The organism is Campylobacter concisus, assembly GCF_001891085.1.
Taxonomy (GTDB): Bacteria; Campylobacterota; Campylobacteria; order Campylobacterales; family Campylobacteraceae; genus Campylobacter_A; species Campylobacter_A concisus_O.
On the sequence record NZ_JXUP01000001.1, the window covers coordinates 57,672 to 115,342 of the forward strand.

The 57,671-nt window shown below is 38.2% G+C and carries 51 protein-coding genes, 1 tRNA gene and 3 pseudogenes (1 of these 55 only partly in view); 12 read left to right on the top strand and 43 right to left on the bottom strand.

Annotated elements, in window-relative coordinates:
• From TH67_RS00310 to TH67_RS00410, 20 genes are all read right to left on the bottom strand, one after another.
• Positions 1-164 carry the beginning of a beta-ketoacyl synthase chain length factor gene (locus tag TH67_RS00310; RefSeq protein ID WP_072593859.1) on the bottom strand. It extends 505 nt beyond the left edge of the window, so only the first 164 of its 669 coding nucleotides appear in the window; its start codon is at positions 162-164; its stop codon lies off the left edge, out of view.
• Positions 164-580: an excinuclease ABC subunit A gene (locus TH67_RS00315; protein WP_072593860.1), complete on the bottom strand. Its 417-nt coding sequence runs from the start codon at positions 578-580 to the stop codon at positions 164-166. The genes TH67_RS00310 and TH67_RS00315 overlap by 1 nt, the downstream gene beginning before the upstream one ends.
• Positions 581-591: 11 nt before the next feature.
• Entirely contained in the window at positions 592-1,845 is a 1,254-nt protein-coding gene (locus TH67_RS00320) for a beta-ketoacyl-ACP synthase (RefSeq protein WP_072594088.1), read from the bottom strand.
• Positions 1,845-2,564 carry a 3-oxoacyl-ACP reductase FabG gene (fabG, locus tag TH67_RS00325; RefSeq protein WP_072593861.1) on the bottom strand — a complete coding sequence of 240 codons (720 nt, stop codon included), beginning with the start codon at positions 2,562-2,564 and terminating at the stop codon, positions 1,845-1,847. Before fabG ends, TH67_RS00320 begins: the two co-directional genes overlap by 1 nt.
• Positions 2,557-2,997, bottom strand: coding sequence for an ApeP family dehydratase (locus TH67_RS00330; protein ID WP_257637996.1), 441 nt, complete (start codon positions 2,995-2,997; stop codon positions 2,557-2,559). Before TH67_RS00330 ends, fabG begins: the two co-directional genes overlap by 8 nt.
• Positions 2,997-4,166 carry a beta-ketoacyl synthase N-terminal-like domain-containing protein gene (locus TH67_RS00335; protein ID WP_257637997.1) on the bottom strand — a complete coding sequence of 390 codons (1,170 nt, stop codon included), beginning with the start codon at positions 4,164-4,166 and terminating at the stop codon, positions 2,997-2,999. The genes TH67_RS00330 and TH67_RS00335 overlap by 1 nt, the downstream gene beginning before the upstream one ends.
• A complete protein-coding gene (locus tag TH67_RS00340; RefSeq protein WP_072593863.1) occupies positions 4,150-4,527 on the bottom strand; it encodes a hypothetical protein in 378 nt (125 codons plus the stop codon). Before TH67_RS00340 ends, TH67_RS00335 begins: the two co-directional genes overlap by 17 nt.
• 23 nt (positions 4,528-4,550) lie before the next feature.
• A complete protein-coding gene (locus TH67_RS00345; RefSeq protein WP_072593864.1) occupies positions 4,551-5,072 on the bottom strand; it encodes a 4'-phosphopantetheinyl transferase family protein in 522 nt (173 codons plus the stop codon).
• Complete coding sequence (locus tag TH67_RS00350) at positions 5,053-5,736, bottom strand: ABC transporter substrate-binding protein (RefSeq protein ID WP_072593865.1); 684 nt, start codon at positions 5,734-5,736, stop codon at positions 5,053-5,055. Before TH67_RS00350 ends, TH67_RS00345 begins: the two co-directional genes overlap by 20 nt.
• A gap of 66 nt (positions 5,737-5,802) precedes the next feature.
• Positions 5,803-6,657 (bottom strand): TPM domain-containing protein, encoded by an 855-nt coding sequence (locus TH67_RS00355; protein ID WP_072593866.1) that lies wholly within the window; start codon positions 6,655-6,657, stop codon positions 5,803-5,805.
• Positions 6,657-7,250, bottom strand: coding sequence for a LemA family protein (locus TH67_RS00360; protein ID WP_072593867.1), 594 nt, complete (start codon positions 7,248-7,250; stop codon positions 6,657-6,659). The genes TH67_RS00355 and TH67_RS00360 overlap by 1 nt, the downstream gene beginning before the upstream one ends.
• Positions 7,251-7,350: 100 nt before the next feature.
• Positions 7,351-12,399, bottom strand: coding sequence for a retention module-containing protein (locus tag TH67_RS00365; protein WP_072593868.1), 5,049 nt, complete (start codon positions 12,397-12,399; stop codon positions 7,351-7,353).
• Between the two features lie 499 nt (positions 12,400-12,898).
• Positions 12,899-12,989 (bottom strand) — tRNA-Ser (locus TH67_RS00370).
• 432 nt (positions 12,990-13,421) lie between these two features.
• A complete protein-coding gene (gene pyrF / locus TH67_RS00380) occupies positions 13,422-14,102 on the bottom strand; it encodes an orotidine-5'-phosphate decarboxylase (protein ID WP_072593869.1) in 681 nt (226 codons plus the stop codon).
• The gene (nusB, locus tag TH67_RS00385; RefSeq protein ID WP_072593870.1) at positions 14,099-14,494 is read right to left on the bottom strand and encodes a transcription antitermination factor NusB; all 396 of its coding nucleotides are present in this window, start codon (positions 14,492-14,494) and stop codon (positions 14,099-14,101) included. The genes pyrF and nusB overlap by 4 nt, the downstream gene beginning before the upstream one ends.
• 1 nt (position 14,495) lies before the next feature.
• Positions 14,496-14,966, bottom strand: a complete 471-nt coding sequence (gene ribH / locus TH67_RS00390) for a 6,7-dimethyl-8-ribityllumazine synthase (RefSeq protein WP_021090940.1) — start codon at positions 14,964-14,966, stop codon at positions 14,496-14,498.
• An 11-nt stretch (positions 14,967-14,977) separates the two neighbouring features.
• Complete coding sequence (locus TH67_RS00395) at positions 14,978-15,295, bottom strand: DMT family transporter (RefSeq protein WP_081370889.1); 318 nt, start codon at positions 15,293-15,295, stop codon at positions 14,978-14,980.
• The gene (locus TH67_RS00400; RefSeq protein WP_072593872.1) at positions 15,292-15,621 is read right to left on the bottom strand and encodes a DMT family transporter; all 330 of its coding nucleotides are present in this window, start codon (positions 15,619-15,621) and stop codon (positions 15,292-15,294) included. Before TH67_RS00400 ends, TH67_RS00395 begins: the two co-directional genes overlap by 4 nt.
• On the bottom strand, positions 15,611-16,417 hold the full coding sequence (gene kdsA, locus TH67_RS00405) for a 3-deoxy-8-phosphooctulonate synthase (RefSeq protein WP_072593873.1): 807 nt from the start codon (positions 16,415-16,417) through the stop codon (positions 15,611-15,613). The genes TH67_RS00400 and kdsA overlap by 11 nt, the downstream gene beginning before the upstream one ends.
• A gap of 10 nt (positions 16,418-16,427) precedes the next feature.
• The gene (locus tag TH67_RS00410) at positions 16,428-17,318 is read right to left on the bottom strand and encodes a DMT family transporter (protein ID WP_072593874.1); all 891 of its coding nucleotides are present in this window, start codon (positions 17,316-17,318) and stop codon (positions 16,428-16,430) included.
• A gap of 152 nt (positions 17,319-17,470) precedes the next feature.
• On the opposite strand from TH67_RS00410, the gene der reads away from it, so the two are divergent.
• The 6 genes from der (at position 17,471) to TH67_RS00440 (ending at position 24,935) form a co-directional block, all read left to right on the top strand.
• Complete coding sequence (gene der, locus TH67_RS00415) at positions 17,471-18,859, top strand: ribosome biogenesis GTPase Der (protein ID WP_072593875.1); 1,389 nt, start codon at positions 17,471-17,473, stop codon at positions 18,857-18,859.
• On the top strand, positions 18,840-19,361 hold the full coding sequence (locus TH67_RS00420) for a shikimate kinase (RefSeq protein WP_072593876.1): 522 nt from the start codon (positions 18,840-18,842) through the stop codon (positions 19,359-19,361). Before der ends, TH67_RS00420 begins: the two co-directional genes overlap by 20 nt.
• A 532-nt stretch (positions 19,362-19,893) precedes the next feature.
• A complete protein-coding gene (trpS, locus tag TH67_RS00425; protein WP_072593877.1) occupies positions 19,894-20,856 on the top strand; it encodes a tryptophan--tRNA ligase in 963 nt (320 codons plus the stop codon).
• Positions 20,857-20,868: 12 nt separating this feature from the next.
• Positions 20,869-21,309 carry a copper resistance protein CopD gene (locus TH67_RS00430; RefSeq protein WP_072593878.1) on the top strand — a complete coding sequence of 147 codons (441 nt, stop codon included), beginning with the start codon at positions 20,869-20,871 and terminating at the stop codon, positions 21,307-21,309.
• Between the two features lie 9 nt (positions 21,310-21,318).
• Positions 21,319-22,563 (top strand): serine--tRNA ligase, encoded by a 1,245-nt coding sequence (serS, locus tag TH67_RS00435; RefSeq protein ID WP_072593879.1) that lies wholly within the window; start codon positions 21,319-21,321, stop codon positions 22,561-22,563.
• Positions 22,563-24,935 (top strand): tetratricopeptide repeat protein, encoded by a 2,373-nt coding sequence (locus TH67_RS00440; RefSeq protein WP_072593880.1) that lies wholly within the window; start codon positions 22,563-22,565, stop codon positions 24,933-24,935. Before serS ends, TH67_RS00440 begins: the two co-directional genes overlap by 1 nt.
• Positions 24,936-24,979: 44 nt before the next feature.
• On the opposite strand, the pseudogene TH67_RS00445 reads toward TH67_RS00440, so the two are convergent.
• The 15 genes and pseudogenes from TH67_RS00445 to selA all read right to left on the bottom strand — a co-directional run bounded on the left by TH67_RS00445 (position 24,980) and on the right by selA (position 42,674).
• Positions 24,980-26,229 (bottom strand): annotated as a pseudogene (locus TH67_RS00445) (DUF2920 family protein).
• A gap of 29 nt (positions 26,230-26,258) precedes the next feature.
• A complete protein-coding gene (locus TH67_RS00450) occupies positions 26,259-26,837 on the bottom strand; it encodes a hypothetical protein (protein WP_072593881.1) in 579 nt (192 codons plus the stop codon).
• 8 nt (positions 26,838-26,845) lie between these two features.
• Positions 26,846-27,340, bottom strand: coding sequence for a TlpA family protein disulfide reductase (locus tag TH67_RS00455; protein ID WP_072593882.1), 495 nt, complete (start codon positions 27,338-27,340; stop codon positions 26,846-26,848).
• The gene (locus TH67_RS00460) at positions 27,330-28,019 is read right to left on the bottom strand and encodes an ABC transporter ATP-binding protein (protein WP_072593883.1); all 690 of its coding nucleotides are present in this window, start codon (positions 28,017-28,019) and stop codon (positions 27,330-27,332) included. Before TH67_RS00460 ends, TH67_RS00455 begins: the two co-directional genes overlap by 11 nt.
• Before the next feature lies 1 nt (position 28,020).
• Entirely contained in the window at positions 28,021-29,163 is a 1,143-nt protein-coding gene (locus TH67_RS00465; protein WP_072593884.1) for an ABC transporter permease, read from the bottom strand.
• A complete protein-coding gene (locus TH67_RS00470; RefSeq protein ID WP_072593885.1) occupies positions 29,150-30,442 on the bottom strand; it encodes an ABC transporter permease in 1,293 nt (430 codons plus the stop codon). The genes TH67_RS00465 and TH67_RS00470 overlap by 14 nt, the downstream gene beginning before the upstream one ends.
• Complete coding sequence (locus tag TH67_RS00475) at positions 30,439-31,818, bottom strand: Fe-S-containing protein (protein ID WP_072593886.1); 1,380 nt, start codon at positions 31,816-31,818, stop codon at positions 30,439-30,441. The genes TH67_RS00470 and TH67_RS00475 overlap by 4 nt, the downstream gene beginning before the upstream one ends.
• A 51-nt stretch (positions 31,819-31,869) precedes the next feature.
• Positions 31,870-32,391 (bottom strand): iron transporter, encoded by a 522-nt coding sequence (locus TH67_RS00480; protein ID WP_009294901.1) that lies wholly within the window; start codon positions 32,389-32,391, stop codon positions 31,870-31,872.
• A 20-nt stretch (positions 32,392-32,411) separates the two neighbouring features.
• Positions 32,412-34,355, bottom strand: a complete 1,944-nt coding sequence (locus tag TH67_RS00485) for an FTR1 family iron permease (RefSeq protein WP_072593887.1) — start codon at positions 34,353-34,355, stop codon at positions 32,412-32,414.
• A gap of 314 nt (positions 34,356-34,669) precedes the next feature.
• Complete coding sequence (gene fdh3B / locus TH67_RS00490) at positions 34,670-35,230, bottom strand: formate dehydrogenase FDH3 subunit beta (RefSeq protein WP_072593888.1); 561 nt, start codon at positions 35,228-35,230, stop codon at positions 34,670-34,672.
• An 80-nt stretch (positions 35,231-35,310) separates the two neighbouring features.
• Positions 35,311-38,217 (bottom strand): annotated as a pseudogene (locus tag TH67_RS00495) (formate dehydrogenase subunit alpha); the annotation flags it as partial.
• 11 nt (positions 38,218-38,228) lie between these two features.
• Entirely contained in the window at positions 38,229-38,435 is a 207-nt protein-coding gene (locus TH67_RS00505; RefSeq protein ID WP_009294906.1) for a twin-arginine translocation signal domain-containing protein, read from the bottom strand.
• A gap of 302 nt (positions 38,436-38,737) precedes the next feature.
• Entirely contained in the window at positions 38,738-39,478 is a 741-nt protein-coding gene (locus TH67_RS00510) for a thioredoxin domain-containing protein (protein ID WP_072593891.1), read from the bottom strand.
• A gap of 53 nt (positions 39,479-39,531) precedes the next feature.
• A complete protein-coding gene (gene selB, locus TH67_RS00515) occupies positions 39,532-41,352 on the bottom strand; it encodes a selenocysteine-specific translation elongation factor (protein WP_072593892.1) in 1,821 nt (606 codons plus the stop codon).
• The gene (selA, locus tag TH67_RS00520; protein WP_072593893.1) at positions 41,349-42,674 is read right to left on the bottom strand and encodes an L-seryl-tRNA(Sec) selenium transferase; all 1,326 of its coding nucleotides are present in this window, start codon (positions 42,672-42,674) and stop codon (positions 41,349-41,351) included. Before selA ends, selB begins: the two co-directional genes overlap by 4 nt.
• Before the next feature lie 153 nt (positions 42,675-42,827).
• On the opposite strand from selA, the gene TH67_RS00525 reads away from it, so the two are divergent.
• From TH67_RS00525 to TH67_RS00535, 3 genes are all read left to right on the top strand, one after another.
• Complete coding sequence (locus tag TH67_RS00525) at positions 42,828-44,501, top strand: 4Fe-4S dicluster domain-containing protein (RefSeq protein ID WP_072593894.1); 1,674 nt, start codon at positions 42,828-42,830, stop codon at positions 44,499-44,501.
• Positions 44,494-45,207 carry a TorD/DmsD family molecular chaperone gene (locus tag TH67_RS00530; protein WP_072593895.1) on the top strand — a complete coding sequence of 238 codons (714 nt, stop codon included), beginning with the start codon at positions 44,494-44,496 and terminating at the stop codon, positions 45,205-45,207. The genes TH67_RS00525 and TH67_RS00530 overlap by 8 nt, the downstream gene beginning before the upstream one ends.
• Before the next feature lie 125 nt (positions 45,208-45,332).
• A complete protein-coding gene (locus tag TH67_RS00535; protein WP_072593896.1) occupies positions 45,333-45,965 on the top strand; it encodes a DUF6803 family protein in 633 nt (210 codons plus the stop codon).
• 31 nt (positions 45,966-45,996) lie between these two features.
• Here the strand turns inward: TH67_RS00535 and TH67_RS00540 are convergent, their stop codons facing one another.
• From TH67_RS00540 to gltX, 6 genes are all read right to left on the bottom strand, one after another.
• Entirely contained in the window at positions 45,997-46,686 is a 690-nt protein-coding gene (locus TH67_RS00540; protein ID WP_072593897.1) for an MqnA/MqnD/SBP family protein, read from the bottom strand.
• Positions 46,683-46,955 carry a barstar family protein gene (locus TH67_RS00545; protein ID WP_072593898.1) on the bottom strand — a complete coding sequence of 91 codons (273 nt, stop codon included), beginning with the start codon at positions 46,953-46,955 and terminating at the stop codon, positions 46,683-46,685. Before TH67_RS00545 ends, TH67_RS00540 begins: the two co-directional genes overlap by 4 nt.
• On the bottom strand, positions 46,952-47,458 hold the full coding sequence (locus TH67_RS00550) for a ribonuclease domain-containing protein (RefSeq protein WP_072593899.1): 507 nt from the start codon (positions 47,456-47,458) through the stop codon (positions 46,952-46,954). Before TH67_RS00550 ends, TH67_RS00545 begins: the two co-directional genes overlap by 4 nt.
• Positions 47,459-47,467: 9 nt before the next feature.
• Positions 47,468-48,094 (bottom strand): uracil phosphoribosyltransferase, encoded by a 627-nt coding sequence (gene upp, locus TH67_RS00555; protein WP_004317747.1) that lies wholly within the window; start codon positions 48,092-48,094, stop codon positions 47,468-47,470.
• Between the two features lie 84 nt (positions 48,095-48,178).
• Positions 48,179-49,432, bottom strand: a complete 1,254-nt coding sequence (locus TH67_RS00560; protein WP_072593900.1) for a malic enzyme-like NAD(P)-binding protein — start codon at positions 49,430-49,432, stop codon at positions 48,179-48,181.
• Positions 49,429-50,808, bottom strand: a complete 1,380-nt coding sequence (gltX, locus tag TH67_RS00565) for a glutamate--tRNA ligase (RefSeq protein ID WP_072594090.1) — start codon at positions 50,806-50,808, stop codon at positions 49,429-49,431. The genes TH67_RS00560 and gltX overlap by 4 nt, the downstream gene beginning before the upstream one ends.
• A 70-nt stretch (positions 50,809-50,878) precedes the next feature.
• Between gltX and TH67_RS00570 the strand changes: the two genes are divergently transcribed.
• Positions 50,879-51,709 carry a peptidylprolyl isomerase gene (locus TH67_RS00570; protein ID WP_072593901.1) on the top strand — a complete coding sequence of 277 codons (831 nt, stop codon included), beginning with the start codon at positions 50,879-50,881 and terminating at the stop codon, positions 51,707-51,709.
• Positions 51,710-51,801: 92 nt separating this feature from the next.
• Here the strand turns inward: TH67_RS00570 and TH67_RS00575 are convergent.
• Together TH67_RS00575 and yedE are read right to left on the bottom strand one after the other, a co-directional pair.
• Positions 51,802-53,897: pseudogene (locus TH67_RS00575) on the bottom strand (TonB-dependent receptor).
• Positions 53,898-54,186: 289 nt separating this feature from the next.
• Complete coding sequence (gene yedE, locus TH67_RS00580; protein ID WP_072593902.1) at positions 54,187-55,245, bottom strand: YedE family putative selenium transporter; 1,059 nt, start codon at positions 55,243-55,245, stop codon at positions 54,187-54,189.
• 134 nt (positions 55,246-55,379) lie between these two features.
• Here yedE and TH67_RS00585 point away from each other — a divergent pair, with 134 nt between their 5' ends.
• Positions 55,380-56,579, top strand: a complete 1,200-nt coding sequence (locus tag TH67_RS00585; protein ID WP_072593903.1) for a molybdopterin molybdotransferase MoeA — start codon at positions 55,380-55,382, stop codon at positions 56,577-56,579.
• A gap of 90 nt (positions 56,580-56,669) precedes the next feature.
• Positions 56,670-57,599 (top strand): TerC/Alx family metal homeostasis membrane protein, encoded by a 930-nt coding sequence (locus TH67_RS00590; RefSeq protein WP_307781425.1) that lies wholly within the window; start codon positions 56,670-56,672, stop codon positions 57,597-57,599.
• The last annotated feature ends 72 nt before the right edge of the window (positions 57,600-57,671 follow it).

Sequence of the window (57,671 nt, forward strand, 5' to 3'; positions counted from 1 at the left end):
TCAAAACCACTAAGCAAGCTAAAAGCGCACTTTGCAGCACTACTTAGCCTTCTTCTTTGAATTGGTGGTATTTTTGCTAGATCAAATTCTTTTTTGTATCTAGCCAGATCCTCGTCGACATCGCCATAAGCTATCGCATCAAAAAAATCAATTTGAAATTTCATTATTTCGCGATATCGCCTTTTAGAGTAACGCCAGACATCAAAGCGCCGCTTCCGCACTGAAACTGAGTTTTTGAGTTAAATGGCTGTTTTTTGTAATAACCAGTTAGATTTACAACCTTTGTGCCACCTTCTTTTAATGCTCTTTCTTGGAAAGTCTTTAAAGCTGAAAGAAGTGCGATTTGGCATGCCTCTTCATCACTTTTATTAAAACCATTTGTCTTTTTATTTGATGTTAGATCTTTTACAATTACCTGACCGCTATAGCCTGTGCCAAAACTGATACTTACATTTTGAAGTAAAAAATTTTTAGCTTTTGGGCCATTTAGGAAGTCAAGTGAGTGATATTTCACATCATCTCTTGCATTAAGACTTGAGGCAAATGCCAAAATGGCAACTAATGAAACTAATTTTTTCATGTTTATCCTTTTTAAAAAATGTTTTTAACTCTTTTAAATATCAAAGATGTATTTACGCCACCAAATGCAAAGTTATTGCTCATAACAAAGTCCGTTTTTATCGGAGTTGGCTCTTTTAAATAGTTTAGCTTTGCACACTCGGGATCGATCACGTTTAAATTTATAGTTGGGAAAAACAGCTCTTCTCTCATCATCATGATAGAGGCGATCGCTTCTAGCCCTCCACAAGCGCCAAGCGTATGGCCAAGATAGCTTTTAAGCGAGCTAATGGCGATATCCTCTCCAAAAAGCTCGTTTGTAGCGATACTCTCAGCTATGTCGCCATGCTTTGTCGCAGTCGCATGAGCATTTACGTAACCTATGCTTTTTGGCTCTAGTTTTGCATCACGAAGCGCTAGGCTCATCGCCGCTTTCATCGTAGCGCTTTGTGGTCTTGTGATGTGCGTACCATCACATGTTGAGCCAAAACCAACGACCTCAGCATAAATTTTAGCTCCTCTTTTTAAGGCACTCTCTTCACTTTCAAGCACTAAAAATCCAGCTCCCTCGCCAAGCACCAAGCCATCTCTATCTTTTTCAAACGGCGTTGGGGTCAAATTTGGCGTGCTGTTTTTTACGCTAGTCGCGTAAAGCTTATCAAAGACGTATGCCTCGCTCACGCAAAGCTCTTCAGCCCCGCCAGCTAGCATCATATCTATGCTACCATTTTTTATGCTCTCGTATGCGTAGCCAATGGCGTGCGAGCCGCTCGTGCATGCCGAAGATGTAGGGATAATGCGCCCTTTTAGCGAGTAAAATAGCGCGATATTTGCCGCTGTGGTGTGAGGCATCATTTTTATGTAGGTATTTGCGTTAAAGCCACTATCCATGTCCAAAACTAGCTTTGCCATATCAAGGATAGAGTCTGTGCTACCAGTGCTAGAGCCACTTGCCACGCCCATCCTGCCATCTTGTACACTTGGATCTAAATTTGACTCACTTAGCTCATTACCTTTTAATAACCCAGCATCTTTTAAAGCAAGCCCAGCTGCGTGCACGCTATAACACGAGACCTTACCAAGGCTTCTTAACTGTTTTCTGTCCCATTCTTGTGGATATTTGTAGTCTATGATAGGTGCAGCTAGGCGAGTGTTTAGATCTTTGCAGCTCTCCCACTCGCTCATGTATCTCACGGCGTTTTTGTTTTCAAGAAATTTAGCTCTCATCTCCTCCCAACTGTTGCCAAAAGCACTGACTGCGCCGATACCTGTGACAAATACACGCATTAGCAAAGTCCTCCATTTACGCCGATAACCTGCCTTGTGATGTAGCTAGCCTCGTCGCTTAGTAAAAATTTAACCAGCCCTGCCACCTCATCTGCTTCTCCGGCTCTTTTTGCAGGTATGGCCTTTAACACTTCGCCCAAGAAGTCGCTATTTAAAATTTCTTCGCTCATATCTGTTTTTATAAGACCTGGAGCTACGCAGTTTACTGTTATGCCTCTACTTGCAAGCTCTACTGCAAGGGCTTTGCTGGCTCCTATGATGCCAGCTTTACTAGCTGAGTAGTTTACCTGACCTCTGTTGCCAATAACCCCTGAAACAGAGCTTAGTGTCACTATCCTAGCTGGCTTTTTAGCCCTTATCATGGGCATTAGCGCTGGTCTTAGAACATTGTAAAAGCCATTTAAATTTACATCTATCACATCAAACCACTCTTCGTCACTTAGCCCCACAAAGGTATTATCCCTTGTTATGCCAGCGTTTAAAATAACGCCATAGTAGACGCCATTTACCTCCATGTCAGCCTCTATGGCCTCTTTAGCTGCAGCGGTGTCAGCCACGTCAAATGTCAAGAATTTAGCCCCAAGCTCACTAGCTATCTTTAAAAGTTTATCGCTCTTACTTCTTGCATGAAGCACCACTTCGTACTCGTTAGCTAAGCGTTTAGCGATACTAGCTCCTATACCTCTGCTTGATCCAGTTATCAATACTCTCTTACTCACTAAGTGCCTTTTTTACAAATTCTTCATCAGGGCTCATCACGTTTAAAACCGCCCTTGCGCCAGGCTCGCCATTTACAAAAAGCTCGCTGTCATAAACGCCAAATCCACTCTCATCTTGGATCGAGCACTTTGAGACGATCACTATCTCATCACCTATTTTAAAATGCGGCCTAAAAATTTCAAATTTTCTACTACCAAGTAAAAAGCCAAATATCGCCTTTTCGCCCCTTAACTCACGCATCTTTGAGTCATAAATTCCAAGGCTTTGAGCCATCATTTCAATAGCCTTTTGCATGTAAAATTTCCCATCTTCCAAAAATGGAGTTTGCTCATTTATCATGCTTCTTACTTTGATACTCTCACAAGGCGTAAATTCTAAAATTTCATCGATCAGGGTTATGGCGCTGCTGTGCGGTAAATAATCACTTATCATTATCTCACTCTTTTAAATATTATCGCGGCGTTATCTCCGCCAAAGGCAAAAGATAGCGACATCGCTATTTTTACGTCAAATTTCGTGCCGCTTTTTACTAAATTTATAGCTTCCAAACTCTCATCATACTCGCCGTCATAAATGTGTGGCGGCAAGAGGCTATTTTCCTCCATGCAAAGCATGGCGCAAATGGCGCTCTCGATAGCTCCAGCAGCCCCAAGCGTATGACCGATCTGTGGCTTTAACGAGCTAGCGTATGCAAAGCCAAGCGTTAAATTTACAGCTTTTGCCTCCATTTTGTCATTTGCCTGCGTGCCGGTACCATGTAAATTTACATAGTCTACGCCTCTCATGCCAGCTTTTTTTAAAGCTTCTTCTATACAACAAATTGCCATTTTGGCATTAAAATCAGGCTGAGTCATATGAAAAGCGTCGCAGTTTGAGGCCGAGCCAGCGACAACGACATTTGAAATTTCATCACGACTTAACAAAAATAACCCAGCTCCCTCGCCGATATTTATACCCTCTCTATTTTTAGAAAAGGGTTGGCTTGGTTTTTGACTTAAAATGCTAAGTGAGTTAAAGCCATTTATGGTTAAGGTGTTTAAACTATCGACACCGCCGCATATAACCGCATCGCAAATATCGCTTTTTATTAGTCTTTGTGCCTCAATAATTGCCTTAACACCAGAAGTACAGGCAGTTGAAACGCAAAAACTTGGACCTTCTAATCCATAAAATTCGCTCACAAACTCAGTCACATTTGCAAGACAGTTTCTATCTATACCAAACTTGCTTTTATCAAAAATTTCAGTTCTTATATACTCTTTAAAAGTCCAAAAATTTTCTTCAATTCCACTCGTTGTAGTGCCTAAAATAACACCTACACGGCTCTTACCAAATTTTTTGATAGCTCTCTTGATCTCATCATCAAGCTCAAGAAGCGTGTTTAGAAGCAAAGCATTGGTTCTTGTTTTGAAGTATTCTTTTGTGTTCTTGGCAAACTCTGGCAGTGCCTTATCAAATTTCGCTACTAAAAATTTATTCTCAAGATGAAACTCACTGCTAAGGCCTAGAAATCTCTTTCCACTTAAAAGCGATCTTAAATTCTCATCACTGCTGCTCCCAGCGGCACTGATAATGGCTGGTTTGCTAACGTAGATCAACACTTTCTACCTCATAATATTGATCATCTATCATAAATTTTTGCTCGCTTTTTTCATCTTTTATCATCTCTAGCACTTTTATAAAAAGTTCATTGTAGGCACTATTTGGTGGCAAAAAACCTAAATTTTTAAAGCTACCTTCTTTTAAAATTCGCCTAGCTTCTGGCGCGCCAAGTGCATTTACAAGGCTAAATTTATACTCGTTCTCGCTATTTTGCACATAAAGCAAAAGTAGACCTTTTGATGAGCTTACCTTAAATGTTTTCAAGTCAAAATCTGCCATCTGCGGTGTATCAAATTTCTTTGCACATCCAAGAGCAAAAAGCGAAATAGCAAGGATTATGACTATTTTTTTTATAAGCAATCTTTACCTTTTAATGTTAAAAATTACAAAAGTTTAATAATTATATCTTTGCATTGCTTAAATGCAAGGCAAATAATAAATGAATTATTAATAATTAAGTATTTTTTTGCCATTTTATCGTAGCTGGTAGTACCAAGATCGCTAAACGATAAATTTTTAAGCTTTAAAATTGCCTCTTTTGCAGTATAAATTTCATAAAATTTTTGAGTTTTATCTTTTGCATTTGCCAAAATTTTGCTCTCATCTTTTGTAAAGCAAAAGCTAGCTACTGCGTCAAAATTTCTCTGCTTTAGCTCTTCTACATCGACTCCGATCTTTTCTTTTGAAATGGCTAAAACAGCAATATTTTCCTTATGCGAAAGACAGATTTTACCTCGCATCTTTGCTTTAAATTTTAAGTAGCGAGATATTTTAAATGAGTTTTGTTTTATTAAATTTGGGTATTTTTTTACTCTTCTGCGATCTTTTTTATCTAGCATTTTTGAGCTAAATTTCTCACGGCAAAAGCTGATAAAAAGATAAATTTCACCCCTTTTTATAGGCATTTTCTATTCTTTTTTTATACTCTTTTTCACTATCTAAGGCTATTTTAAACTCACTACTAACGGCTCTTAAATGATCATTTTCTTGCTGATTTTTATCACTAAATGACCTAATACGTGACGTAAAAGTAATCTTATCTTTTCTAAGATCAGCCTCTTTTAGATCAAAACTTAAATTGCTCATTTTGCTATTTAAGATATGCAAGGCACATTTTCTTGGTCCAAAGATAAAATTTTGCCCGTTTAAGGGCTTTAGGCTTCTTACTAAAACGCCACCATAAAGCGATAGATCACTTTTAAAAGATATGTCAAAGCCAAAATTATGAAAGTAAATTTCTCCTGCCTCACACTGCCTTTTGTAGGTATTTGCATCAAAACAAGTATAAATTTCAAGCTCGCTAAATTTATACTCTTTGCCAGAAACAATTAAAACTTTACTTTGCATAAGCTCGCATAAAAAACTCTGAAATTTCTTATCAAAAAACTCTTTAAAACCAGCAGTCCCAACTATCTCTTGCTTTATATTTTTATCTAGAATTTTAAAGTTATTTTGTTTAAGCAGATCAAATTTTTCTTTATCAAAATGACTTTGCTCTAAAAATTTACTAAGTACCGCCACCAGATCAAATTTAGCAAAATGGCTTTTAAGTAGCTCGCCAGCTAGCATCTTTGCTCCTAAGTTTTTATATATTTTAAAGGATTTAAGCTTTACAAGCCAATCTTTGATGAAATTTTACCAGCTGCCACTTGCTCCGCCCCCGCCAAAACCGCCCCCGCCGCCACTAAAGCCACCACCTCTTGAACTGCTTGAATGGCCGCTGCCACTGCTATTTGAGTCTGATCTATCGCGCCTAAAGTCACTGTGTGTATTTTTGCTTTGAGTATTTTTTTTAAAGGCATTTTTTAAAATAATAAAAAATATTACAAACACAATGGCAAAGACAATGAAGTAATTTTTCACGCCAAAAAATTGCTCAAATACCGTAGATATCAGCCCTGCAAAACACGCACTAAAGCCAATTCTCATAAAAAATTTACCTAAAAAGCCAGAGATAAAACACGAGATCATGCCAACAAAAAAGGCAACTATTCCAAACGGTATCTCTTCATCATTACTCACACTTTCAAATTCTTCGCCACTAGCTACCTTTATGATGGCTCTTATGGCATCTATCACACCACCGCCCATATCGCCTTGCTTAAATTTAGGCACTATCACATCATTTATGATCTGGCTTGATATAGCGTCGGTTAGTACGCCTTCAAGCCCATAACCAACTTCTATACGTATTTTTCTCTCGTTTGGAGCGATTATCAAAAGTACTCCATTGCTGCTTTGTTTTTGTCCCAGCTTGTAGCCTCTAGCTATCTCAAGAGAGATCTCTTCTATGCTTTTATTTTCTAGTGATTTAAGCGTCACGATAGCAATTTGCGTCGTACTATTTTGCTCGTAATTTTGCACCAAGCTTAAAAGCTCAGCTTTCTCATTTTTAGAAAAAATTTGAGCCTCGTCATTTATCTGCTCGTTAAAATTTATGGCAAAACAAAAGCAAAATGTAAAAAATAAAAGAGCAAAAATTTTCTTCATCATTTCTCAAATGAAACTTTTGGATTTATCTTCTCTTCATTGCTTATTTCAAGATTTTGTTTTGTCTTTAGCTCAGGATAAAAAGTACTTGCTATAAATTTATTTGGAAAGCTTCTAAGGGCTACGTTATACTCTTTTACAGCTTCGATATAATCATGCATTGCTACGCTTATGCGGTTTTGCGTACCTTCAAGCTGACTCTGAAGAGATAAGAAATTTTGATTTGCTTTTAGCTCTGGATAGTTCTCGCTAACTGCCATAAGCCTACCAAGAGCCAAGCCAAATGAGCTTTGTGCTGTTATAAATTCTTTCATCTTAGCTTCATCGCTAAGACCACTTGCATCAACGCTTACTTGCATGCTCTTGCTTCTAGCATTTGCCACATCTTCAAAAATTTTTTGCTCATGAGCTGCGTAGCCTTTTACAGTTTCAACCAAATTTGGCACAAGCTCGGCTCTTCTTTTATATTGATTTAACACCTGTGACCACTTTGCATTTACATTTTCATCAAGTGCAACAAATGAATTTATATACTTAAAAGCACCAAAAGCAAGTGCAGCAATAACTATAATAACGGCTATTAAATTTTTCATATTTTCTCCTTTAAGGAGCAAATATTAGTAAAACAAGACTTAAAAAATAATGTGAGTTTTAGTTTGAAATGAGTGCGAATTTACGCACTCATTTTGGGGATTAAAGATCGGTATGGATTTTATCGTCTATTTGGATATGGATAGTTTTTCCATTTATTTGATCTATGCTTGAGTAGCCTTTAAAGCCACTAGCGTCGTAGTTAGAGTCACGATCCCATTTGTGATCTAGATCAACTTTTGTGATTTTATTGCCATTAGCATCAACATCACCACCTTTTATCTTAAGCACCGTATCATGGTTATCAGTGATATCAAGGATATTTTGTACATTAAATTTGATCTCTGTCTTTCCTTTAAGCTCAAGATTTTCAAAGCTTTCCACTTTTGAATCAAGATTAGCAATGCCTCTAAGATCAACTATTTGCTTATCAAACACCAAAGTATCATTACCTTCACCACCTTTCATATCTTTTGTTGCATCATATTTAACCGTATAGTTTTCAACGCCTATATGAAGTGGTTTATAAGGCTCATAAGATTTAGACTCTAAGCCATCTGAAGTTTTAAGTGAGGCTTTAACATTTAGATCATAGGCTGATCTTGCATTGATATCAAGCTCTTGGTCAAATGTGCCTTTTGCTATATCTGTAGCCGATAGAGTATATGTTGCGGTCTTGGTTAGTGCATGGTGGTTGTCTGGATCAGTGTATTTAAACTCTACCGTATCTCCATCTCTAGCATCTTCATTAAGATAAACTTTGACCGTAGTAGATCTTTCACCACTTTCTGAGGTTTTTATATCTTTATTAAACATGATACCTCTTATAGCATCGATTTCAGCATGTGCCGTATCGCTTACTGTTTTGCTTTCACCAAATGTGTCAGTTAGAGTAACTTCAGCTTTTGTTTCTTTACCAACTGCGATACCTACATCAAACTCAAGAGGATGATTTGCATTTACTTGTTTAGGATAAGTAAATGTATGAGCAGGATCTGTCACGTCCTTTAATGTTATATTGCCATTGACATCTTTGCTATCAACTTCATAATGTTTAATTACTTTAGAGTTGTCAGGATTTGTTATCTCAACATCTATTTTATCGCCTTTTATCACACTTCCTGGGATAGAAACTTTTACTTTTGGAGTATTGTTGTTTGGATTATCTTTTTTGTATTCGTCTAACTCATCTCTTGAGATAATGCCATTGTCATTTTTGTCAGCAACTATGCTTACACTTAATCCCGCTTCACTTAAAGGTGCAAGTTTAGCTTTTGCTTCGCTACTAGTTGTAGTCTCAGCACCATTTGTTATAGTAGCTACTGCACTAGTTTCGCGACCTGGAAGCATAGCAACGCCAGGAATTTTTATAGTGTTATTTTCTAGTTCATGTGGAGTATGAGTAGTATCACTATCATCTGTTAATGAAATTTTACCATTAGCAGTTTTTGAAACAGTATAAGTTATGGTTCTAGACCCTGTTGTACCATTAGCTTGAGGTTCTTTTATTGTTACTGCTACCTTATCACCATTTGTGACATTATGCGGCACCTGAACGCTTATAATTGTCTTTTTTATATCATTGTCCAAAATAGCTTCATCTCTATCTATTACATTGTCTCTACTTGCATTATCTTCAACAAATTCAATCTTTAAATTTTTAGTATCTACTGATTCTAATGTAGCTTTAGCTGTCTTTGTTACTCCATTTATAGTAGCTTCAACCACTGCTGGATGATCTTTATCGATATGAACATTAGAAATTTTTAGCTTATTATCTGTTGGAAGTAATTCAGTGTGATTATCTGGAAATTTTAGAGTAATACGATTGCTGACATTTGAAACAACAGTATATTCTTGTTCTGCCCCACCATTTACCTTAACTTTTATAGTATCACCGCTATTTACAGTGGTTGGTATTTGAAGTGTTGCCGAAGTGGTATTTAAATTTCCATCCTTCATAGCCTCATCTCTACTTAGAACACCATTTCTATCTTTATCCTCATCAATAAATAGCCTAAAGCCTGTTCCAGAACCGCTACCTTGAGCATCAAGCGTAATATCGCTATTTGTCTCAACCTTATCAGCACCAGTATTATCAGTAACCTTGGCATTAATGATAGTCTTATGATCTTCTGTTAAGCCAAGTGTATATTTGACCACCTTATTGCCATCAGTATCATCGGTAATATCAAGCTCTTCACTACCATTTTTGGCTATTAATTTGCCGTTATTGTCTTTTACTATCTCATATGTCTTGGTCGTTTTATTATTTGGTGTGTCTTCGTTGTGTGACTCTACTATTAATTTATCACCTAAAACAAAATTTGAAGGAAGCTTGATAGTTGCTATAGTAGTCGCTCCAGTTGCCTCTGTGCTGCCCAAAATACCATCATTATTGGTATCTTTTTTAAAAGTTATCTCCATATCTTCATGAAGCTTTTCAAGAGTATTATGATTTTGAGCTTCGGCTTTCTTGCCGCCACTTGCATCGGTGGTCTCAGTAGTTACATTGATGGTCTTGCCAGCAATGATCTCTACGCCAGGAATTTCTATCTCGTTTTTATCACTTGCAGTTATAGAAGTATGAGTAGAAGTATCTTCTAGTATGATTTTACCGCTTGGGTCTCTACCTGTAACCTTATAAGTTTTAGGTGAAGTGCCATTATCTATTTTTACAGTTACCACATCGCCAGCTATAACGTTATTTGGCACTTTTACTACTACTGTCGTTTTATGTAGGTCGCCATCCGCGTCTTTACTCTCTGCTCTCGTTAAGGATACGTTACGGTCAGCATCCTCTTTGAAATATACTGCCATATCGTTTATATTTGAGATAGTAACCGTGCTTGTATCTTCTGCATGCTGAATACCATCTTTATCTTTTATCTCAGCTGTTACTTTAGTTTCTAGACCAGTTGCTGTTTTAATGCCAGAAATTTTAAAGCTTCTACCATCTGTATCTGTATCTATTTTATTGCCATCGCTATCTTTTACAAAGAACTTACCATTATTATCTTTTCCAATAGTATATTTTATTTCTCTAGCAGTAGCTTCATTTGGCTCTTTTATAGTTACAGTTAGTTTATCTCCACTTACTGCATTTTTAGGAAGCTTTATAGTGACTGTTGTGCTATTAAGATCATGATCACTCATAGCTTGTTCTCTGCTCATACTCTTAGCACCTTTAGCTTCTTCAAATTTAACTTCAGGTTTTTTTACATATTCTAAACTAGCCGATACTTCTGACTCATTTATAGATGTATGTCTGCCTGGTGTCATGTTTGTGATGCTAGCTCTGATAGTCGTATCTTGTCCATTTCTTAGATCAAAACCTGGTACTTTAAATGAGTATTGATTATAACTCTCTTTTGTCAATGGGAAATTTTGTCCGCCATTGCCGATCTCTGTTATACTTGTTACCTCACCTTTATCATTCATATTTATAGTGAAATTTCTTGTATAAACGCCATTTGTAGGCTCGTTTATAGTAAGTGTAACTATGTCACCATTATCTATTTTATTCGGAAGTCTTATAAGAGCTGTTGTCTCATTTACTTCATGCTCATCCATACTTTCTTGTCTTGAAATTTCATGAAGAGTCTTTTCTTCTGGTAATGTCATTTCTAAATTTCTACCAATAGGCATTACACTATCTTGATCTGACTCTTCACTTTTTCGAACATTGTTTTTATCTACCACATGAACACTAGCTGATGTTCTTACATCTGGAAATATTGGAAGAGATGTATTTACTTTTTGATTATCAATCATCTCTTGTGTAAGAGTGATAGATTTTTCTAAATTTTGAGATGGATGTAATGGATCAGTATAAGTTATGACAATCTTATCACCAACAACCACATCTTTTGGTAAAGTTATCTCTACTGTCGTGCTTCTAAAGTTATTGTCTTGACTATTTTCTGGATCATATAAGTAGCCATTGTTGTCTTGATCTTCTGTAAATGTCAAAGTCGGTTTTACATCAAGAGTAGTAGAGTCGCTTGCAGTTGCACTTCTCATCGTATTTGTGCTATCTGCTACGTAAGCTTCTACTTTTGAAGGCTTGCCATGTTCAACTGGCATATTGTCTATCTTATATCCATTGTCTATTATGTTTTGATTGATAGTTACATTTTTAGACTCGGTTGTTCCATCAGGTTTTGTCAAAGTCACATGAAGCACATCTCCTACAATCACATCTTTTACAGTTATAAGTACTGGAGTTTCATTTAATTTGCCATCTTTAGCATTTTCAGTATATGTTAATAGATTATTATCAGGGCTGTTATCTTCTGTAAATTTAACCTCTGGAGTACTAAAGCCACTTGAAGTTACGCTATCTTCACTTCTACCACTAACATTTCCTTGAAAATTTGTAATAGTTGCATCAACTTTTGAAATTTTGCCAGTCTGTATTGGTGCATCAAACTGATAACCATTGCTTATGATAGTTGGAGTGATAGGAATTGTTTTATTTTCAGTATTACCATCTGGCTTAGTTATAGTGATATTTAGTATATCTCCAGCCCTTACTGTGCCATCGTTTGGAATTGTAATAAGAACTTTTGAAGTATTTAAATTTGTATCACGTGCATGCTCAACCCTGCTTAAAGTACCATCGTTATTAAGATCGCTTATAAAAGTTACAAGAGGATTGCTTGGGATTATAGTATCATCTCCGCCATTGTATCCGCTTATTGGGCTATCGTATGATGCAAAAGCTCTGTTTGTATCACTTAAATTTCTATATGTTGCATTAATGTTTGAGTAGTGACCACCCTCAGCAAATTTAGCGTCACTTAGGCTAACGCCATCTCCACCACCAGCAGCAGTATTTCCACCAGCTGCGGTCTCTTCAAGTTTTGTTAAATCTCCACCATTTAAAATAGCATTTTGCAAATCACTAACATCTGCCAAGCCTTCCGTGCCTATAGTACTTTGATTTAAAGCAAGTGTATCATTGCCTACAATCGTAATCTCTTTTCCATTATTTGAAACGATTGTTATTTTATCAGCGGTATCACTTGTCTTGATACTCTCCCCCATATAAAGGATGTCACCTACTTTTAGCTCTCTCTCATTTCCGTTTTGATCGATAGCGACCGCCTTGCCACTAATAAATTTTACTACTCCAGCTTCTTTAGCCAAGATTACTCCTTATTATTATTTTTTGTATTATTTAAATTTTTATGTGATTATATACTATCTTTATAAGATATAACTTTATATGAGAAATTTTATCTTTTAAGAAAAAAATATATTAATTAAATATATAAATTCCAAATGTCAATAGTTTGTAAAAAGCGAATTATAAGCTTTTATCAAAAAATAGCTTTTTGATTATCAATATAATTAATTAAGCAAAATATAATATTTTTTATAATAAAAACTTAATTTAAGATATTTTTAATTAGTATGAAACAACAATATAACCAAAAAAATCATAATTTTTCAAAAAATGTGTGATCACTATAAAATTTTTACTTATAAATTTCACAAAAAATCATCAGTCTAAAATCTACAAACTTATAGTTAAGTTTTTACTAGGTAAGCAATTTTCTAACGCAGAAATAATTTAATTTTATATTAAAGATATTCAAAAAATAATGTGAAATGATAATAAAAATTTATGATTATTTATAAGCAGTGGCGGACAGAGAGGGATTTGAACCCTCGAGCCCCGATTAAGAGCTGCACCCTTAGCAGGGGTGTGGTTTCAGCCACTCACCCATCTGTCCATAAAAAGAAATCGCATTATAATTGAACGCCGCTGATATCTTGCTTAAATTTACATTTTCGCGCCTGCCACTCTCCCATAGAAAAATAGCCGCGCAAAACTACTCAAATTTAAACGACTCTCCGCAAGTCAAATTTGCAAATTTAATCCTTCCAAAGCTACCATTTTAGCTTGGTTTTTGTCTAAGCGTGGCATATTTGCATAGTAGCAAATCATATGATAAACATTTAGAAGGTACCCATTGCTACCGCGACCAAACGCCTTTGTGCACTCGAACATCTTGCTATGATCCGCGCCACTTAGTAAAGCGATATCCTTAACCAAGTGCTAGTAGATACGCTTTAGCCGCTCAGCCAACAAGGGGATTTTCTTAAAATCACTCAAATTTAACTCCTCACTTCGCTTTGATGTCATCTTCACACAAGTTCAAATTTTAAATTTGCTCCAAAATTCTTTCACAAATTTCTCTTGGATTTACATTCTCATAAATCGGCCTACCAACAACGATAAAATCACTACCCTCTTGCTTTGCGCTCACTAAGTTTGCTACTCTTTTTTGATCTCCAGCGCTCTCGCCAAAAGGCCTAACACCAGGGCAAAGAGTGATAAATTTCTCATTTGTTACATCTTTGATGAGCTTGCTTTCAAAAACAGAACAGACCATTCCATCAAGCCCTGCTTCAAAACTCATCTGGCTAAATTTTCTAACAGCTCTTGCGATCGTATCGTTATAAATAGCGTCAAATTCGCTCTCACTAAAGCTAGTAAGTGCCGATACTGCGAGCACCAAAGGACGGCTTCCAAGACCAGCTAGCCTATCCATAACTGTCTTCATCGCACGTTCACCAGCGCTAGCATGCACATTTATCATATCTACGCCGATTTTTGAGACGACTTCGGCCGCATCAGCCATCGTGTTTGGGATATCATAGAGCTTTAGATCGAGGAAAATTTTAAAATTTCCAAGCTCTTTTAGCTCTTCTATAAATTTTGCCCCATCCCTAAGATAGCTTCTAAGCCCTACTTTTAGCCAAAGATCAAGCCCTTTTAGCTCGCTAGCAAGGGCTAAATTCTCTTCACGACTAGCCATATCAAGTGCGACGCAGAGCCTCACAGATCGTCCTTTAGCTTATCAAGTACACCGTTTATAAATTTTGGCGCCTGATCACTTCCAAGCTCTTTCGCAAGCTCGATCGCTTCGTTTATGATGACAGCCTTATCCGTTTGGCTAAATTTCATCTCATAAAGTCCGAGTCTAAGGATTGCTAGTTCGGTTGCACCAACTTTGCTAAAATCGCCGTCTTTTAGATATGGCTTTAAAATTTCATCTAGTTTTTCTTTATTTGTGAGCACCTCTTTAAAAGTCTGCTGCGCCTCACTTTTTCGCTCGTTTCTTATCTTTTTCTCTTCTAAAAATTCCTCTTCAAATGCAGCAGTTACCGGATTTATCTCGTTTGAGTATAGTAGCGAAACGACGGCCTGCCTAACCTGATGACGAGTCGCCATTTTACGCCTCCAAATTTTTATATAAGCTTAGCATCTCGATCACGCCCGTCATCGCTTCAAAGCCCTTATTTCCGGCCTTTGAGCCAGCTCGCTCGATGGCTTGTTCGATGCTATCTACCGTTAAAACGCCAAATGTCACCGGTTTGCCGTACTTTAGCGTGACGTTTGCTATACCCTTGGTGGTCTCGGCGCTAACGTAGTCAAAGTGAGGCGTAGAGCCGCGGATAACCGCTCCCACGCAGCAAACTGCGTCAAATTTACCGCTAGCTAGCGCCTTTTCAAGCGCCATCGGTATCTCAAACGCGCCCGGCACCAAAATGAGGCTCAAATTCGCCTCATCCCCGCCGTGACGCAAAAACGCGTCCCTCGCGCCCTCGACCAGCCTATCGGTGATGATGTGGTTAAACCTCGCGCCCACTATGGCGACCTTCTCACCGCCTTTTAGAGCCAAATTTCCTTCGATTATTTTCATTGATTTCTCCTTTAAATTATCTTTAACATTACCGCGCTTAGCGTTATTAGCGATAGATAAAACGCCTTTTGCGCGCTCATTTTTTCGCCGTTAAAAACCACTCCGACGCCCACAGCTCCGATCGCTCCGATACTCGTCCAAATCGCGTACGCCACCGCCATCGCCTGCATCGCGTAGCTCAAAAGCCAGAGCGAAAGGGCGAAATTTGCGACCAAAATCAAAAAATTCGCCGCTTTTTTCACGCCGACGCTTTTTTGAAATTTGGTTAGAAAAAACACGCCCAAAACCTCGCAGCACCCGGCCGCCAAAAGAGCTAAAACGTGCATCAAGATTTTAGCCTCTTTAGCCCCAGTACGCCCGCGATCAGCGTCGCTATGAAAAATAGCCGCAAAGCATCCGGCATCTGACCGCTCGCGCGAAATTCGCTCACGATCTCGGCGATCACCACAAAAAACGCTCCAAGCCCCACGAATACGGTATACGCGACGCTAACGGGCAAGTATTTCATAGCCTTCATAAACGATACGAAGCTAACGCAGACTAACGCGGCAGTAAGCGCGAATCCTACGGCGCTTTGGGCGTGTTTTAGCCCGTACGCCCAGCCGCATTCGGCGACCGCGCCGCCTAGCACCCACAAAAAGCCCTTAGTTTGCATCGCCTAAGGCGTCTTTTATCTTAAAAATTTGAGCGATATTTGCGTCTAGCTCGTCCAAATTTAGCATATTCGGCCCGTCACAAAGCGCCTCGCAAGGATTTACGTGCGTCTCGTAAAAAAATCCGTCCACACCAGCAGCCGCCGCAGCTCGCGCTAGATACGGCACGAATCTCGCGTCACCGCCGCTTTTCTCACCCAAAGCCGACGGCATCTGCACGCTATGCGTCGCGTCGAAAATCACGGGTGCAAACTCCCTCATCAGCACCAAATTTCTCATATCTACGACTAAATTTCCGTAGCCAAAGGTGCTGCCTCGCTCCGTTAGCCACACTCCGTTTTGTTTAGCAACCTCGTAACCATCGCCCTTTATGCCGCGCGTTTCTAGCACTTTTTTTACCGAATGCTTCATCGCAGACGCCGCTAAAAACTGCCCTTTTTTAATATTTACCACCGCTTTTGTTTTGGCAGCAGCTACGAGCAGATCGGTCTGACGGCACAAAAACGCCGGGATTTGCAACACGTCGGCCACTTCGCCTACGGGCGCGGCCTGGTAGCTCTCGTGGATATCGGTTAAAATTTTAAAGCCGAATTCCTTTTTTACTTTGGCTAAAATTTCGCACCCTTTTTCAAGTCCGGGTCCGCGAAACGAGCTTATACTCGTGCGATTTGCCTTGTCAAAGCTTGATTTGAAATAAAAATCTATCCGCTTATCTTCGTTAAATTTAACCAGCCTTTTTGCCACGTCAAAAACGAGCTGTTCGCTTTCGATGACGCAAGGACCTGCTATTAGTATCATTTTTTCTCCTTTATTTTTCTTTCACAACTAAAATTCCGCTCACTATTACTAGCAAGATACCTAAAAGTGCTGTTTGATTTGGTAATACATCACCCATAAAATAGCCAATTATAAGCGTAAAAATGACGTCTGCGTAGCTAACTGCAGCGATCACTCCGGCCTTTTTACCAACCGCAAACGCCTTTGTCATGTACGACTGAAAAAAATATCCGCTAAGCCCCATTAGCAAGATAAAAACAACGTTATACCAGCTTGGCATGCTAAATTTTGAAAACAAAAAATCAAGTGGCTCGTAGGTGAAAAATTCTGCCAAACCCATGCAAATAAGTGGCAAAAACGAGCCCCAAAGCATAAAACTTAACACTATAACATTTGTACCGTAGCTCTTGTTTAGCTCCTTTACACTTGTGTATGCGATCGCCGCTCCAAGGCCGCTCCAAACACCGATAATATCAGTCTTGCTTATGCCTAAATTTGGCTGGATAACAAGCAAAATTCCACCAAATCCCAAAAATACAGCAAACCAGCCAAGTGAGCTTAGACGCTCTTTGAAAATAAAGGCTGCGAGGATAGCTGTAAAGATTGGATTTGTCTTTTGAAATGTAAAAGCTGTGGCCAAATTTACATGAGCGACATTGTAAAAAAAAGCAAAAAGTGCGACAGTGCCCACAAAACCACGAAACATCAGCAAGAAAAAGTGTCCACCAGCTTGCTTAAATGGAAATCTATAAATGGCATAAATAACGATAAAAAGGCCTATTAAATTTCTAAAAAATACAACTTCGATAGATGGCATATCTTTGCTAAGATACTTTGCAAATGCGCCAGTAACGGCAAACATAAAGCAAGCAAAGAGCATATAAAAAATGCCAAGATGCGAAATATAAAACCTTTTTAACATCACAAGACCTTTAAATTTAAAGTAGCCATTTTAATGAAAAGTGGCTTAAATTTTGGTTGATTTTTTCTTTTATTTTGGCGCTTTTAAGCAAATTTTTATACTTTATATAAGTCAAAAATTTGTATAATCAGCCATCACGAAAAGGACAAAATTTGCAAAAAGTAATATTAGTAGGCAAGCCAAATGTCGGCAAAAGCTCACTTTTTAACCGCTTAGCTGGTCGTCGTATCGCTATAACAAGCGATGTTAGCGGCACCACAAGAGATACGAACAAAGCTAAGATCGAGGTTGAGGGCAAAGAGTGCATTTTAATTGATAGCGGCGGCCTTGATGATAGTAGCGAGCTTTTTAAAAATGTAAAAGCAAAGACCTTGGCAGAGGCTAGAAATTCAGACGTCATCTTATACATGGTCGATGGCAAAATGATGCCAGATGACGAGGATAGAGCTATTTTTTACGAGCTTAGCAAGCTAAATTTACCAATCGCTCTAGTCATCAACAAAATAGACAGCAAAAAAGACGAACAAAGAGAGTGGGAATTTATAAGCTTTGGCGCTAAAAATTCCTTTGGAATTTCCGTAAGTCACAACACAGGCATAGATGAGCTTAGCATGTGGCTAGCAAAGCATATAGAAGACAAAGTACAGATAAAGGCCGATACGAGCGAAGATTTTGATGATTTTTTAGAAAACTATAACGACGAGGGCGAGCTAAGCGACGAGATAGACTATGAGAGCAAAAACATTAGAGTTGGCATCATAGGCCGCGTAAATGTCGGCAAAAGCTCACTCCTAAATGCTCTTGTAAAAGAGAGTCGCGCCGTCGTTAGCGACGTGGCAGGCACTACGATTGATCCAGTTAATGAAATTTACGAGCATGATGGCAGAGTTTTTGAGTTTGTCGATACTGCTGGTATCAGAAAGCGTGGCAAGATCGAGGGTATCGAGAGATACGCACTAAATAGAACTGAGAAAATTTTAGAAGAGACAGACGTTGCGCTACTTGTACTTGATAGCTCTGAGCCACTAACCGAGCTTGATGAGCGTATCGCTGGTATCGCCTCTAAATTTGAGCTCGGCGTCATCATCGTGCTAAACAAATGGGATAAAAGCAGCGAAGAATTTGACGAGCTTTGTAAAGAGATAAAGGATAGGTTTAAATTCTTAGCATATGCACCGATAATTAGCGTCTCGGCACTTGGTGGCAAAAGAGTGCATAAAATTTACCCACTCATAGTTGAAATTTATAAAAACTACACCCAAAAAATCCAAACTTCAAAGCTAAATGAAGTGATCGGCGAAGCGACCAAAGCACACCCACTGCCACGAGATAAAGGCAGAGTTGTGAAAATCTACTACGCAGTGCAGTTTAAGACAGCGCCGATCATGATAGCGCTCATAATGAACCGCCCAAAATGCCTGCACTTTAGCTACAAACGCTATTTAACAAATAAGCTTAGAGAGAGCTTTAATCTAACTGGCGTGCCTATCGTGCTAATCCCTAAAAAACGTGGAGAGAGCGATGAAAACAAAGAACAATAATATCGTTTTGATAGGATTTATGGGCGTTGGCAAGGGTACGACCGCAAGGGCGCTAAGCAAGGCACTAAAGACGATGAACCTTGACTGCGACGACCTGCTAGAGAGCTCACAAAATATGAAGATAAAAGCTATCTTTGAAGAGTACGGAGAGGAGCATTTTAGGCAGCTTGAAAAAGATCTGGCTAAATTTCTAGCAACAAATGTCAAAAATGCAATCATCTCAACTGGCGGAGGCTTTGCAAAGGTTAAAAATTTAAATAAGATCGGCACCGTGATCTATCTAAAAGCTAGTTTTGACGCGATCATGCAAAGGCTAAAAAATAGCAAAAATAGCGAGAAAAAGCTTGCCAAACGTCCACTTTTAAGTGATCTAAAAAGAGCTGAGGCATTGCATCTGGAGCGAGAGGAGCTTTATGAGAAAAAGGCTGATTACATCGTCGAAGTCGAGGGTAAAACTCCAAAGCAAATCGTAAAAGAGATAAGGATGCTTTTAAAAATTTAGTTGTAAAGTGGTGCGAAATACTGCTTGCAACGATAAATTTTAAGATCAGGCTAGATGGCTATTTGGCGTGGTGTTAAAATTTGAAATGTTTGAAATAAATTTAACATTTTGTAGTTAGAAATTTTATCGAAGTATCGTAAGATGATTTTTTTGCTTTACTTTGTTCGCAACGCTAAAGCGATGAGAGTTGTGTGATAAAAATTTTAAGATTAAGTTGGACTAAAAAGTCTAACGTGATGTTAAAATTTAAGAGCTTTTAGCAAAGAATTTTGTTTAGGCAAGGCGAAATTTTGTTTTTAAGCAAAGGCTAGACGCATGGTCTACCAGTTAAATTTTAAGATTAGATTAGATACAAAAACTCTAATGTAACGTTAAAATTTAAAAAGTATTTTTGGCGAAGTATCGTGAGATGATTTTGATAGTTGTGTAGAAATTTTAAGCCGAGGCTAGACACATAGTCTGCCGAAAGCTTAAAATTTCAAATCTCTATCAAAAGCGCTCGCGAGAAAAAGCCAAAATTTGAAAGGATAAGATGAGAGTATTAACCGGCCTTCAACCCTCCGGCAAACTACACCTTGGCAACTATTTTGCCTCGATAAAGCAGATGGTTGATATGCAAGAGCAAAATGAGATGTTTATGTTTATAGCAAACTACCACGCGATGACGAGCCTTAGCGAGGCCAAAGCCCTAAAGCAAAACACTTTTGAGGCTGCGTGTGCGTTTTTGGCACTTGGGATCGATCCAAATAAAAGCATATTTTGGGTGCAAAGTGACGTTAAAGACGTGCTTGAGCTTTACTGGGTGCTAAGTCAGCACACGCCTATGGGCCTACTTGAGCGCGCGCATAGTTACAAAGACAAGGTCGCAAAGGGTCTTAGTTCGCACCACGGACTCTTTAGCTATCCAGTTTTGATGGCAGCTGACATTTTGCTTTATAATGCGCAGATCGTACCCGTAGGCAAGGATCAGATCCAGCACGTAGAGATCGCACGTGATATCGCGATAAAATTTAACAACGAGCATGGAGAAATTTTTACATTGCCTGAGGCAAAGATCGATGAAAATGTCGCCACCGTGCCTGGCACAAACGGCGAAAAGATGAGCAAAAGCTATGGCAATACAATCGATATCTTTGCTGACGCTAAAACGCTTAAAAAGCAAATTTCTAGCATCGTGACAGACGGCACGCCACTTGAAGAGCCAAAGCAGTGGCAAAACTGCAACGTATATAATATCGCCAAACTTTTCTTAGACGAGAGTGGGCAAAAAGAGCTTCAAGCTAGATATGAGCGTGGTGGCGAGGGTCATGGGCACTTTAAAGCTTATCTAAATGAGCTTATTTGGGACTATTTTAAAGATGCGAGAGAGAAATTTGAGCATTATCAAAATAATCCTGACGAAGTGTCTGGAATTTTAGAAATAGGAGCCAAAAAGGCAAGTAATGTTGCTCAAACAACAATAAAAAAAGTTCGTGAAGCAGTCGGAATTTATTAATAAAGGAAAAATATGCAAAATTTATATCCATACGCACAGATAGTTCATCTTTTCTGTGCAATCATCTTTGTTGGTTACCTCTTTTTTGATGTAATTATTTTTAAGGCAGCTTGTAAAAAAATGCCACCTGAGCTTGCTCAAAAGGCAAAACAGGCTATCGGTTCAGTTGCTATTAAGATAATGCCACCTTGCATCTTACTTTTGGTATTAACTGGAGGCATGATGATGAGTAACTGGGTCGGATCAAAGGCTGGAGGCTACTTTGAGACAAATTTACAAATCATTTTTATGATCAAATTTTTCTTAGCGATGCTAATCGTAGCTGCGGTTATAACAAATTTGAGCTGCAAATTTATATTTAAACGTCCTAGCCCACTTGGCAACATTCACCCATTTGCGCTAACAGCGGCAGTTTTTATCGTACTTTTTGCAAAAGTTATGTTTATGGTTTAAGGATACGGAATGATTAATTTAAAACTACTCGAGACAAATTACGATGAATTTGTAAAAAAACTTGAGGGAAAAAATGTAAAAGCTGGGCTACTTGACGAGCTTTTACAAACTTTTAACGAGCTAAAGCAAAAGAGAAAAGCACTTGAAAATTTCCAAGCGATCCAAAACGCAAAGAGCAAAGAGCTTGGCATAAAGGCAAGAGCAGGTGAAGACGTAAGTGAGCTTAAAAATGAGCTAAATTTAAACAAAGCTGCACTTTCTGATGCTGATGAGATCGTTAAACAATATGAAGAAAAGCTTGAGCAAATTTCATTTAATGTGCCAAATATCACCGATGATGATGTGCCATTTGGTAAGGATGAGGACGATAATGTCTGCATAAAAACGGTGCTTGAGCCAACTAAATTTAGCTTTACACCAAAAGAGCACTGGGAGTTAGGCGAGAGCCTTGGTTGGCTTGACTTTGAAAGAGGTGCAAAGCTCTCAGGATCTCGCTTTACCGTGCTTCGCGGCATGGGAGCAAGACTTAGTAGAGCGCTTGTTAATTACATGATCGACTTTAACAGCGCGCGAGGCTTTGAGCTTGTAAATGTCCCTTATCTAGTAAGCTCAAATACACTTTTTGGTACTGGCCAGCTGCCTAAATTTGAAGAGGACCTTTACAAAGTGCGCGACGAAGACCTCTACCTCATCCCAACCAGCGAAGTGCCTGTGACAAATTTATACAACGACACCATCATTGAGGCAGAGCAGTTACCTATAAAGATGACTTGCTACTCAGCATGCTTCCGCCAAGAGGCAGGCTCAGCAGGACGTGACACTAGAGGCATGATCCGCCAGCACCAGTTTGAAAAGGTCGAGCTAGTAAGTATCACAAAGCCTGATCAAAGCGAAGACGTGCTAAATGAAATGGTAGCGTGTGCAAGCGATCTACTAACTAGCCTTGGGCTTCCTCACCGCCACATGCTTCTTTGCAGCGGCGATCTAGGCTTTAGCGCGGCAAAGACGATAGACCTTGAGGTTTGGTTGCCTGGTCAAGGTAAATATAGAGAGATTAGCTCTATATCTAACACTCGTGATTTTCAAGCAAGGCGTGCAAAAATTCGCTTTAAAGATGGCAAGAAAAATATGCTTGTAAATACGCTAAATGGCTCAAGTCTAGCTGTGGGTAGGACTCTTATTGCTATCATGGAAAACTACCAAAAAGCAGATGGCACTATCGAAATTCCAGAAGTTCTTAAAAGGTATATGTAGTGGCTGAAGAAGAGGTTGTAGTTTTAAAACCACCTGTCGAGCAAGCAGAGCAAGAAGCGCCTGAAGAAGCAAAAGCCGAGGCACCTGAAGAGATCGTCTCGCTTGAGAGTATCGCAAGTGAGGGTGTGTTACAAGATGAAAGCATCCCAGAGCCAATCCCTGTAAAAAAGAGCAATAAAAAGCTCTTTATAATAGCAGGCGTGGCCGTTCTAGTGCTTATCATCTTGATAGTGGTTTTGCTAGTTATCTTTCTAAAGAAAGACAAAAAAGAGAACATAGATACTGCAAGTATCGTAAAAAATATAGAAAACAACTACCAAACGCAAAATTTTGGCGCTTCAAAGATCGATGAGATGATAAATAAAGCCAATCAGCTCTACGAGCGTGGCAATAAATTTGAGGCTCTAAAAATTTATGAAAACGTAGCTGTTTATAACCAGTCACTTTCAAACTACAACCTCGGCGTTTCGCAGATGAAACAAGAAAGATGTGATGAGGCGATCGTATCTTTTAATAAAGCAATAACCGATAGAGAAAACACAGCAGTTAGCGCCATAAACGCAGCCGTTTGCTCACTCGAGCTAAATAACACTAAAAATTTTAACTACTATATAGGACTTGCTGATTCATTTTTGCAGTATGAAAACAACTCGCCACTTTATAGCTATTACTACGCACTTATAAATTATTATAAAGGCAACTATTACGAGGCGCTTCAAGCACTTTCTCATCCAAATACTGCAGATTATAAAAACGAATATGCGTATTTAAGTGCAAAAATTTTATCACTTCTTGGTGATGATGAGAGAGCAATAGCCAAACTTGAGAGCCAAAAGGCATTTAAAGCCGACTTTACGCTAGCTCAACTTTATGCAAGACTTGGCAAATACGACAAGGCAAGGGACTATCTAACAAAGGCTTCTAAAAATACGCCAAATATCGATCTTATCAAGATGACTGAGGCGCTAATTGATCTAAAAACTTCTGACTATGGCGACGCGGCTGCATTTATCAAAGATGTTTACGACTACAATGCTTCTTTGCCAAGTAAAATTTACAAGATAAAAACGATACTAAAGCCTGATCTTTTTGATGTCAGCCTAGCTCAGGCACACTTTAGCGACGATATGTTTTTTGATAGAACAAGGCGCTATGAGACCCTTTTTTACTTCGCACCTTACAAGGTCTTTGACGCAAAACAGAGCATCGAGCAGATAAGAAAAGGTGGCGTTAGCGTCTTTTTAGACGACACTTCAGCAGCAAATGACTATCTTAGCCAAAGTGCAGCTGCTTCAAAAGTAAATGCAAAACTTAGCGAAGCTATTGCAAAAGCACTAAGCTACCGCTTAAAAGAAGCAAATAAAGAGTTTGAAGAGCTAGCCAGCACTTATCCAAATCACTCTATCTTACAATACAACCTTGCTCTAAGCTACGCTCAGCTTGGAAATTTTAGCCTTGCTGCAAAGCACTTCATAGCAAGCTATCACCAGGATGTAAATAACCATCTTGCAGGTATTTTTGGGGCGATTTGTCTAGATATAAATAGAAATTTAAACCCAAAACTCATTGAAGAGATCGGCGAAAATTTAGAAAATGACAAGAGTTTAAAGCCTATAAATTTATATGCCTCGCTTCTAAGCCTGGTTAGCGGCAACCAAAGTGCGATGATAAGGTGGCTTGAAGAGCCAAAAGAGCAGACAATGCTAAATTTAGCCTTTGATATCATCATCGCAAAAATAACAAACAATGATGAGCTAATGATAAAAAAAGCTGATGAGCTACTAAAAATTTTGCCAAATGATATTATTGCAAATATCTTAAATTTTATCTCGAAAAACAAAGAGCAAAATGTCAAAGAGTATGCAAAAGCGATACAAATTTACTTTCATGGCAAGCAACTTGATTCAAACGCTTTCTATCACGGCGCTGATATCATCAAAAAACAATACATCAAGCTACTTCAAATTTCAGGCTTACTTACAAGAGAGCGTGATAAGTTAAGAGCTGAGCTAAAAAATGCTCCAAAGAATATAAATTTAATCCAAACTCTAGCCTATGTCGATATCTTTACAAACGACTTTGATGAGAGCTATAAACTTTATAATCAAGCAATCGATGAGTTTAAAGCAAATGACGCTAGCACATTGTTTTTAGCATCTGTGGCTGCGACAGGAGCTGGAAAAGTATCAAATGCGATCGCACTTTTAGAGCTAACAAAACTAAATGATGCTAGTGCTATCGAAAATAGAATAGCTCTTGGCCTAATGTATCAGCAGATAGACAATATAAAAGCAGCTCTTATACAATACAGCAAAATAGGAAATGTTGAGTATGAAAGCGAATTTTACGACTTTGAGATAGATAATGACTGATAAAAACTAGGTCTTTATGCGCCTAGTTTTAACTATTTTAAATACTAAGCAATATCTAAAATTTCAAGATTTATTTGATCTAAGACTTCACTAAATTTATAGATCATATCACCACATTTATACTCAATACTCTTACCACTCTTTTTGTTTTTTTGAGATAAAATTTTCTCCATCATACTGGGAAGCTCTTTTTGTAAAAGTAGTTTATAAGACATCCCCATTCCATGCCCTAAAAACTTTATAAATTTGCCATCAACCTCACTCTCATCTTTTATCATATGTAATGTTGCGTTAAATTTAAGCTTCTTAAGAGCCTCGTAAAGCTCGATTTTATCCTTTGCTGGAGCTATTTCTTTATCGCAAATACAGTGATAGCTCACGTAAATTGGCTTTTCATAGCCGCTTTGAACATTTAAATGATCTAAATTTAGGATGTTTCTTATCTCTTCTCTTGCGTCAATAAAATAGTATGGTGATTTTTCATTAAGTGTCCAGTAGGTCTTATCAAAAAAAAATAAATATATAAATTTTGATACAAAGTGTCAGTGCCAAAACAAAAATAGTTAGTAAAATTTATCTCTTTACCAAAGCCGATAAGACGCCATAAAAATATGGCATAAGAGCTATTATCTATCACGGCATCAACTAGCCATGGAGCGATCTTAGCACACATATGTGCCAGATATCCACCATGTGAGCTGCCTACCATTATCACTGGCAGATGTTCAAATTTGGCATTATTTATATATTTTTTTGTATAAAGCACAGCATTTAGCACATCCATTGCTTGCATAACGCCAAAATTTTGATATTCATTTTTTGTTGGCACAATCGTAATGCTAGCATTTAGTCTAAAATCAGCCGGCAAAATATCTCTCTCTTTTCGAATAGTAATCTCTTTGCTGAGAAATTTAAGTAGCAAATCAACCTTCTCGTGGCAGTCGATACTTTTCAGATCAATTGGTAAATTTATACCTATACTTGATAGTTCTCTTGTTAAGATTTCGCGATCTATATCATCAAGTCCAAATTTCGCCCCAAGCTGTGGGCGGTTGCCTATGCAGTGATAATCCACACTAATGCATGCAACATCATAAGTCTCTGCCATAGTCTGCATAAGATTAGCCCTATACCCAAGGTCAGAGTCTTCTCCAAGCCCAGGGATAATAACCAAAAGAGCTTTTGCATCCTTGGCATTGTCATAACAGGAATAAAAGGAGAGAGGAGAGCTTCTTTTTATACCAAGTTCAATATCATCACAAGATAAAATTTCATAGCTTTCATCAACTAGCATTTAAATCCTTTTAAATTTACTAATTTCTCCTACCTTTGCGAGACATTATAAAAAAAGCTAACAATCTGTTTTGCTAGACGTTCTTTAAAAAACGGCCAAATGTAGCTTGGCGAATAGACATTGCCAGCTTGCATAAGCGAGATATTTGTCGCCTTTTCGCCACCATTTTTTGGACGCACTAGCACGCTTACTTGCATGTGATAAGTATAGCTATTTGTACTAAAGTCATCATCGTCGTAATAGCCAAATGGGAAAAACATCGAGTAACCAAAACCAAAGCTTGGTCTACCAAAGCCATATCCCATCCCCATTGAAAATCTAGGATCTCTTTTGATTATCCTGGAAAAGCTTTGCACATCGCCAAGGATGATGAAGTCGGCATTTTTGATATTTGGCTCGTTTCTGAAGCCAGCCTTTGCAAACTCACTTAAAATTTCAGTATTTACATCTTGTCCGGTCGCGCTATTTTTAAAATTTACATAGACGCTTTTATTTGCTTCATTAAGCGTAAAAAATATAGGCTCGCTCGTTTTAACCGAGATATTTGGAGTGCTGCTAGCACATCCAACAAAAAATATCGCCAAGACAAATAAAAAGAAATTTTTCATATTCACTCCTACAAGAGCGATCTTATAGCACTTTCAAGTACACTTTTTGGTGTAAGACCGATAAATTTTGATCGCATCTTACCATCTTTATCAAAAAAATAGATAACTGGCACGCCCATGACGCCACCAACTGCCTTACTAAAGTAATCAACCGAAACCTTATCGCTCGTAGTTTTAAATGTAATATTGTGCTCTTTTAAAAGCTCAATATCTTTATCAAAACCCTTGCTAGGCCCCAAAATTCCTATGAATTGAACCTCTTTACCATACTCTTTTTCAAGCGTATTTAGATCAGGTATTGCGGCCTTGCATACTCCGCAGTCAGTGCCAAAGAAAAATAGCATATATGGCTTATCGCCTATCTTTAGCCTCTTTTCTGTTGGAAAAAACTGCGTATCAATGCCGCTTGAGTCATTTAGCGTAATGTGATGCTTCTCATACTGCTTGACGCAGCCCATAACTAGGGCTGAGACTAGACATAAAAATAAAATTTTATATCTCATTTGGCACCTTTGGGTTTTCAATAGTGCGAATTTTCTCTAGCTTACCATGTCTTAGATAGACGATCTTATCGCCATACTCGCCAAGATCAGGGTTGTGAGTTACTAGAAGTATCGTCTTGCCATCTTTTCTTAGCTTGCAAAATAGATCAAGTATAACTCTTTCATTTGCTTCATCAAGGTTACCAGTTGGCTCATCTGCTATTAAAATTTCAGGATCGTTTATGAGCGAGCGTGCGATACAAAGGCGTTGTTGCTCACCACCACTTAGCTGACTTGGCCTGTGTGTTAGCCTGTGAGAAAGACCAACTGCCGCAAGTGCCTTTTTAGCGTCCTCTTCATCAACTGAGCTGTGATAGTACTGAGCGATCATCACATTTTCAAGTGCGCTAAGATATGGTACTAAATGAAACTGCTGAAAAATAAGACCGATTTTCTCGCGTCTAAATTTAAGTGTATCATCAGCATTTAGATTGCTCGCATCATCGCCACCGAGCATATAAGTACCACTACTTGGAGTATCCATTAGAGAAAGGATATTTACAAGCGTACTCTTACCACTACCACTTGGTCCCATTACGCTGACCCACTCACCTTTTTTAACCTCAAAATTTATATCATCAAGTGCTTTAACATCGCCAAAAATTTTACAAATATTTTTTAATTCTAGTGCATTTTGCATATCATTCTCCTCTTAATGTATCTGCCATTTTATTATTAAGTGCCCGTTTGATCGGATAAAACGCTGCGATCGCTGCAAATAAAAGCGATATTATCACAGCTACTGGGATGCTTAAAATTCTAAAATCAATACTAGAATCAAATATCGCATAACCTAAAATTTGAGCTAGTAAATATCCTAAAAATGCACCAACTAATGCTGAGATGAGCGCTGTCACAAATGTTTCAAAGCCAAATAGCTTTAGTACATCTTTTTTGCTTGCACCTATGGCTCTAAGAAGTGCGATCTCCTTTGAGCGAGAGAGCAAGATAGCACTAAGCGTTGTGTTTACGCACATTGAAGTAATGAGCAAAATAACAAGGCTAACAAGCGCCATTAAAAGCTTGATCTTTTCCAAGATATAGCCCTCAGACTTTGAAACCTTTGCCACTGGTTTTGCAGCTATTTCATCATTGCTTATAGTCTTTGCAAGCGATGTTATCTCGTCAAAGTTACCAAGCACAACAGCTTCAGCATAGTTTATTTTGCCAGCTTTATTTGAAATTTTTTGAGCCAAAGATAGTGACGTGATCAAAAGTGCATCCTCTTTGTCACCACTTGCAACTACGCCTTTTATCTTTACATTTATGCTCTCATTTGAGCCAATGGCGCGAATTTCTATATCATCGCCTGCTTTAAAGCCAGCCTGACGAGCAAGATCGACGCCTATTAGCACGTTTTTATCGTCAAAATCGACATTTATCATCGTTCCATCTCTAACATCTAAAAATGGTTTAACTTTTTTTAAATTGCTAAATTTTGTTCCCATGACGATAGCATTTGTTGGACCAATATTTGCCTGAGCAAAGAGATAACCGCTCTCACCAAGAAGCTTGTCTTTTGGTACTTTAGCGATCATTTCATTGTAAGTTTTTTCACTCATATCATCGCTTGTAGCCATATCTTTTGGAGCAAAGATCATATTTGCGCCATAAGTTTTTAGCTCGCGTGAGACCTTAGAGTCTATGTCAAGATAGACATTGACAAACGCAGCACACACGCATGCTCCAAGTAAGATAGAGATCACGATGACCATTACTCTTGATGAGCCGTTTTTTAAACTTTTATAAATTGTATTGTAAAAGAATTTGCTATTTGCGGTCATATAGCACCTCCGCAGGTAGTAAATTTATGACGTTTCTCATTGGCATTAGCGAGCCAACGACTGAAATAAGCAGGGCAAATGCCACGCTAATTGGTAGCACGATCCAAGCTATGCCGATGCCATGTGAGAAGATAATGTAAGACATCACGTAGCTTAGCGCGTATCCTAAAAATGCTCCAGTGATACCTGCAAAAAAGGCAACTACAAGGCTCTCGCTAGCAAAAAGGGCGTAAATTTCAAAGTTGCTAGCACCTATGGCTTTTAAAAGACCGATCTCTTTTTTGCGGCGGTAAATTTCACTTGTCATTAGCGATGTTATGCCAATGGCTGAAACCACAAGAGCGATGATACTAACGATGCCCATTAGGCTTTGAATTTTCTTTACAATGTTACTCTCTGCATCGCTTACTTGAAGGCTTGCCTTTGCGCTAACGTTTGGTAAATTTTCTTCTATCTGAAACGCGATCGATCCTGCGTAGGCTGAGCAGTACCATTTGTCGTACTCTGCGCTATCAAGATTGTCTAAATTTCTTCTTGCTTTTAGTGACAGGTCGTTTTCTGGGATCGTCATGGCTGAGACTTCAGCCTTTGTATATAAGCCAGCGTGACCTGAAAGATCTCCAGCAAGCTTTAATGAGCCAACTAGCTTATGCGTCTCGTCACTAGCTCCTTTTAAAATTCCAACTATTTTAACCTCTCTTGTACCATTTTTGCCCACAAGGCTAAGCTCGTCGCCAACCTTTAAATTTTTAGCCTTAGAAAGTTCTTCGCCAACTAAAATTTCATCCATACTTTCATCTTTTGGCCAAACACCCTCAACGCCCCAAAATCCATACAAGCTCTTAACGCCTGTGCTAAATTCTGGCTCATCTTTTAGACCGATATTTTTATCAAAATAGGTTCCTTCAAAGGCAAATTCAATTCCTTTTTCATCTTTAACTTTTGCTTCTAAAAACGGCGCAAAAGCAACGATATTGTTTCTCCAAAAGATCTCTTTTATCTTGTAGATATCAGCCTCTGGGAGTAAATTTTGTGATTTTAGTGGAGTGAAATTTTTACCCTCGATCTCGATGCTTAAACTCTCACCGCGCGGTAAAACAACGATATTTGAGCCATATCCTCTAAGCTCGGTTGCTACTTGATCGCCGATTTTTAGCGTGATATTTAGCATGCAAGCTATCAAAAGAGCAGCTAGCAAGATAGTGATAAAGGCCATCGTCTTTTGCACCTTTGAGCCCGTGATCGAGCTTTTTATCATTCTTAGTTGCATATTTTTCATTTTAACGTTCCATTTGTTTCTACATATTTTTCTGGATTTGCTTCAAATTTCGCCTGAGTTTCGTTGCTCTCAAAGAAATATGTGCGTCCGTAGTATAAATATGATCTTGAATCAAGATTGCTCACCTTTTTGCGACTAACTGGGTCAAGCACCATCTTTTCGACGACCTTGCTAAAGTAGTTTGCCCCTGCGACGATCGTTTTGTAATCAACTATGATATTTTTACCATCAAAGGTAAATGCCATAGGGATCGGGTTACAACCACCCTCTTTGCCAACTGACGGTAAGAAAATTCTGACGTTACAAGAGATGCAGATAAGGTCGTTTCCTTTCTTGATATAGCCCATGTCGCCGCAGATCATACACGAGTCAAAGACGATGACTGGAGATGGGCGGTCACTAAAGCGGTTTAGTAAGAAAAATCTTATCTGTTTACCCTCATCTGTGATGTAGGCAAATCTGTGAAGTTCATTATCTTTTAGCATATCAACATCAAATATAAATTTATCTCCCACTGGCTCAACCAAGACCGGCTCTGAAATTTGAGGTGGGCGAGATGCGTAAAGATCAAAATAAAGTGAAAATCCAAGCGCTATTAAAACGCTGCAAAATGCAAATTTTGCATTGTCAAAGACATTTTCTCTAATGGCTTTTGTAAAGCGGTATTTGATAGAGCCAAACGTGCTCTTATCGATACTCTTTGGCACAAAGCAAAGCGCGATGATGCATAAAAGAAGGATCACTGCTATGTAAAAATAGGCACTAAATTCTGTGACGTAGATGCCTTTTGCGCTGATAGATAAAATTTGAGAATTTAGCTCGCTACTTATCTTTAAAGCGCCTGCACGTAAAAGTTCGAGTGCAGTTTGTGAGCTTCTATCAACTAGCAAAAAGACCAATGTGATAAGAGCTAAAATTTTAGCTACTGATGATGGGATGCTTGCTTTTAAATTTGAAATGAAGAAAAATAAAAATAGTATCAAGATCATCGCAAAGATCATCAAAAAGAAGCTTATGACTGAAAGCGTGTCAAGCAGCTCGCCACCAAATAACGGGAACAAAGCGCTACTTGAGCTATAGCCAAAGCCAAAGCCGATGCCTAAAATAAAAAACGTTACGATTTTTGCTATCTTAAGCTCGAAAAATATCCATAAAATGCTAATGAGTAGAAAAACCAGTGTCACAGAATCTATGAAAATTTTAAACTGGTCATCAACAAGCGCATGACGAGCAGCTTTAAAGATAAGCACACCAGCAACAACACCAAGAAATGACGGTAAAAAGATCGTTTTTAAACTTTTGCCATTGTTATTTAAGGCAGCAAAAAGCGTAAATCCAAGGAGGGCTAAAAAGACCTGATAGAAGTAAATTGACATAACTAAACCCTATGAGAATTTTTAAAAAGGGGCGAGAACGCCCCAAAGTGACTATTTAACAGGACCACCTGTCCATTGAAATTTATAAGTTGTTGTGAAAGGCTCAAACCATTTACCAACACCAGTCTCTTTGTCAGCGTGGCGACCAAAGCCTTGTTTTTCTGGATTGTCGATGTGGAATTTAAGCTCATAGTTACCAACACCTGTATCCATTTTTACGTTAGCGCCGTAGTGTGGGCCATCGCTTGCAACCATTGGCATAAATGTACCTTTTTTAGTTTTACCATTATCAAGGTTTTTTAGCTCATAGTTGATCTTTAGATATGGGATCCACTCGCCTTCGCCAAAGCCGTTTTTATTGCCTTTTACAGCGTGGATGTCAGCTTCTAGGTGAAGATCAGCTAAGCTTGGAGCTAGATCAACGCCTTTTGGCTCCATGTCGATTGGCTCAAGATAAACAGCAGCTATCTCCATGCCATTAGCCTCTACAGGCTCGCCGATTGGGTGCTCTCCAGCAAGTGCAAAACCAGCTGCTAGGCTAAGTGCTAGAGCTGAACTAAGAATTTTATTCATATCCTCTCCTTTAAATAAGATTAATTTTTATTTTGTTTTGATTTCATGATAACGATGCCAACAACAAGGGCAAGCACCATAATTATTTGAGGCACTAGGCTCTCATAATATGGCATAAGTCCTAGCCAGTCTCTCATCCAGTCAGGAAAATTTAGTCCTTTTATGATAGTTGGGATGAAAATTTTGCCCTCAACTAGCTCCCCAACGCCTTTGCCAACAAAGACGATCGACATGTAAAAGATGATCGCTGATGTAAATATAAAAAATGGCTTAATAGGAATTTTAATAGCGAAAATTTTAAATAAGAAATAGACTACCAAAAGTATGATAAGGCCAACTAAAAAGCCCGCTGCTATCATAGAGTATCCGGCTGAGTCTTTTGCACCAAAAATCAGAGCTTGATAAAAGAGCACTGTCTCAGCACCCTCTCTAAATACCGCTAAAAATACAGTCCACCAAAGCGCCGTGCTTGAGCCACTTGAGATAGACTCAGATACGTGAGATTTGATGTAGTCGTTCCATTTTTTAGCGCCAGCATTTGAAAGAAGCCAGAAGCCAACATAAAATAGAAGTCCCACAGCAACAAGCATCGTGATGCCTTCCATAAGCTCTCTTTTTTGACCTGCTGCCTCGCCAAAGATGATGTTCATTATCCAAGCCATGACAAAGCTTAAGATGACAGCCACGCCAACTGAGCTATATACTACCTTACCCATAGCTTTTGCATTGCCAGTTTTTACAAGATATGCAACGACGGCTGCAACGATGATAAGAGCCTCAAAACCCTCTCTTAAGATGATAGTTAGTGCCCAGATAAATAGCGTCCAAGGTGAGTTTGAACCGCTAGTTTTCTCAAGTGCAGCTGCTAGCTGAGATGACATCTTGCTTGCACTCTCTTCAAGTGTTTTTTCGTCTGCACCTGATTTCATAAGGGCTACAAGGTTACCAAATGTAGCTTCGATAGCTGTTTTTAAATTTACATCTATCGCACCTACTTTGTTCTCCATGCCGCTACCTTCAAACTCATCAAAGTAGATATCTTGGATATCGCCCATAGCTTTAGCACTATTGCCACCTTTGTAAAGCGCGATGGCTGCTTGAATTTTGTCATTTATGTTTTTAACAGTTTGAGTGTAGTCTGTGCCACTATCTTCGCTGCTATCGCTAGATACTGCACTGCTCATATCAACTTTTGCTAGTTTTACTGTTTCAGCTGGGAGTTTAGCGATAGCGTCATACGCTAGCTTTTTGATCTCTTCTAGCTTTGCTTTAAAGTCATCTTTGCTTATGCCATTTGTGATGCCACTGATCGCTTCACCCATCTTTCTTTGGATGTCAGCATCTATGCTTTTGCCATTTTCTATATATTGGCGAACGGCGATTTCAAGTTGAGTGTTTCTATAATCATTAAATTTAGCATCTTGGATAGAATTTTTAGCATCATCTTGTTTATCGCCCTCGTAGCTTGCTATAGCTTTATCTAGAGCAGCTGATAAATTTTCAAATGCCACCTTCCACTCAGGGATAAATTTAGAAGTGTCATAGCCACTTGCAGCAGCTTGTGCTGGGCTGTCTGAGTACTCACCAACAAGCTTATGTCCATTTAAAATAACTGGCAAAACTTCAGCGATTTCACTATTTATCTGATCTATTCTTTTTTGCACATCATCTGGTGCTTCGCCAGCTTTTATCGCCTTTCTGATCTCGCCAAACTGCTTCTCCATAGAGTAAGCTTTTTTCTGACCTAAATTTATTCTGATGCCAGCTTCGACATCTTCAAACAGACCAAAATAAGCATTTTGAGTGTCGGCTACGGCTTGCTCGACATTGCCAGCTTTATACTCAGTCATCACTTTTTGCAAAGACTCTTTTATCTGAGCAGCTACTTGCTCGTAGTCTTCGTTTCTTGCCATTAGCCAAACTGGCAACAACATAATAAGCATAAATTTGAAAAATTTACTCATTAATTAAACCACCTGTAAAATATATTTTGCTGGAATATTATCAATCTTTTACTTTGATTAAAATAAAAACGATTATCATAAAAGAATGTAAATTGAAAGCACAAATAATATTTTTTACAATCTAATAATCAACTTTACGTAAATTTAGGGCTTTAGAGGGTTAGGGTTAAATTTCATATCGAGATAAAAAAGTTATATATTTTTGCTAATTTTAATAGATAAGAAAAATTATTGATGAAATTTTAGATTATAAAAATCATAAAGATAATTTAAATTTTATAAATTTAAAAGGAGAGCAAGCGCCCTCCTTATTGTTATACGTTTAGTCCTGTATTTCTTAGCATAACGCGTTTGCGGTATACATTTGACACATCAGCTGCATCACCAACCAAAAGTGCATTTGTAGCACAAACTGCTGCACACATAGGCACTTTACCCTCAGCCATTCTATTTTGACCGTAAAGCTCTCTCTCCTCGTGTGAGTTTGTTGGCTCTGGACCACCTGCACACATAGTACATTTATCCATTACGCCTTTTACGCCAAATGCTCCATCTTTAGGGAACTGTGGTGCACCAAATGGACAAGCATATAAGCAGTATCCACAGCCTATGCACTTGTGTTTATCGTGAAGTACGATGCCATCAGCTCTAATGTAGAAGCAATCAACCGGACAAACTTGCTCGCAAGGTGCGTCGGTGCAGTGCTGGCACGCGATAGTAGTTGAGACCTCTTTACCCTCGATGCCATCGTGAAGTGTAATGACCTTTCTTCTATAAATTCCCACTGGAAGTTCATGAGCAGAAGAGCAAGCAACTTGGCAACCATAACAACTAATACATCTATCAGTATCTACGAAAAATTTCATTCTTGCCATTTTATTCCTCCTTACTCTTTACCCATGGCGTCTCTCTCGCCATATTCATGGAAAAACGATGTTTTAAATGTATTTTCCTCAGCTTTTTCTATACGGCAAAGACCTGCGTTAAACTCTGAAATTTGAGTAACTGGGTCAAATCCGTAGTTAGTAACTGTGTTAAAGCTCTCGCCGATAACATAAGGCTTAGTGCCCTCTGGATAGCGAGCTGAAAGATCAACGCCTTGCATAATACCAGCGAAGTTGTATGGCATACAAATTCTATCTGGAGTTACCATCTGGCTGTGATAGCATCTTACTTTGATCTTTGTGCCTTGTGGGCTATGAATCCACATCATATCGCGGTCTTTTATGCCGTATTTTAAAGCTAGCTCTGGATTAACATTAGCAAACATCTCTGGCGTAATAGCTGATAGATATTTACTGGTTCTTTCGATCATGCCAGCACCACTTAAGTTTACGACACGTTGCGTACTAAACACAATTGGAAATTCTTTTGACCAATCTTTTGCTTGTTGCTCTGACTTAAACTTAGTAGAAACACGGAAATTTCTAGCTTGATCTTCAAATGTCGGATACTTTTGAACAAGATCCCAGCGTGGTGAGTGAACAGGCTCTCTATGTTTTGGAATAGGATCGAGGAATTCCCAAACGATAGCTCTTGCCCTTGCATTACCATAAGGTACAACACCTTTTTCACGGCATTTTTCAAAGATAATACCACTATAATCCATGCTCCAGCTTGGTCCCATCTTAGCTTTCTCTTCTTCAGTTAGAGTTATACCTAAGACTTTTTCTATATTCTCTTTTGTGATTTGTGGATAGCCACCTTTTATAGCTGAGCCAACAAGTGTTGTCTCTTCGCTAGCTAGCTGACTAACGCCATTATGTTCGAGTCCAAAGCGATTTCTAAAGCCTGAACCACCTTCAACATAAGGCTTACTCATATCATAAAGTATCGGTGTGCCAGGGTGTTTTTCATCCCATGCTGGCCATGGCTTGCCGTAGTACTCGCCTTTTACCTCGCCGCCAAGACCTATTAGCGTATCTGGGTCAAATTTATCCCAGTTTGCTTGGTGACGTCTAAACATCTCAGCAGTTCTGCCGCCATAACCGATAGAATTTCCAACCCTTGCTATCTCATTTGTCGCATCATCTGGCCATACAAAGTCATCTTTAACTTGTTTTAGCTCTCTATCTACGACAGCCATCTTCATGCCTTTTACGTACTCATCGTAAAAGCCAAATTTCTTAGCAAACGCAAACATTACTTCGTGATCGCCCTTGCTCTCGTAAAGTGGATCAACGACTTTTGTTCTCCATTGTCCTGAGCGGTTTGTAGCACTTAGGTGACCTTCATTTTCGAATGCAGTTGCTACTGGCAAGATATAAACGCCATCTTTTCTGTCTGAAAGGATAGAAATTTCATTTACAAATGGCTCAGCCACAACGATCATATCTAGTTTTGAAGCTGCTTCTTGAATTTTAGCTAGGTGCGCCATAGACGTTAGACCAGTTCCTTGAACCCAAAGAACTCTCAATGCACCACTACTAAATGTATTCTCCTCCTTCAAGACGCCTTGCCACCATTTTGAAAGTGACCAGCCTTTTTCGTTTCTCCAGTTTCTATCTTCTGGATGTTTAGGATCGTGGTAATAATACTCTTCAAAGACTGTGTTTTTAACAGGAGTACCGCCTTGTTTTGGCTCTTTTGTTGAGACTGCAAAGCGTTTAATAAATTCATCATAATCAACGCCCCAGCCTTTGCAATAATATTTCCATGCTGCATCAGTTAAGCCATAATACATTGGCAAGCTATCTGAAAGGTTACACATATCAGTTGAGCCTTGAACATTGTCGTGACCACGAATGATATTACAGCCGCCGCCTGCTTTACCCATATTTCCTAGAATTAGTTGAAGGATAGGTAAAATTCTTGTATTTGATGTACCAACTGAGTGTTGAGTGATGCCAAGTGCCCAAACAACAGTACCTGGTTTTGTGTGAGCTAGAATGTCTGCAGCTTTTAGTAGCTTATCAACTGGTACTCCAGTAACATCAGATGTAACCTCTGGTGTCCAGTGCTCAGCCTCTTTTCTTATCTCATCAATACCGTAAGTTCTATTTTCTATAAATTCTTTATCTTCCCAACCATTTTTAAGAATGATATGAATAAGACCATAAACAAGCGCAATATCAGTTCCTGATCTTTGTCTCAAATAAAGATCAGCATGTGCAGCTGTCTTTGTAAAATTTGGATCAGCTACAATTACTTTTGCATTGTTTCTATCTTTTGCTTGTAAAGTGTGCTTCATGCCACCAACTGGGTTTGCCACAGCTGGGTTCGCTCCAATGATAAATATACATTTTGAGTTCGCAGCCATATCTCCAAAGTGGTTTGTCATCGCGCCATAACCCCAAGTATTCGCCACACCGGCGACTGTTGCGCTATGTCAAATTCTTGCTACGTGATCGTTACTGTTTGTACCCCAAAATGCACAAAATTTTCTAAAGTAGTAAGACTGTTCGTTGTTAAATTTAGCCGATCCTAAGAAAACAACACTATCAGGGCCATCTTCTTTGCGGATCTGAAGCATCTTATCGCCGATCTCATTTACAGCTTGATCCCATGAAATTCTTTGCCATTTACCATCAACTTTTTTCATAGGATATTTGATGCGTTGTTTGCTGTGTGTAAGATCGATCTGATCGATACCTTTTGAGCAGTGTGAGCCCTGAGATATCGGATGGTGCATCGCCATATCTTGACGAACCCAAACACCATCTTTTACCTCGGCCTCGATACCACAGCCTGCTGAGCAAATAGAACAAATCGTTCTAACCTTTTTTGAGCCAGGGAAAGGATTTTTTATCTCCTCATCACTTGCTTTTCTTATCGTTTCATTTTCTCCAAAAGCCATTGTACTTCCAGCACCAAGTGCGGCTAGCTTTAAAAATGAACGTCTTCCTATACGTGCATCACTCATGGTTTTCTCCCTTAGTAAGCGATTTTATAGTAGGTTTCCCAGTTCTTGCTTTTTTTATAAAGCACCTCTTTTTTGTTTGACTTGCCAACGACGACACCATTGTCATCAGGAGCTAAGTCGTCACTAGTCACTTTTGCTACGGCTGAGACTGCGAGTACACCGCCGGCAGCACCGACTTTTAGAGATTTTTTTAGAAAATCTCTTCTTGATCCTTGCATTTTTTCTCCTTAGCTCTCAAACTTAAAAATTTGAGAATTTGGTTTGATTGGTCTTCACAATTTGCAACTTTAGAAATTCTAAAATATTGCAAGGCCTATTTCAGGGCTTTTTATAGCCTAGATTTAAACTCTGCAAATTTAGCATAATTGCAAGATAATCAAAGTAAATATAAAGCTTTAATTAAATATGTTAAGTTATTGTTAAAAATATAAGAAAATATATTTAATATTTTAACTTTTATGAATTTTGAGAGAAAGGCTAATTTAAAGTATAAATTCTAGGGAGAGCTCCCTAGAAAAAGTTATTTTAGATCACTTTTGTTTATAATAAATGGCACTGATCTAACGCCAGCTGAGAAATATTTTTTACGTAAAGTATCGATCTTGTCGCTCTCTTCTTTGCTAACATTTTTTTCATCCACGTTATAATCTTCAGAGAAATACTTTCTTAAAATTTTAACCTTATCGCTATCACTTTTTGCATTTTTTATATCTTTATAGATCAAAGCACTTTTTTGCAAAGATGATAGTTCATGCACTGGAGTTAGGATGATTTCAACGTTATTGTCTTTTAATGTCGTTTCGACCTTTGCTAGCTCGGCTCTACAATATGGGCATTCAGGATCTGAAAACATAATAAGAGTTGGCTTTTTGCTATCATTGCCAAGAGTTACAACATTTGCCTTGTCTTCATTTTTATAAATTTTAGCTAGTGATTTTACTAAATCAAGTGCTGCTTTTTCTGCGATTACCTTTTTTTCTTCAGCTAAATAAGACTTCTGCTCCTTTAAATTTACAACATCAGGAAACATAAGATCGCCCTTAACAAAAGTCACATCTTCTTGAGACATATCCCCTTTGCTAAATTTTAAGCTTACTTTTTCTATATCATCTAAAATTTTAGTGCGTTCTACGACTTTTACATTAACACCATCGATATTTTGATTTTTAAAAACTTCTGAGTAAAAATCTTCTATTTGCTTATCGCTTGCTGCCATTAGGCTAGTTGCCGCTAATATTGAGGCCAAAACCACTTTTTTCATTTTTTTCCTTTTAAAAAATTTGGCGGATTATATTTGCTTTTTGTAAATGAATACTAACCGCGAAAAACTCTATCATTTCCTTGCTTTATTATGTCACTCTCAAGATCAAGCTGCTCAAGATAAGCGATTACATATTTTCTACTTAGATTTAGTGCATCCTTGGCATTTGTGACATTTACAAATCCTTGGTTTTTGATGATCTCTCTTAGCTTATCAAGTGCCATTTTTAGCGAATTTCTTGTAATGAAAAGGTTATGCTCCAGCCTTACAACCCTGCCCATTGCAGTTAGTTTTTTAAGTGCATTATCGCCACTTAGCCTATCTATTTCCAGCTCATCATATATATTATAAGGTGCCGTTGGAGCTAGCTTTCCGCTTTCTAAAATTTCATAAATTTTCTCTTCAAGCCTTACTTTTAGTTTGCTTATATCAACACCCTTTTTTGTATAGACGCCATCATTTTTAGAAATCAAGTTTATACTTTCAAGCTCATCAAGTGCTTTTTGAGCCAAATTTTGACTAGCCCAAGCAAGCTTTAAGCTTATACTTTGAGCTGAGAAAACGGCAAATTCGTTCTTTTCTATCATAAATTTAACCACAGACTTTATCCGCTCAACCGCGCTTAGATCGTAGATATTTAAAGCCTTTTCATCGACAAAGACGTTTGAGACTTTTTTAGCCACATTTACGGCCTCTTCGTGACTTAGTCCAAATCTTTGATAAGAAGAGATTATGCCAAAGCCATTTTTGTGGGCTTCTTTAAGTATAGAAAATGCCCCAATGAAATCATGCTTTAAAAGTGCAGCCAAAAAGAGAATTTTGCCAGCCTTTTTTAGTGGCTCAAGCACAGGATTTAGCACTCTGCCACCGCCTATCACGCGTGCATCTGAGATAAGCACAAATGCCTCGTCAAATTTCAAAAACATATCGCTTTGAAATTTAAAAGTAACAAAGTAGCAATCATCTTTTTGGCTAAGGATTAGCACCTTTGCAGGCACATTTTTAGCTCCTACGCAAAAGGTTACGCTTTGCGAGTGAATGAGATTTTTAGCAGTTACGACCGCATCAACCTCTCTAAATCCTCTAAAATAGCCTTTTTTACTAAGTAACTGCCCTTTTTTTAACTCATTAAGCTCAATTCCTGTCAAATTTAGCGCCACACGGCTGCTAACCCCTGCATTATCTACAAATTTATCATGGCTTTGCACGCTTCTTACTAGCACCTCTTTACCAGCGTCGTAGTTAAAAAGCTTCTCATTTTTACTAACGCTTCCCTCTATAACGGTGCCAGTTACAACATTTCCGATGCCTTTTAGGCTAAAAACCCTATCGATGTAGTATCTAAAAACGCCGTCTTCATCGCGCTTTTTAGCTCTTAGCGTAAAGAGGTAGTTTCTAAGCTCGTCAATGCTTGCCTTATCCTTTATACTAACGGCAAAAATTTCTAAAATTTGCAGGTTTTTAAATTTAGAAATTTCATCTCTTATCTCTTTTTTTCTTAAATTTATAGTCGCTTCATCTACGAGGTCACACTTTGTAAGTGCCACGATCAAAGACTTCACACCAAGAAGATTTAAAATTTCAAGGTGCTCCAAGCTTTGAGGCATAAGGCCGTCATTTGCCGCCACTACAAATAAGCACGCGTCAAAGCCATACGCACCACTTATCATCGTTTTTATGAGATTTTCATGCCCTGGCACGTCGATAAATGCGATATTTTCATCATTTTTACTTAAATTTGAAAAGCTTAGATCGATCGTTATGCCACGCTTTTTCTCCTCTTCAAGATTGTCCCCCTCAAAGCCGTTTAGTTCCTTTATAAGCGCGGTTTTTCCGTGGTCGATATGCCCTGCTGTTCCTATTATTAAACTCATTTTTCTTCCGTTTCATTTATTATTTTTATTAGTTCATTTACATCGTCATCTAAAAGCGTTCTTAAATCAAGCAAAAATTTATCATTTTCTATGCGGCCGATCACCTTTTTTTGCCTAAATTTCTGCTCATTTAAAACCGCATCTCCACTAACCGCCAAAGCCACGCTTGGAATTTTTTTATTTGGCATCGCACCGCCTCCCACAAAGGTTTGTGTGTGAACTATCTCAATCGGAGTTTTTAAATTTTTATTTATAAAATTTGCTAAGCTTTCAAGCTCTTTTACGCTTTTGTGAAGCAGTTTTTGTGTTGTGATTAGCTCAAATTCTTTATTTAAATAAGCTTTCATACTCTCAGCCAAAAGCGAGATAATCACTTTATCTACGCGAAGCATTCTTAAAAGCTGGTTTTTTCTAAGTTTTGCGATGAGCTCTTTTTTGCCAATAATGATGCCGCACTGCACCGCACCAAGCAGCTTATCACCGCTAAAACTAACTAGCGAAACATCTTTTAAATTTTTTAGATCTGGCTCATTTTTGTCTAAGTTAAACGGCAAATTTCCATAAAATCCACTGCCAAGATCAAAATAATCTATCAAATTTTGCTCACATGCCAATTTACTTAGTTCATTTGCTGTAACCTCTTCGCTAAAGCCCACGATGTCGAAATTTGAGCGATGAACCTTTACAAGCATCGCCGTATTTTCGCTAATCGCCTCTTCGTAGTCTTTTAGCTTAGTTTTGTTTGTCGTGCCAACCTCTTTCAAAAAGCAGCCCGCATTTGCCATAACTTCTGGCACTCTAAAACTACCGCCGATCTCGACTAGTTCGCCTCTACTAACGACGACTTCCTTGCCCTTTGCAAAGGTGTTTAACACCAAAAATACAGCACTTGCGTTATTATTTACGACGATAGCGTCCTCAAAACCAAATGCTCTTGCGATCATCTCACCGATATAGTCATATCTGTTGCCGCGGCTGCCTGTTTTTAGGTTGTATTCAAGGTTTGAATACCCTGTGATTACCGGAGTTGCACGGCTTAAAATTTCTTTATCTATGACGCTTCTAGCAAGGTTTGTGTGAATGGTCACACCGGTTAAATTTAGCACTCTTTGAAGGCTTGATTCATTAAATTTATGATATTCATTTAGGATTAAATCTATTATTTCTTGCAACGCAAAATTTGCATTTTCATTTAAAATTTTAGCTCTAACTTCATTTAAAATTTGCCTTGCAAGCAATGTGACTAAATTTATATCAAATCCTGAAAATGCTTCGTTTTTTATAATCTTATCAACTTGTGGGATATCTCTTAAATCGCTCAATTCGTGCTCCTAGTAAGTTAGTTTTACCAAGCCGTGATTTTAACATAAAAATATTATAAATTAAACCTTAGAGCAAAAAGGAACATATAAAATTCAGAGTCTATTAATCCCATTAATATTAAAATAAGCCTGTTTTTGATAATAGGAGAAATTATGAAAGAATTTGGCTTTTATAACGATTTTGACGATACTTTAATGCTAAATGAACAGATAGAAATAAATAATGAAAAGGAAGAATATTTAGTTTCTAACTCGCCAAAGCTTAAAGCAAACATTACCGCACCTGAGATAAATTTTTATCTAAAAAATACAACTGCAAGCGTCTTAGAAAAAGCTAAAAATACACTTTTGCTTTATGAAGCAAGAGCAACTGCATTTGACATGGCAAAGGATGTTGATTACGAAAAAGAAGTCGGAAAAAACGTCGTAATAGTAAGCAACTCAGGCCGTGAGGAGCTAGCAAATTTATTAAAAGAAAATGGCTATAAAGTCATTGAATTAACGCATTTTGAAGTGAAATTTATTTATGGCGCAGCTGGCGAACTTAGTGTTTTGGTACTTAGAGCAAATGACGAATTTGAGGTCGATTGTGACTTTTTCTTGGTTGAAAACGCAAGGGATTATATGCTAAAGCAAAGCGGCTGTTATGAAATAGCTGGGCTAAAAGACGAAGCTGTGCTTAAAATTTTAAATGAAAAAACTCCAAAATTTAAGTACAAAAGCCTAACTCAATATGACTCTTCGATCTGTCAATATCACGAACGACGAAATGAAATTTGTGGACGCTGTGTTGATGTTTGTCCAACTGTAGCCATTTTAAAAGAAGACGAGACAAAGCATCTTATTTTCTCACAAATCGATTGTGTAAATTGTGGCAACTGCATTAGCGTCTGCCCTAGCGGATCTCTTGACTCTACACTTATGCCACAAAACTCATTTGCTACTATTGCCAAACTTTACAAAGGTAAAATTCCACTAATAATCTCTAATGAAACAAATTTAGATGAGCTAAATATAAGCCTACCTGAAAATGTCCTGCCTTTTTTCATATCAGCGCCACATATGTTAAATCAAGCGCATCTTATTACATTGCTTCAAGAAAGTGGTGCGAGCGCGATTTTATTTAGCAAAACTCTTGGCAAAGGCGAAAAAGACGCCATTAGCATCTTAAATCAAATTTATGAGCTTAAATTTAAAGAGACGGCGATCTATCACGCTAAAGATAAAAATGAGCTTGAAGATGTGCTCAAAAAGGCAAAATTTATAGCTGACTCACAACACACGATAAACGAATATGCCTTGCCAAAAAGAGAAATTTTTGCAAAAAGGCTCGAGTTTTTAGTAGGTAGCGAAGATCTTGGCGTGGTAAAAAGCGGTGAGATGATAAGATATGGCGATGTCAAGATAAACACTGATAGCTGTACACTTTGTCTAAGTTGCGTTGGCGCTTGTAACGTAAGTGCGCTAGTGGCTGATAAAAAGACAAATTCGATTTTATTTAATCCAAGCGTCTGTACAGCTTGCGGATACTGCGAACTAAGCTGTGCTGAAAAAGATACCATAAGCCTTGAGATTGGAAAAATTTCTCTTAAGCCTGAGTTTTTTACCTATAATGAACTGGCACGAGATGAGCTTTTTGCCTGTGTTGAGTGCGGAAAAGAGTTTGCGACTAAAAAAGCGGTCGAAAAGATCGCAACTATAATGCAACCAAGATTTGGCAACGATAGGGTTAAGATAAAAGCGCTTTACTGCTGTGCTGACTGTAAGGCCAAACTAATGGTTCAAGCCCAAATAAACGCGATGAAAGAGGATTTATTAAATGGATAAAAACATCATAAAAGCAAGATCATATTTTTACGAATTTCTAGCATATCCTATGTTTTTTTACACAAATGATGAGAAATTTTCAAGGTGGAAAGAGCAGCTAAAATACTTAAGCGCAAATCCTTTGAGCGAGGATAGTGATGCTGCGTTTAAAAATTTAGATAAATTTAGCTTTGAAGAATTTTCAAAAGAACAAAATGACGTTCTTTTTGGCTTTACAAATATCCCCTTAAGTGCTTCATTTTATGAAGAGGGCAGAGATAACGGAGCAGCTAGGCTTAGGGTTATTGAATGTTTAAAACTAAGCCCATATAGACGTGATAGCGAGCTTTGCAAAGATAGCGAGGACTACGTTGGATTTATATTTTTAGCGATGGCTACATTTTTAAAAGATGAGTTTAATGATGCAAAAAATATTAGCAATAAGCTATTTTCTGAGACCTTAAATTTATTTGTAGATGAGTTTGGCTCGCTACTTTTGGCTCACAAAGAGGCAAATTTCTTTAAATCATATACTATTATTTTAAAAGATTTCATCGACCTTGAACGCTCTATACTAAACGTAGAAGCACCGGCTAAGCCAAAAGGCGATAGTGTCGCCATGGCAGCTCTTAAGAAAGAGCCATTTCAAAGCAAGATGCCAACATTTAAAACAAAGCTTCATTGGGAGGAATTTTCTCCAGTCATCTCACACGAGTTTAAAGACTAGCTTAAATTTACTCTTAGCCAAGCTAGGAGTAAATTTAACATCCGCTTAAATTTGTTATCTTGATATTTTATAATTATTAGCAATTTGGCGTTAATCTTCTTTAAATTTTTTACAAAGGACTTACAATGGTAATGACACACTACATGGAGCTTTTATCGCTCAATCAACCTTACAATCTAATCCTCTTCATGGTGATACCTGTGGGGCTTACGGAGCTTTTAGTGGCGATGGAGTTTCTCACTATGTATCACATGGATAGCGGTAAAAATGCTGGCTATAAGGCTGTTGGCAAATTTGCTGGCATAGTGCTTGGGGTCTATTTTACAGCTCTTGTGATCTATTTTATGGCAAAAATTTATCCAAGTATAAAATGGCGTGGATATGCCGATGTCATCGCTGTCTACTCATATCTCATCAGCGTCATACCACTTCTTGGCATCGCGCTTTTAGAGCTAAATTTGATCTACAAAAACGCAAGCGAAAAGGCAAAGCTAAAGCTTCACTTTTTCCTACTCATATTTGCCTTGATCGTCGCACACGTCGCAATGATATTTGGCATGGTTGATCCTACCATAACTGGCTACAAGGCTGAAAACGGTGAGATGGGTATGCATATGAATATGCCAATGAACATGCCAGCAGATATGCCAATGCACGATCACCACAAGATGATGCAAAATATGGGTGAGATGCATATGAATATGATGATGCAAAATATGAGTGATGATAACTCAACTAATATGCACATGCATCACTAAATTTTATAGCTTCTTGGCAGCTGCTAAGAAGCTATAAAAATTTAATTCTTTTTGCTACTTTTAATAATCTATTTTCTTTAAAAAATTTTCTGAGTGATTTTTGCTCTTTTGGACCTATTTTGTAGCTTATAAATTTCAAATACCACTTGATATCTTGCTCACTTATGCCGCGACTTTTAGCATACTGGGCTAAGATATAGTTTGGGATCTTTACATTTTTTTGTAGAAATTTTGCGACCAGTTTTTTGTAAAACGAGCCATTTTTTACGTAAGAAAATCTACCAAAAACAAATGGCAAATTTGTCTTTTCGTGCCAAATTTTACCAAGATCATAAAAGCACTCTTTACCCTCGCTTAAGTATGCCTTTAGCGCCCTGTCGCCTATGATCACCTCTCCATTTAGTTTAAGCACCTTGGCTAGGGCGTTTGAGCTGGCTGAGGCAGGATCTGGCTTTGGGGCTGAGTTCTTTCGCACAAGCACGCTTTTTACATCTTTTTTGGCGACTATTCCAAAATTTAGCTTCTTTAAATTTGCCTTTTTGCTAGCTATGCTTGAGATCACCGCAGCGTCGATTTTTCTAGCGTTTAGGGCTCTATTTAGCTTGCTTGGCACGCCCTTTTTAAACTCGATCGCCTTTTTTATCTGAGAGCTTAGTGGGGCTGATTTTAAAAAAACGTGAAATGGGAGTAAATTTAGATAATCAATCTTTCCAAATATCATTTTTCATCTTTTACAAGCTCAAATTTAACTAGCTCGTTTTCGTTGCAAACATCACGAAATAGCCGAGTCAAGCTCTCTTTTGTGTCATCATCCAAAGAATTTTCATTTTTTAGCTTTATAAGCATTGGCTCATTTATCTCGCAAAGGCAGTCAAAGAGTGCGTCTAAATTTTTGCCGTAGTACTCTGGCAGGTCAAATTTCTTAGCAAAATACTCATGCATTTTTTCTTTTTCGAGCATCTTTTTGGCATCTAAGATCACGATTTTCATTGCATCCTCTTTTCATAAAGCAGGTAAAAATGCTCGTAGTGATCAGGCGTGTAGTAGATAAGTCCGTCGTTTGAGTATAAAATTCTCTCAGCGCCGCGCCTGCCACCATTATAATTTACATCGCACTCAAACCACTTTCTGCCATCAGCTTCAGGTAGCCTCTTTTCTCTGTTTGAAAATCTATCTCCGCCGATACTTTTGCCGCCGCTTATCTGCCATAAATTTCCACTTTTTGCGTCCCAGCCAAGTTCAAGTGCCTCTTTTTTGGTTATGAAATTCTTTGGAAGCTTGTTAAATTTATAGATATAAAGAGCGACCTCATCTTTTGAAGTGTATGAGCCGTTTTCTGCAAGGCTCTGGCTCTTTTGCCCCTCTTTGTTTAGCTGTTCAAGTAAAATTTGAGCGTTTTTATTTGCCTCACTACCATTATTTGAGAAAAAGAAAGTGCCAACAATTACGGCTATTACAAAGGCGACTAAGGCTGGCAAAAGTCTTTTATTCAAATTTTGCCCTTAAAGTGTGTTAAAAACTCTATCACCAGCATCGCCAAGACCTGGAACGATGTAGTTTTTCTCGTTTAATTTCTCATCGATCGATGCTGTATAGACCTCGACGTCTGGGTAAATTTCACTAAATCTCTTTAGCCCCTCAGGTGCAGCGATGATAGAGATAAATTTGATCTCTTTAACGCCCTTTTCACGCAAGAATTTGACCGCATCTATCGCCGTGCCGCCAGTTGCAAACATAGGATCGATGATGATAGCCATGCGCTCTTTTGCGTCTTTTGGAAGCTTTGCGTAGAAAAACTCAGCCTGCGCTGTCTCTTCGTTTCGCTGAAAGCCCAAAAAGCCAACACTCGCATCTGGTATGATGGTAAAGACGCTATCAAGCATGCCAAGAGCAGCCCTTAAAATAGGGCATATCATCACCTTTGTAGTTAGTCTTTTTGCGTCTGCCACCGCAACTGGAGTTTGGACTTTGACATCTTTTACCTTTAAATTTCTAGTCGCCTCAAAGATCATAAGGTAGCTAATCTCATCAACTAGCATGCGAAACTGAAAAGGCTGGGTGTTTTTATCACGTAGAATGGTTAATTTATGCTCGATCAGTGGGTGTGAGATGAGCTTCACGTTTTGCATTTTTTATCCTTAAATTTACTGTTTTTACAGGGTTTATCTTTACAAAATGCCAAAAAGAGTTTAGCCCAAAATTTGGGCTAAATTTTAAAATCCTTTTGCAAGTTTGGCTCTATAAGCCTCAACATCAAAATCTTTTACTCTCGCTACACCATCTTCAATCGCAGCTTTTGCAACTGCTGGAGCAACCGCTGTTAGCACGCGTTTGTCAAATGGTTTTGGGATGATATACTCTTTGCCAAATTTTAGCTCACTAACGCCACTTGCTTTTAAAACTTCAGCTGGCACTGGCTCTTTTGCAAGTTGTGCAAGTGCTCTAGCTGCAGCCATTTTCATATTTTCAGTGATCTTTTTAGCTCTAACGTCAAGTGCACCTCTAAAGATAAAAGGGAAACCTAAAACGTTATTTACTTGGTTAGGATAGTCGCTTCTGCCTGTACCCATCATTACGTCACTTCTTACAGCCTCAACATCCTCTGGATAAATTTCAGGCACTGGGTTTGCCAAAGCAAAGATGATAGGCTCTTTATTCATTGAAGTAACCATCTCTTTTGTAAGCACACCAGGCTTAGAAAGACCTAAAAACATATCAGCACCCCTCATCGCGTCTGCTAGAGTTCTATCCTCAGTTTCAAGTGCAAACTCTACCTTTTCAGGTGTAAGATCTGTTCTTTTTGAGTGAATGACGCCTTTACTATCTATCATTACGATGTGTTTTGCACCAAGCGCTTTATACATCTTCGCGCATGCAATGCCAGCTGCGCCTGCGCCGCTAACTACGATCTTTATCTTTGAGATATCTTTGCCAGAAATTTCCATCGCGTTTATCATGCCAGCACTTGTTATCATCGCCGTGCCGTGCTGATCGTCATGCATGACTGGGATATCGACTGCTTCTTGTAGCTTGCGCTCGATCTCAAAGCACTTTGGAGCACGGATATCTTCTAAATTTATACCGCCAAATGTCGGAGCAAGAGCCTTGCAAATCTCAACGATCTTATCTGGATCATGCTCGTCTAGCTCGATGTCAAAGGCATCAACGTTTGCAAATTTTTTAAATAAGACTGACTTTCCTTCCATAACTGGCTTACCAGCGATGGCGCCAATATCACCAAGTCCAAGAACAGCTGTGCCATCAGTGATGACGGCTACCAGATTTGCTTTATTTGTATATTTATAAGCTAGTTCATTATCAGCTTCTATCTCTTTGCAAGGCTCTGCAACGCCTGGTGTATAGGCCATTGAAAGGTCTCTTGATGTTTCGCAAGGCGTCTTTACCTTTATCTCGATCTTACCGCCTATATGGTAGTTTAATGCTTCTTCTTTAGTTACATGTGTCATTTCTCTTCCTTTAATAAATTTTGTATTCTATTTTTAGTCTCGCTACTGCCCACTACTTCAAGCACTTCAAAGATGCTTGGACTCACGCTTGAGCCAGTTAGCGCTATCCTTAGAGCCTGAGCTAGGTCTTTTAGCTTTAAGCCATTTTGCTCTAAAAATTTATTAGTTAGCTCTTCATAGCTCTTCGCGTCGAGGTCACGGTCTAAAATTTGAGCAAATTTAGCCAAGATTTCTTTGCTATTTTCATTTATAAATTTAGCCCAAGCTTTCTCATCGTAGCTTTTTGGAGCGTTGATTATCGCGTTTGCACTATTTGCCATTTCGATTAGTGTCTTTGATCTCTCACGGAGCGAATTTAGCAGTAGCTCACCCTTTACCAAAGCCTTAAAATCCACACCAAACTCAAGCATATCATGTGCTAGTCTCTCGTAAGACAGTGTCTTAATGTAGTGAGAATTTAGCCAGTCAAGCTTTTGAGCATTATAAGTGCTTGAGCTTTTGTTGATGTCGTTTGGATTAAAGTATTTAAGCATATCCTCAATAGTAAAAATCTCATCATCGCCGTGGCTCCAGCCAAGACGAACGAGAAAATTTAAGAGTGCTTCAGGCAAATAGCCCATCTTTTTATACTCCATAACATCAGTTGCGCCGTGCCTTTTGCTAAGCTTTTTGCCATCCTCGCCGTTTATCATAGCGACGTGATAAAATTTTGGAACCTTAAAGCCAAGTGCCTCGTAAAGAACGATCTGTTTTGGGGTATTTGAGAGGTGATCATCGCCGCGGATGACATCTGTTACACCCATTAATGCATCATCTATTACGACCGTGAAGTTATAAGTCGGTGTGCCGTCGCTTCTTGCGATAATGAAATCATCCAAGATATCTTCAACCTTAAATTTAACCTCGCCCTTTATGCCATCATGTATGACGATTTCGCCACTTAATGGGGCTTTTATACGGATGACTGGCTCGATGCCAGCTGGAGGCGTGCCAGTAAAATCTCTATATCTGTTGTCATATTTTGGACGCTCTTTTCTTGCCTCTTGGCTAGCTCTAAGCTCTTCAAGCTCGTCCTTGCTCATGTAGCATTTATATGCCTTGCCTTCTTCAAGTAGTTTTTTAACATACTCTTTATAAAGATCAAATCTCTTTGACTGGTAGGTCACCTCGCCGTCGTGATCTAGCTTGCACCAAGCAAATGCCTCTTTTATGGCTTGCGTGGCTTCTTCTGAATTTCGTTTTAGGTCAGTATCTTCGATGCGAAGTAAAAATTTTCCATTATTAGCTCTTGCATATAAATAATTATAAAGGGCTGTCCTAAGTCCGCCTATATGTAGGTAACCAGTAGGCGAAGGAGCAAATCTAGTAACTATCATTTTGTGCCTTATTTTTATGTTATAATTGCCCAAAATTATATTTACTAAATACTTAAATAAAGGTTTTATTATGAAAAAATTGCTCTTTTTGGCTGCTGGCATGCTAAGTGCTTTAAATTTATATTCGGCTCAGATGATAAACGGTATCGCAGCCATTGTAGAGAACGAACCAATCACGCTTTATGAAGTTTACAGCTTGAAAGAGCAGCTAAGAGCTAGCGAACAAGATGCTTTAAATTTACTCATAAGAGATAGACTCGAAGATGCTCAGATAAAAAATTTAAACATTAGCGTAACGCCATTTGAGCTAAACGATAGAATCGAATCAATCGCAAAGCAAAATGGTATGACAAATTCGCAGTTTAGAAGCTCTATCCAAGCCCAAGGCATGGACTTTTTGGAGTTTAAAAACAAAATAGAAAAAAAGATGCTTCAAGAAAAGCTTTATAAAAGCATCTTGGCTGAAGCTGGCAAAAATGTAAATGAGCAAAAAGCAAAGATGTATTTTGATGCTAATCCTGATAAATTTAAGGTCTTTAGCACCGCTAGAGTCGTAGTTTATAGAGCAAAAGATCCTGAGCTACTTGAGGCTCAAAAGACAAGTCCGAAGCTACTAGACGGCGTGCAAACACAAGAGGTTAGTTTGGACTATCAAAACATAGATCCAAGGCTTGCTGCGATCATCTCAAGCACAAATAACGGTGACTACACACAGCCTTTGCAAGGGCCTGACAGCTTTGATATGTTTTTAGTAAAAGAGAAGATCGGCTCATACACTCCAAGTTTTGCAGATGTTAAGGATAATGTTATAAACGAGCTTTATCAAGGTGAGCAAGAAAAACTTATGGCTGATTATTTTGACAAACTCCGCGCGAAAGCAAAGATTCAAATTTTAAGATAATTTCAAATTTAGCCATCCTTGGTGGCTAATTTTCTCCAAATTTCACATAACAAAAGATTACACCGCCAAATAGAAGGCGGTGTAAATTTTAGTTAAAAAGTGTAGTGCATATTTAGCATAAACGATCTCTCATCACCCGGTCTTGAATCAGAACGCCAGTATTTTTTATTTAAGATATTATTGATTGCCAGTGTTATTTGAGCGTGTTCATTAAAGTTATATCCAGCACTTGCATCAAGCCTTACAAAGCCGGGCAAGTGTTGATCGGTTACGCTTGTTTTAGTTACATCGTAACTATATCTTTTGGAGTACCCGGTTACGCCACTTTCGACATACCATTTATCGTTTTTAGCATATCTTAAAAAAACATTGCCCTGCCAGTTAGTTGTATTTTTTAGATTAAGTTTTTCGTTTAATGGATTTGATTTATCACTTGCGATAATGGCTCTCATATATCCAAGAGAGCTTCTAAGATATAAATTCTCATAAATTTGACCCAAGATGTTTAGCTCGATACCGCGGCTGCGCTCCTTGCCGCGAACTGCCCATGTATATGGATCATTTTTAGAATCTGGTTGGTATCTTATATTGTTATGCTCGATCTGAAATATCGCTAAGTTTGAGCTAAATCTATTATCAGCCCATGTGCTTTTAAGCCGATTTCATATTGCTCATTATTCTGCGGTTTTAGATCAAGCATCGTTGTATCGCCTATACTTATACCTATATTTCCACGGCCACCGTATGGGGCAAAACTCTTTGAGTATGAAGCATATGCAGTATGCTCTGGTAAAAAATCCCATAGCAAGCCAACTCTTGGACTAAAAGAGTGCCCTTTGTAGCTATTTGTCATATTTGTAATATTTCTTGTTTTAAATTTATAAAAGTCAAACCTTCCACCAACAAGTAGCCTATATTTGTCGTCTAAGCTTATTAAATCCTCGAGAAATACTCCATTATTTATGGCTTTATGCTTATTATCAGTATTAAGTGGTATGTAGCCCACACTACCCCAACTTGATCTTGATGCGTATGGATTTATGGTCACATTTTTTGCACTATCAAACCAAAGCCTTGGATGGCGAGTTTCTACGCTGTTGTCATATCCAAAAGTAAGATTATGCTTAAATCTTGTAAATTCAAGCTCTTTTGTAAGTGTTATGGCATTTGAGAGTGTGTCATTATCGGTTTGTTGTTTAGCATAGTTTTGCTTTAGTCTATTTCCGGGCATGATGGTACCACTAAAATAATGGTCAAAATTTTGACTAGCTTTTCTATAACCAAAAACCCATTTTAAATTCATGTCCTTTACTAACTCTGCATTTAGCTCAGTACGAAAGAAATGAAGCTTATCTTCAACAAAGTCTCCATCGTGAGAAAATCCCTTTGTATAATCGATACCAAGTTTATCATAGACACTTTTTGTTGGCATTCTATCAGGCACACGCCAAGCATTATCATATGTGTATTGCGCCTCAAAACTCACCGTTCCACCATCGTTTGTCACTACAACGCTTGGACTTACCATAAAATTTTTATATTTTACGCCCTCTCTCCATGACTTTCCACGTTCCATATCAGTCGTTAGTCTTGCGGCTAGTTGATTATTTACTACATGGTTTACATCTATACCACCGCCATATCTACTCCAGCTACCAACCCTACCTGAAAGCTTATAAACAGGTATAAAATTTGCCTTTTTGCTAACCAAATTTACAACCGCACCGCCGTCACTTCTTCCATACAAGATCGAAGCTGGTCCTTTTAAAATTTCAACTCTCTCAACGTTTGCTGTGCTACGTCTTATCTGTCCTGAGTCTCTAACACCATCTCTATATATATCGCCGCCATCTACGCTAAAACCCCTTATCTTGATACTCTCACCTCTCATATCGTAGCCTGCGTCAATGCCAGCATTTCCCTCAAGGATACTTGAAAGGTCGTTTGTGCCATAGTTTCTATTTTTTTGTATATCGATATTTTCGATAGTTTGTGGCGTCTCTTTGTTACTAAGCCCATTTCTATTGATATCCGCACTATCATACGCGATATAACCTTTTAGGGTATTTTGCTCCGAGATACCTTCCACCTCGATAGTTGGTAAAACAACTGAATAATCACTGTTATTTGTATCTAAAGCCCAGAGCGAGCTAAAGATCAGTGATAAAGCAAGTATACTAAACTTCATAGAATTCCTTTAGATAAAATTAAAATCGATATTCTATATCAAAATAGTTTAAAATATTTATATTGATGTTTATTAATTTTTACCAATTCATTGTTAAAATTTCAGTTCGATTTAGAATTATCGTTTGCCATATCTTAAAACAAAATGCATTACTATTGCCGCTAAAAAATTTTAAGATTAAGGCTAGTATTTTAATGATCGCACATCAACACAAGCTTTTTGAACTTTTTGATGAAATTATAGATATAAAAAGTGAGTAAATTTGACTGCAAAGGCAGCCAAATTTATATTATGCTTTTTTAGTAAAAACTCCGACATAAATAGCATAGATAAAGCCGATCACTACGGCATATGGAGCATAAGGAGTGATGCCAGCTCCAGAGCTTGCAAGTATGAAGTTATGGCTTATCGCAGCGCCTGCTCCCATGCCTAAAACAAATACAGCTGAGCTTAAATTTCCAGCTCCCATTTGCACTAAATGTTTGCCTGGGCAGCCATAACTTAGACTAAAGCAAAGACCAGCCAAGCTCATGCCAAGAAAATTCCAAAGAACGTCATTGTGAGCGATAGGTTGAGCTTCAAAGCCAAATTTATATTGTCCAAGAGCTAAATTTGTGATACTTGCAAAAACGATGATAGATACAATGCCATAAAACATTGAAAGATCACGCTCAAAAACTTTGCTAATCGCTCCAACCGAACAAAATTTACTTCTTTGCATAAAAATGCCAATAACAATGGCGCAAATAAGTGAGATAAAGATATTTGCATGCTGTGAACCTGGGCCTTTTTCTGAGCTAAATAATGCACCATTATCGCCAAGTTTTAAACCAAAGACAAGGGCTATTAAAAGCAAAATAGCAATGATTAATGGCAAAAATGCAACTGGTTTTGTTGTGGCATCATTTTCAGGTATGACGTAACCATTTTTCTTGAAAAATCGTCCAACAAAAACGCCAGCAAATAGACCGACAAGACCAGCAATAGCAGTCATATCTCCTCCGCCAAGACGCAAAAACGCTCTCCATGGACAACCCAAAAAGATAAGGCAACCAATCATAGCAAACACACCTAGGAAAAATCTAGAAAATGCTGCACTGCCAGATACTGGAGTAAAATTTCTACTCCAAAACAGGCTAGCTAAAAAGCCTCCGATGATAAGCCCTAAAATTTCAGGCCTTAGATACTGTACCACTTTGGCTTGATGAAAGCCAAAAGCACCTACGCTATCTCTTAAAAAGCAAGCCGCGCAAACGCCCATATTTGCTGGGTTGCCAAAATAAACAAGCACTGGGCCAAGAATGCCTAAGCTTGCACCTGCAATAATGTAAAGCACTGTTTTATTCATGAATATTCCTGTGTATAGGGTAAAATCAAACTGATTTCTTAAACGACATTTTAATAATCATTAAATAAAACAAAGATTAATTTTTTAAGAGCGAAATGGATAAAATATGCAAAAATTTCATAAAAAGGATAAAAATGAAAGATTTTATGAGTTACGCAGATAGCCTAAAAATTCTAAAAGATACAATAAATGCGTGGGAAAAGGTCGAAAAAGTAGCCATTACGGACGCACTTGATAGAAATATCGCCTACGACGTGACAGCCGCTGAAAATTACCCAGCAAAGCCGGTTTCAGCGATGGACGGATACGCTTTTGCCTTTAAAGATGGCCTAAGCGAGCTTGAACTCATCACAGACCTGCCCGCTGGAAGCGATAAAGGGCTGGTTATAGAGAGCAACAAATGCGTCAAAACTTTCACTGGCTCACTAATGAGCGAAGGCACTGATACTCTTGTGCCGGTAGAAAATGTCGAGGTTAGCGGCTCAAAAATAATTATTAAAAAGAGTGTACCAAAGGGCTTTGCCGTGCGCGAAGTGGGCGAGAGCTACAAAAAAGGCGAAATTTTGATCAAAAAAGGCACACGTCTAAGCTACGCTGAAATCGCACTTCTAGCAGAGCTTGGCCACTTTCACATAAGCGTTTTCATACGCCCAAGAGTTGCGATACTAGCGACTGGCAGCGAGATAAAAGACCTTGGTGAGCCACTAGAAAATCCAGCACAAATTCACAGCTCAAATCACGTAGGCATCGCTATGCAGATACGCAAAATGGGCGCAGAGCCGATCCTTTGCGAGATCGTAAGAGATAAGGCTGAGCTTGTCGAAAAAGCGATCATAAACGCACTAAAATCAGCTGATATATTAGTGACTACTGGTGGCATAAGCATGGGTGATTACGACTTTGTAAAAGGCGCTTTAAATGAAAATTTTAGTCTTATCATCGAAGGTGCTGCCATAAAACCGGGCCGTCACATCAGAGTGGCAAAGTCAGGCGATAAATATATCTTTGCACTGCCAGGATTTCCGTACTCGGCAATGGTTATGTGTGTGCTTTACGTAAGGGTCTTAATAAATGCGTGGTTTGGTCAAGAAGAGCCAAAGATCACGGCGATAATGGACGAAGACTATAAAAAGCGTTCGCCATTTTTAGAATTTACGGCTGTAAATTTAGAAAATCGTGAAGGAAAAAATTTTGTAAATCTAAATGGCAAAAAGCTTGGCAGTTCAGCGATCGTAAATAATTTAACAAACAAGGCTGCACTTTTAATGATCCCAATGTATAAAGAAATTCTTAAAAAAGGCGAGATAGTAGAAGTCTTGATGATGCCTTACTAAAATTTTAAGGATAAAAGTTGAACGCATTAGAAATTCAAACAATTATAGTTTTTCTTATAATGGCATCACTTGCCTTTGGAATAGATCTTTTTGCTCATAAACATGATGAGAAAAATTTCACTAAAACAAGCTGGCATTTGGTCTATCTTTTGGATAGGAGTTTCAGTACTTTTTGGTATATATTTATATTTTGAGCGAGGCAGCGAAATAGCAAGTCTTTATTTTGCAGGATATGCGCTAGAAAAGTCGCTCTCGGTAGATAATCTTTTTGTGATGATGGCGATTTTTTCATGGTTTAATATACCTGAAATTTATCGCCACAGAGTGCTTTATTTTGGCGTTATAGGAGCTATGATATTTAGGCTCATCTTTGTAGCCGTAGGTACGATGCTTTTTGCCATCTCTCCTTGGATGGAGCTAATATTTGCAGCAATAGTCGCATATAGTGCCGTAATGATGATAAAAAAAGATAAGTGTGATGAGGATATAAAAGATTATTCAAACCACATAGCTTATAGGGCAGTTTATCGCTTCTTTCCGGTTTTACCACAGCTTTTTGGACATAGTTTTTTTGTTAAATTTAGCGAAATTTCTAAACAAATTTCAGATAGTCAAAAAACTGCTCTTAACGATCAAATTTTAAGGCTAAAAGCCACTTGGATAGCAACACCATTATTCTTGTGTCTTTGTGTGATTGAGCTAAGCGATGTGATATTTGCTTTTGATAGTGTTCCGGCTGTCATTGCTGTGAGCAAAGATCCTGTGATTGTTTATTCAGCGATGATATTTGCGATACTTGGGCTAAGAACGCTTTATTTTGTGCTTGAAGCACTCAAAAATTTTTTAAAGTATTTAGAAATTTCTGTGATCGTGCTTTTATTTTTTATCGCAGCAAAGCTAGCTTTAAATGCAACCGCTCATATCTTTCATCATGGTTTTGAAATTTCTGCACAAATTAGCCTTTTTATCATTCTAGTCATCCTTGGAGTTGGGGTCGTAGCAAGTTTGGTTAAAAAATAGCTACCACAAAAGTATGCAAGCTAAAGTTAGGCAAGCTTAAAATTAAAAAATTTATAAGTATAGCGCTTTATG

Coding starts and splice junctions, on each gene's coding strand:
- TH67_RS00315 (WP_072593860.1), bottom strand. CDS start 580: ATGAAAAAATTAGTTTCATTAGTTGCCATTTTGGCATTTGCCTCAAGT.
- TH67_RS00320 (WP_072594088.1), bottom strand. CDS start 1,845: ATGCGTGTATTTGTCACAGGTATCGGCGCAGTCAGTGCTTTTGGCAAC.
- TH67_RS00330 (WP_257637996.1), bottom strand. CDS start 2,997: ATGATAAGTGATTATTTACCGCACAGCAGCGCCATAACCCTGATCGAT.
- TH67_RS00345 (WP_072593864.1), bottom strand. CDS start 5,072: ATGCCTATAAAAAGGGGTGAAATTTATCTTTTTATCAGCTTTTGCCGT.
- TH67_RS00350 (WP_072593865.1), bottom strand. CDS start 5,736: ATGCTAGCTGGCGAGCTACTTAAAAGCCATTTTGCTAAATTTGATCTG.
- TH67_RS00355 (WP_072593866.1), bottom strand. CDS start 6,657: ATGAAGAAAATTTTTGCTCTTTTATTTTTTACATTTTGCTTTTGTTTT.
- TH67_RS00360 (WP_072593867.1), bottom strand. CDS start 7,250: ATGAAAAATTTAATAGCCGTTATTATAGTTATTGCTGCACTTGCTTTT.
- nusB (WP_072593870.1), bottom strand. CDS start 14,494: ATGGCGACTCGTCATCAGGTTAGGCAGGCCGTCGTTTCGCTACTATAC.
- ribH (WP_021090940.1), bottom strand. CDS start 14,966: ATGAAAATAATCGAAGGAAATTTGGCTCTAAAAGGCGGTGAGAAGGTC.
- TH67_RS00400 (WP_072593872.1), bottom strand. CDS start 15,621: ATGCAAACTAAGGGCTTTTTGTGGGTGCTAGGCGGCGCGGTCGCCGAA.
- kdsA (WP_072593873.1), bottom strand. CDS start 16,417: ATGATACTAATAGCAGGTCCTTGCGTCATCGAAAGCGAACAGCTCGTT.
- TH67_RS00410 (WP_072593874.1), bottom strand. CDS start 17,318: ATGTTAAAAAGGTTTTATATTTCGCATCTTGGCATTTTTTATATGCTC.
- TH67_RS00420 (WP_072593876.1), top strand. CDS start 18,840: ATGAAAACAAAGAACAATAATATCGTTTTGATAGGATTTATGGGCGTT.
- trpS (WP_072593877.1), top strand. CDS start 19,894: ATGAGAGTATTAACCGGCCTTCAACCCTCCGGCAAACTACACCTTGGC.
- TH67_RS00430 (WP_072593878.1), top strand. CDS start 20,869: ATGCAAAATTTATATCCATACGCACAGATAGTTCATCTTTTCTGTGCA.
- serS (WP_072593879.1), top strand. CDS start 21,319: ATGATTAATTTAAAACTACTCGAGACAAATTACGATGAATTTGTAAAA.
- TH67_RS00450 (WP_072593881.1), bottom strand. CDS start 26,837: ATGAAAAATTTCTTTTTATTTGTCTTGGCGATATTTTTTGTTGGATGT.
- TH67_RS00455 (WP_072593882.1), bottom strand. CDS start 27,340: ATGAGATATAAAATTTTATTTTTATGTCTAGTCTCAGCCCTAGTTATG.
- TH67_RS00460 (WP_072593883.1), bottom strand. CDS start 28,019: ATGCAAAATGCACTAGAATTAAAAAATATTTGTAAAATTTTTGGCGAT.
- TH67_RS00465 (WP_072593884.1), bottom strand. CDS start 29,163: ATGACCGCAAATAGCAAATTCTTTTACAATACAATTTATAAAAGTTTA.
- TH67_RS00470 (WP_072593885.1), bottom strand. CDS start 30,442: ATGAAAAATATGCAACTAAGAATGATAAAAAGCTCGATCACGGGCTCA.
- TH67_RS00475 (WP_072593886.1), bottom strand. CDS start 31,818: ATGTCAATTTACTTCTATCAGGTCTTTTTAGCCCTCCTTGGATTTACG.
- TH67_RS00480 (WP_009294901.1), bottom strand. CDS start 32,391: ATGAATAAAATTCTTAGTTCAGCTCTAGCACTTAGCCTAGCAGCTGGT.
- TH67_RS00485 (WP_072593887.1), bottom strand. CDS start 34,355: ATGAGTAAATTTTTCAAATTTATGCTTATTATGTTGTTGCCAGTTTGG.
- fdh3B (WP_072593888.1), bottom strand. CDS start 35,230: ATGGCAAGAATGAAATTTTTCGTAGATACTGATAGATGTATTAGTTGT.
- TH67_RS00505 (WP_009294906.1), bottom strand. CDS start 38,435: ATGCAAGGATCAAGAAGAGATTTTCTAAAAAAATCTCTAAAAGTCGGT.
- TH67_RS00510 (WP_072593891.1), bottom strand. CDS start 39,478: ATGAAAAAAGTGGTTTTGGCCTCAATATTAGCGGCAACTAGCCTAATG.
- selB (WP_072593892.1), bottom strand. CDS start 41,352: ATGAGTTTAATAATAGGAACAGCAGGGCATATCGACCACGGAAAAACC.
- TH67_RS00525 (WP_072593894.1), top strand. CDS start 42,828: ATGAAAGAATTTGGCTTTTATAACGATTTTGACGATACTTTAATGCTA.
- TH67_RS00530 (WP_072593895.1), top strand. CDS start 44,494: ATGGATAAAAACATCATAAAAGCAAGATCATATTTTTACGAATTTCTA.
- TH67_RS00535 (WP_072593896.1), top strand. CDS start 45,333: ATGGTAATGACACACTACATGGAGCTTTTATCGCTCAATCAACCTTAC.
- TH67_RS00540 (WP_072593897.1), bottom strand. CDS start 46,686: ATGATATTTGGAAAGATTGATTATCTAAATTTACTCCCATTTCACGTT.
- TH67_RS00545 (WP_072593898.1), bottom strand. CDS start 46,955: ATGAAAATCGTGATCTTAGATGCCAAAAAGATGCTCGAAAAAGAAAAA.
- upp (WP_004317747.1), bottom strand. CDS start 48,094: ATGCAAAACGTGAAGCTCATCTCACACCCACTGATCGAGCATAAATTA.
- TH67_RS00560 (WP_072593900.1), bottom strand. CDS start 49,432: ATGACACATGTAACTAAAGAAGAAGCATTAAACTACCATATAGGCGGT.
- gltX (WP_072594090.1), bottom strand. CDS start 50,808: ATGATAGTTACTAGATTTGCTCCTTCGCCTACTGGTTACCTACATATA.
- TH67_RS00570 (WP_072593901.1), top strand. CDS start 50,879: ATGAAAAAATTGCTCTTTTTGGCTGCTGGCATGCTAAGTGCTTTAAAT.
- yedE (WP_072593902.1), bottom strand. CDS start 55,245: ATGAATAAAACAGTGCTTTACATTATTGCAGGTGCAAGCTTAGGCATT.
- TH67_RS00585 (WP_072593903.1), top strand. CDS start 55,380: ATGAAAGATTTTATGAGTTACGCAGATAGCCTAAAAATTCTAAAAGAT.